Here is a 57,671-nt window from a genome sequence, read left to right on the forward strand (position 1 = left end):
CGGCACCGACCCGACCGGCCAGGACCCCTCGCACGACGACCCGACCGGCCAGTACGAGCCACGCGAGGACGACACCGAAGACGGATCGGGCCTGTTCGACAACCTCGACGACGCGCCCGACGTCGATCGCGACGCGATCAGCGACTGGTACAACGACCTGAGCTAGGCGTCGGCGTGGGACGGCTCGGTCGGGCGGTCCCTGTCGCGGGCCCGGCGGGCCAGCGGCAGCAGGAACCACAACGTCGCGAACAGGACCGCGGCGAACGCCGCGATCACGATGGCGGCCCAGTTGCCCACCACGGCGTCGGTGAGCAGCAGCACGGTGAACGTCATCGCGACCGCCAGGCACGCCATGCCCCAGATCGCGAGCCGGTTCGCCACCTCGATGATCATCGGCCGCTCGCCCTGGCGGAACAGCACCCGGTGCCACGCGGCCGGCGCGGTCAGCAGCGCCACCGACACGGTCGCGAACAGCACCGCGACCAGGTGGACCACGTGCTGGAACGTCGTCGCGCGCGCGTAGGGCTCGGTGAACGCGACGGCCAGGAGGAAGCCGAACAGGAACTGCACGCCCGCCTGGGCGACCCGCAGCTCCTGCAGCAACTCGTTGACGTTGCGGGTGAGTCGTTCGTTCTCGGACTCCTCGCCCTTGGCAAGGCGGTCCTCGGTCTCGGCGGCCATTCCCCAGGATTACCTCGGCAAGGCTTCCAGGAAACCCGTCATTTCGGACCCGGCCGGACCGGGCTCGCCCGCCCGGTCGAGGTACTCCATGCCGCCGAGTGGGCCGGTAAGTCGTCGGTTACCGCGAACTCGCTCTCAGCGCAGCCGGTCGCCCGGCACCGGGTAGATGTAGTCGTTGCCGCCGGAGTTGGCGTGCACCACGAGCGGGCGGTCCGACCCCTTGGCCGAGGTGACCGCCACGTAGACGATCACGCCGGGGAACGGGTCGCCGATGGCCTGGATCGAGTGCTCGCCCGGGTCGTAGGAGCGCGGGTGCCAGCCCCACGGCAGGAGGCTCGAGTAGGCCACGCACTCGTAGCGGACCGTGCCGAGCGGGAAGCGTTCCGCTTGTGCGGCAAGGGTTTCCCGGACGCGCAGGTCCAGCGGGCCGGTGGTGCTGAAGGCCATGATCGCGTAGCCCGTCGACTCGTGCGTGACGAAGCGCAGCTCGTGGTTGTCGTAGATGCCCTTGTGCTGGGCGGTCGAGTAGACGGCGTGCGACTTGTTCGCCTTGCCGTTCTTGAACATCCCCTTCATGATCGCGGCGAACCCGCTCGGCTCCTCCAGCCGGCCGGCGAGGGTGCGTGCGTCCATCCGTGTCTCCTGTTTCTGGCGGCCCTGAAAGGGCGTGTCGCGCCCGTCCGTGGCTTCGGCGCTCAGCGGTCGGCGGCGCGGAGCCGGCCGACCGGCGGTGGGTCGTCGCGGCGCAGCGCGGTGCGCGGGGCGGGGAGGTCGTACATCGCGTGGAGCCGGGTGCGGACCCGCTCGAGCGGGTAGCGGTCGCCGTACACGCTCGCCTTGAAGATCACGCCCTCCATGACCGAGCGGAACATGACCTCCTCCAGCGCCGGGTCCTCGGCGCCGCGGGCCTCGAACAGCCCGCGCAGGGTGTTCTCCAGGAGGGTGAGCTGGTCGTCCTTGGTCTGCTCCACCCGCGCGAACAGCGGGAGCGTGGACGGGTGGGTCATGAGGCTCAGCGCCAGCCGCTGCACGGGCAGCGTGCTCGCCGCGGCGCGGAGGATGCCGTCGATCATCGTGGCCAGCCGCTCGTCCGGGCTGCCGGTGACGTCGAGCAACGTCGTCAGGCCGTCGAGGTAGCGGCCGAGAAGCTCTTCGGCGAGGTGCCGCTTGCCGGGGAAGTAGTAGGTGATCAACCCGCGGGAGACCCCGGCGCGGGCGGTGATGTCGGAGACCGTGGCGTTGTGGAAGCCCTTCTTCGCGAAGACCTCGAGCGCCGCGGCGAGGATCCGCTCCCGCGACCGTTCGCGCAGCTGCTCGTTGGCCTGCGCCGACCGTGGCGACACGTGCCTTACCTCGTCACTTCTGTCTCCGACCCCCCGCCTCTCACCGCCCTGACGGCGGTTGACTGTATCTACGTCCAGTCAATCCCGAAAGACTTTCACGGATTGAAGGTGAGATTTGTTCGCGGATTCTGCATTAAGAGACGTGCGTCCCGTAACGTAGGGTTCGGGGGTGCCGAACGCAACGCCGGCCCGCGGCCGGCCGAGGATCGCCGAGCTCGACGAGCGGATCCTCGCCGCGACCCGGGCGCTGCTGGCCGAGCACGGGTACCTCGGGCTGAGCATGGAGGCGGTGGCGAAGCGGGCGGGCGTGGGCAAGCAGACGCTGTATCGCCGCTGGCCACGGCGCCCGCTGCTGGTCTACAAGGCGTGTTTCGGCGGTGCCGAGCAGACCAGCGCGGAGCTGCCCGACACCGGCACCCTGGCCGGCGACCTCGCGCGCGCGACGGCCTACCAGGACCAGGTGTTCAAGCTGCCCGGGACGGTCGAGCTGATCAGCGGCATGGTGGCGGACTGCCTGGTCGAGCCGGACCTGATGGCCGCCCTGCGCAGGAAGATGATGCGCCCGGACCTCGACGTGGCCGCGACGATCTTCGCCCGCGCGGTGAAGAGAGGCGAACTCCCCCCGACGACCGACATCCACGCGCTGGCCGAGATCATGGCCGGCGCGATGTTCGCCCACCACATCCTCTACGGCGACAACGACCCCGGCTTCCAGCAAACCCTGTCGACGACCCTGTCGAAACTCGCCGACTAGCTGGTTCACCCGGCACGGCCGGCCACACCGACCCGGCCGGTGCGCCTTTCCTCTTTCGCCGCGAGCCATCCCCGGCTCGCCCTGTCCACGCCCGATCGGTCGACTCGCCCCGACCACGGTGGACCAAGATCCAACCGCAGCGCGGCTAGGTCATTTCCGGACATCGCCTAGCTGGTCCGGTAGGTCTGGGGGCTCACGCCGTGCTCGCGTTTGAAGGCGGTGCTCAGGGCGAACGAGCTGCCGTAACCCACCTCCCGGGCGATCGCGCCGATGGTCCGGTCCGGGTGCTGGCGCAGCAGGTCGGCGGCGAGCGCGAGGCGCCAGCTCGTCAGGTAGGCCATCGGGGGCTCGCCGACGGTCGTGGTGAAGCGGCGGGCCAGGGCGGCCCGGGACACGCCGATGTTCGCGGCCAGCTTGGCCACCGTCCACGGCTCGTCGGGCTGGTGCTGGAGCAGGCGCAGCGCCTGGCCGACCACCGGGTCCTCGTGCGCGCGGTACCAGGCCGGCGCGGCGGTGCCGGGCCGGGCGAACCACGTGCGCAGCGCCGTGATCAGCAGCAGGTCCAGCAGCCGGTCGAGCACCGTCTCCTGGCCCGGGACGTCCCGCACGATCTCCGCGGCCAGCAGCGGCACGAGGGGACTGGACCAGTCCGCGCCGGGCAGCACGATCAGCGGCGGCAGCGCCGCGAGCAGCCGCCTGCTGACCTCGCCGGTCATTCCGTAGGTGCCGGTGAGCATGATCGTCGGGCCGTCGACGCCATGGCCCCACGTGCGGATGCCGAGGTCGGCGAGCTCGGTGAGGTGCCCGCCGTCGGGAGTGCGGCACTCCTGGCCGGGCAGGATCAGCGCCTGCGGCGGCGTCCCAGGATCGTCGGCGACGAGGTACGGGGTCGGGCCGCACGCGATGGCGAGGTCGCCCTCGGCGAGCCGGACCTGCGGGCCGCCGTCGGGCACGACCCAGGCGTCGCCGCGGACCACCGCCACCACGGTGAGCGGCGCGCGGTCCTCGATGCGCAGCGCCCACGGCGGGGTGAGCACCGAGCGGAGCAGGAACGCGCCGTGTGCGCGGGGGCCGTCCAGCAGGGCGGCGAGGGGATCCATGCCCGAAGTGTAGACGCTGACGCATGGGATCGAGCTTCCCAGCTATGGAGAGTCTCATCGAACCCGGCTTGACTCTGTGTCATGACGAACAACACGAACTTCCTGGTGGTGGGTGGCACGGGCAAGACGGGCCGGCGGGTCACCGACCGGCTGCGGGCGCGGAACCTGCCGGTGCGCGCGGTATCCCGCTCGACCGAGCCGCCCTTCGACTGGTCCGACGAGACGACCTGGGGACCGGTGCTCGACGGCGTCGACACCGCCTACCTGACCTTCTACCCCGACCTCGTGCTCCCCGGCGCGCCCGAGATCATCCGCGCGTTCACCACGCTGGCCGTGGCCAAGGGCGTGCGCCGGCTCGTGCTGCTGTCCGGCCGCGGCGAGGAGGAGGCCGAGACCTGCGAGCGGGTCGTGCAGGAGGCCGGCGCGGACTGGACGATCGTGCGCTGCTCCTGGTTCGCGCAGAACTTCAGCGAGCACTTCCTGCTCCCGCCGGTGCTGACCGGGGAGATCGCCCTGCCGGTGGGGTCGGTGGCAGAGCCCTTCGTCGACCTCGACGACGTGGCCGACGTCGTGGTCGAGACGCTCACCTCGCCAGGCCACGACGGCCGGGTCTACGAGCTGACCGGCCCGCGGCTGCTGACCTTCGCCGACGTGGCGGCCGAGATCAGCGAGGCGGCCGGGCGCGAGGTCGGCCACCGGTCGGTGACACCGGAGGAGTTCGTGGCCGCGGCCACCGCGCTCGGGGTGCCGGCCGAGGAGGCGACCATGCTTGTCGAGCTGTTCGACCGGGTGCTCGACGGTCGCAACGCGCACGTGAGCGACGACATCGAGAGGGTCCTCGGCCGCCCGGCCACGGACTTCGCGGACTACGCGAAGGCCGCGGCGGCGACCGGGGTGTGGACGCAGTGAGCACGAGAGCCGAGGAGAAGTCGATGACCACCCTTTCCACGACCGCGCTCGTCGCGGCGACCGTCGCCGCCGGGCTGAGCGCCGGCCTGTTCTACGCCTACGCGTGCTCGGTGCTGCCGGGCCTGGCCCGCGGCGACGACAAGACGTTCGTCGAGGCCATGCGCGGCATCAACATCGCGATCATCAACCCGTGGTTCATGCTGTCCTTCCTCGGCGCGCCGCTGCTGGCCGGCGTCGCCGTCCTCCTGAACCTGCACCCCGGCCCGGCGCTGTGGTGGACGGTCGCGGGTTTCGCCTTCCTGGTGGCGACGCTGGTGATCACCCGCGTGGTGCACATCCCGATGAACAACGCCCTGGACGCCGGCCGGGACGGCTACGCGCAGCTGCGCGAGCGGTTCGAGGCCCCGTGGGTGCGGTGGAACGTACTCCGCGCGCTGGTGACGATCGCCGGGTTCGGCTGCCTGGTCGGCGCGCTCGTCAGCAGCCGCTAGAGCGGTCTGATGCGCAGCAGGGCGCGACCGTCCACAGTGGCCATCGTGCTCACCGACAGCCGGTTGTTGATCACGCTCTCCGCGAAGGCACCCGGGTCGGCGTACATGTCGATGGTGACCGTGCCGCCGCCGGTGGTCGAGCCGTCGATGTGCACGCCCTTCGGGCCGATCGTCGGGATCGACAGTTGGGTCACCCCGGTCGCGGGGTCCAGGTTGATCCGCACCGGCGCCCGCACGTCCACCTCGCAGGTCCCGTCGAAGCAGGCCTGGAGGTTGGCGCCGTCGGCGGCCTTCGGGAACGTCGGCTCGGCGGGCGGCGGCTCGGTCGTCGTCGGCACGGCCGTGGTCGTCGACGGGGCCAGCGTCGAGCCGATCGGCTGGCCCGAGACCTGCTGCCCGCCGCACCCGGCGAGCGTCGCCACGCCGAGCACGATCATCACCACACGGCGCACGGACGCCCTCCTTCGGCAGGGGTGGAGCCGGCCACTGGCATCATGGTCGACACGCGGTGCCGGAGTCTGTTGGGGGTTGTCGGGTGGACGGGTTCGACATACCCGGCTACCGGCTGACGCAGAAGCTGTCCGAGACCCACATGAGCGTGGTCTTCATGGCCGAGGATCTCACCTTCGACAACCGGCCGGTCGCGATCAAGATCCTCAAGCCGCAGCTCGCGCACGACGCGGAGTACCAGGCCCGGTTCCGCCGCGAGCTCGCCGTCGCGGCCAGGCTCAACCACCCGAACATCGTCGGCGTCCACGCCCGCGGCTCGACCAACCAGCACCTGGTCATGCCGTTCATCGACGGCACCACGCTGGCCGCCGTCCTGGCCGAGCAGGTCCGGCTCGACCTGCCGCGCACGGTGCGCATCGTCCGGCAGGTCGCCGCGGCGCTGGACCACGCGCACGCACGCGGCTGGGTGCACCGCGACGTCAAGCCGGGCAACATCATGCTCCACGCCGGGTCCGACCACGCGTACCTGATCGACTTCGGCATCGCCGCCGAGCTGGACGTCGAGCGCCGCACCGAGGTCGGCCGCACGGTGGGCACCGACGGCTACCTCGCCCCCGAGCTCCGGTCGGACATCGCCGAGCCGCAGGACCGCGCCCCGATCACCCGGCAGGCCGACATCTACTCCCTCGGCGTCGTCGTCTACCGCTGCCTCACCGGCCGGCTGCCGCACGACGACCAGCCCACCGAGGCCGGCCGCTGGCTCGCCCGCCAGGGCACCCCGCCGCAGCCGGTCAGCGCGCAGCGCCCCGACCTGCCGGCCGAGGTCGACCAGGTCGTCAACCGCGCGCTCGCGACCGTGGCCAACCGCTACGCCACCTGCACCGAGCTCGCCGACGCCCTCGACGCGCTGCTGACCGGCCCCGGGCTCCCGGTGCACCAGGACGTCACGCTCCCCCCGATCGACCCCGCGCCCGAGCCGGACACCCGGCCGACGGCGCCGCACCGGCCGAGCTGGCTCGCCGCCAACCGCAACCCGCTGCTGGTCGGCCTGCTCGCGCTGGTGCTGATCGCCGCCGGCATCGTGGTCTGGCAGGCCGTGCGCGACGACCCGAGCGGCCCGGACCTCAGCCGCGTCCCGGCCGCGCTCATCGGCGGCTGCCGCGAGGCCGGCACGGACTCGGGCCTGCCGGGCGCGGCGTCGGTGCTGCTGTGCCGGGACGGCACCCAGGAGGTCCGGTTCAGCCTGTTCGCCGACCGGTCCGGGATGGACCTCGCCTACGCCGCCGCGCTGCAGGACGCCAACATCCCGCGCGGCAACGGCGACTGCACCCGGGCCACCGGCGCCGAGCACCGCTACCCCGGCGGCGGCACGCAGACCGGGCGGGTCGTCTGCTGGTCCTCCGGCGGCGCCACCACGATGGTGTGGACCGACGACCGGCGGCGCACCGTGGCCCTCGCGCAGGCCAGCGAGTCCGGCGACGTCGGCCTCGCCGCGTCGTGGGCGAAATGGGTGGGCATCCCGGCGTTCCCCACCGCCGACGAGCAGGCGCTCATCGACCTGGTCGAGAAGCCGCGCTGCCAGCGGGCCGAGGCCGGCACGCTCGACTCGTTCCGCAACCTCACCGCCGCCATCGAGTGCGACGCCAACAGCCGGCTGGCCACCACCGTCAGCTACTACCGCTTCGGCGACCGGGACGGCCTGCGCCGCACCTACGACGGCCACGTCAGCGCCAACAACCCGCCGTCGGGCGTGCTCTGCACGGACAACCCGCCGGGCTTCATCGGCAACCGCCACTACGACCTGCGCAGCGTCGACCTCGGCGAGATGCTCTGCTACCCCGGCGAGCGCGGCACGCCCACGCTGGAGTGGACGGTCGAGCCGCTGCGGGTGATGGCCCGGGTGACCGGCAGCGACCCGGCCGACGTCGCCGAGTGGTGGAGCCGCGGGCTCGGCGTCCCGGCCGGCCGGATCGTCCCGGCGGTCAACAAGCAGGCCGACCCCGCGTTCCCGGACAAGGCCGAGCGCGCGCTGCTGGCGCACATCCCGCTGGCGTCCCAGGTCAACTGCATGCGCCCGTCGGCCGACCAGGTCCGCGACCTCGCCGGGAAGACCGGGGTGACGGCCGTGACCTGCGGGCCGACCAACGGTGCGGGTGCCGTGTACTACGTCCAGTTCCCCGACCTCGCCTCGATGAACACCAGCTACGCCGACGCGCTCGGCACGAGCGGCCCGGACTGCACCACCGCACCGAAGAACTTCACCGGCGACGCGCCCTACGCGCGGGGCGCGGCGAGCGGCCGGCTCGGCTGCGCGACGGTGAACGGGCAACTGTTCCTCACGTGGACGTCGAACGCCCTGCACATCGGGACCTTCGCCTACCAGGGCTACGACACGGACTCGCTCGTCGAGTGGTGGCGCGCCGAGGCGGGCCCGGTCTAGTCCGCCTCCCCGGGATTAAACGTGTGCGTTGCGTCCCGGCGAATAGTGCGGGTATCGAGGTGGATGGTGGCTGGGTGCCGTCACGGTCCCCTGAGGTTCCGGTGGTCGGCGCAGGACGTCACACGAAGATCTACGAGACAGGCCTTAGAAGTCCAGGTCGCCGAGCAGCGCCAGGTCCAGCGGCAGCAGCGTGGCGGTCTGCAGCAGCTCGTGGATGAGGTTGTCCTTGAGCTTGTTGCCCACCGGCTCGCCGACCTCCTCCCTGGTCAGCCCGCGCACTCCCTGGGTGGACAAGCGCTTGCGCACCGCGTCGGCCACGTTGGACGCGCGGTGCCAGTGCCAGCCCTCCTGACCCGGCGTGGCGTTGAGGTCGTCGGCCACCTGCTGCCAGGCCACCGGCTGCGGGTGCGGCTCCTGGCGCAGGTAGCGCTGCGCGAGCGCGGTGAGCACGAGCCGCTCGACCTCGCTGAGCCGGTAGGCCGGCGGCGCGGAGGTCGCCTCGTCGGTCGTGGACAGCGGGATCGTCGTGCTGAGCCCGACCACGCGGACCTCGAGCAGGTGCTGGCGGTCGGCGGAGCCGTCGATGAACAGCGGGCTGTAGCCCTTGGCCAGCGGCATGTTCCGGCCGGGCAGCAGCAGGTCGGCGGAGTTCGGCAGCCGGATCGGGCGGCGGCCGTCGTTGTGCAGCCACCACTGCCGGCCCGCGCAGACGATCCGGCCGTGCTGGCGGCTGATCTGCCCGTCGTCGGACCCGACGCACACCTCGACCTCGTCCGCGTGCCGGCCGAACCGGACCTGCAGGCGCTCCAGCGGCGGCGCGGCGAACCCGCCGCGTGCGCCGTAGACGAAGATGCTGCCGGGCGGTCCCGACGGCGACTTGGCGGCCAGGCCACCGGTCAGCGCGGGCAGCTTGCGCGGCGGGAACTCGGTGACATCGATCCCCACGTCGGCCTACCTTTCCGAGTCATCCGGGGCTTGGTCGAGCTGGTCGAGCAGGCGCAGGTCCGGCGGCACCAGCGTGGTGGACAGGACCAGCTCGCGGACCAGGTTGTCGTTGAGCTTGTTGCCGACCGGCTCGCCGACCTCCTCCCTGGTCAGGCCGCGCACGCCCTCGCGCGAGAGGCGCTCGCGGACGTCCTTGAGCAGGTGCTCGACCTTGCGGTGGGTCCAGCCGGCGTCGGGCCGCAGCTCCATCAGCTGCTCGGCCACCTGCTGGCGGGTGAGCGGCTGCGGGTCGGACTCGTGCAGCAGGTACCGCTGCCCCAGCAGCACCAGCGCGAGCCGCTCGTCGGGCAGGAGGCGCCAGGTCTTCGGCGGGTCGGTGAGGGCGTCGTGCCTGGTCAGCGGGCGCTGGCCGTCCGAGCCGGCGACGAACAGCTCCAGCAGGTGCTCGCGGCCGCGGGTGCCGGGCACGAACAGCGGCGTGTAGCCCTCGGCGAGCGGCAGCGACTCCTCGGCGGCGAACAGCCACTGCGAGCCGGGCAGCCGGATCGGCAGCTTGCCGGTGTTGCTCACCCACCACTGGCCGTGCTGGTGGGTCAGCATGCCGTGCTGGCGGCTGACCCGGCGGTCGTCCTCGCCGATGCAGACGTGCACCTCGGGCTTGTTGCGGCCGAAGACCACCGTGCGGCCCTCGCTCGGGCCGACCGTGATGCCGCCGCCGATGGCCAGCGCGTAGATCGCGCCCGGCGCCGAGCGCGGTATCCCGAACGCGAGGCTGTCGTGCGTCCTCGGGAGGCGTCGGCCCTCCACCGCCAGCGTGTCCACATGTCCTCCTCGCCCGGGGCCTTCAGTATGCGGCCGGTTGCCCGGGACCCCTCCCGGATCTACCTGCTCCGCAGCTCGAAGGCCATGAGGGTGGCACCAACCTGCACCGTTCCCGGCGTGTGCGGGGGGCTCGCCAGCTCGTGGGCCTCGGCCATCAGGTCGCCCAAACGTTTGCGGACGTCGGCCCACTGCTCGGGGGTGAGCCACAGGTCGGCGTCGGTGACGACCGCCGCGGAGTCCGGCAGCCGGTCGGCGACCCGCAGCCGGAGGTTGGTGATCAGCGCCTCGAGGAGCAGCGGCGAGGAGTCCCGGCGGTCGGACAGCGGGCTGCCCTTCACCGTGCGGTAGAGCCGTTCCCGGCCGCCGCGCTTGGGCCGGACCTCGGTGAGCTGGACCAGGCCGGCCCGGTCGAGCGTGCGCAGGTGCTGGCTGGCGAGGCCGTGGGAGATGCCGAGCTCGGCCGCGAGGGCGGCGGCGGACAGCGGGCCGCTCCACATCATCGACAGCATCCGCAGCCGGGTGGGATGGCCGAGGGCGCGCAGGACGGGGTCTACTTCCATCGACCGAGTATCCCACCCCCTAGTGATTGCTAGGGTGTCGTCGTGGACTTTCGTCGGATGTGGCTCGCGGACGCGATCAGCCAGCTGGGGACCCGGATGACGTTCCTCGCCGCACCGCTGGTCGCCGTGCTGTCGCTGCACGCGTCGGCGTTCGAGGTGGCGCTGGTGCGCGCGTTCGAGTCGCTCGGGGCGCTGCTGTTCGGGCTGGTGGCGGGCGCGTGGATCGACCGGGTGCGGTGCCGGCCGGTGCTGCTGGTCACCGACCTCGGCCGGTTCCTGGTGCTGCTGTCGATCCCGGCGGCGGCGCTGGTCGGGGTGCTCTCGCTGGGGCACCTGTACGTGGTGATGTTCGTGGTCGGCTCGCTGTCGATCTGGTTCAACGTCGCGCACCAGTCCTACCTGCCGCGCCTGCTGCCGGCCGACCAGCTGGTGTCGGCGAACGCGAAGCTGTCGGCCAACACGTCGGTCGCCGCGCTCGCCGGCGCCAGCGTGGGCGGCTTCCTGGTCCAGCTGCTCACCGCGCCGCTGGTGTTCACCGTGGACGCGGTGAGTTTCCTGTGGTCCGCGGCGTGGATCCGGTCGGTCCGGCACCGCGAGGAGCGCCCGCCCCGGCGGCCGGACCGCCATCTCGGCCGGGAGATCGCCGCCGGCCTGCGGTTCGTGGTGCGGCAGCCGCTGCTGCGGGCGATCGCGGGCAACACGGCGACGTTCGTGCTGTGGCAGTCGGCGCACTCGGCGGTGACCGTGGTGTTCCTGGTGCGCGAGATCGGGTTGTCGGCCGGGGTGATCGGCCTGATCAGCACGGTCGGGCTGGTCGGCGCGCTGCTGTCCTCGGCGGTCACCGGCCGGCTGACCGCGCGGTTCGGCCAGGCCAGGGTGTTGGTGGCGGCGGGGGTCGCGCTGGGGCCGGGCTATGTGGTGTCCGTGTTCACGACGCCGGGCTGGGGGCTCGCCTGGTTCGTGGCGAGCTCCGCGGTCGCGAGCTTCGGCATCGTGCTGATGGGGGTCACGGAGATGACGTGCCGCCAGGTCGTCTGCCCGCCGGAGCTGCTGGGGCGGGTGAACGCGACGATGGAGTTCACGATGTGGGCGGTGATGCCGGCCGGGGCGGTCCTCGGCGGCGGGCTGGCGACGTGGCTCGGGCTGCGGCCGACGATCCTGGTCGCCGGCGTGGGGACGTGTTTCGCCGCGCTCTGGCTGGTGTTCTCGCCACTGCGCCGGATGCGTGACTTCCCGGCGGCCTAGAACTGTCGGACCCCTGTGCCATCGTCTTGGTCATGGCACCTGACCTGCGCCTCGAACCCTGGTCCGACGGCGACCTCGAGCTGGAGCTGCGCGGCAACACCGCGGAGATGAAGGTCTTCCTGGGCGGCGAGGAGCCCGCCGACGCCATCGTCGCGCGCCACAAGCGGTTCCTCGAGCTGCCGGTCACCGGGGCCGGCCAGATGTTCCGGATCGCGTTACCCGACGCTCCCGGGGTCGGCAGCGTCGGCTACTGGGAGCGCGAGTGGCAGGGCGAGCAGGTCTACGAGATGGGCTGGCACGTGCTGCCGGAGTACCAGGGCCGCGGCCTGGCCAGTGCCGCGGTCCGGCTCGCGGCCGCCCACGCCAGGACGCACGGGCGACACCGTCACGCCCACGCGTACCCGAAGGTGGTCAACGGCCCGTCCAACGGCGTGTGCCGCAAGGCCGGTTTCACCCTGCTCGGCGAGGCCGACTTCGAGTTCCCGAAGGGCACGCTCATCCGCTGCAACGACTGGCGCCGCGACCTGCGGGTCGCGGCCGGTATGGAGGTGACACAGGCCAGTGGCCACGAGGTATGACGTGCGGCCCGCGGTCGCCATCGCGGTCGCCATCAACGACGGCATGGCGCACGAAGTCTGTCGGTGCCGGTCGCTAGCTTTGGCCGCATGCAGACCGTGATGCTGCCGGGCGTCGATCTCGCCGGGCTCGAGGACGCCGCCGGGCCCACGTCCTACGCGAGGGGCGCCACCTACGCGCGGCAAAACGCCGTCATCACGATGCGGTGGGACGAGTCCGAGAGCGCGATACGCGGGCGCGTCCACGGCCGGCTGGGCGACTTCTACACGACCACCGCCTACCTCAGCTCCGGCAGCGGGCCGGCCATGGAGTTCGCGCACGGGGAGTGCAGTTGTCCGGTGGGACTGGACTGCAAGCACGTGGTGGCGCTGGTGCTGACCGCGGCGGGGCACGGCAGCGCGCGGGTCGCCTCGAGCCGACGCCCCCAGCCGGCGAACTGGGCGCAGTCACTCGACTCGTTGCTCGACACGTGGGCCGCCGATGAGCGTGGCCGGCGGGCGGCCACACCGCTGGCGGTCGAGCTGACGCTGCCCGCCGACGCACCGAGAGCCGGGCTCACCGCGACGCCGAAGGTGTTCGCCCGGCTGGTGCGCCGCGGCCGGAACGGCTGGGTGGCCGGCGCGTTGAGCTGGTCGAAGCTCGGCGAACTCCGCTACCAGGGCGAGTTCGTCGCCACGCAGGTGCGGCTGCTCCATGAGCTCTACGCCCTGTACCGGTCGGGCGGAAGGCACGTCGGGTACTACTCCGGCGACGAGCGGTACCTCGATCTGTCCAGTTTCGACAGTGCGCGGCTGTGGTCGATGCTGGACGAGGCCGACGAGATCGGTGTGCGGCTGGTGCACGGGCGCACGCGGCTGGGGGACGTGGACCGGTACGGCTCCGCTCGGCTGCTTCTGGACGCCACCCGCGACCGACCGGATGGGCCGCTGGCGATCAGTCCGGTGATCAGGGTGGACGGGGAGGCCGTGGATCCCGCACCGGTCACGTTCATCGGCTCGCCCGGCCACGGAGTGGTCTACGTCGACCGCGCGGAGATGCAGGCGTCCACCGATCACCGCGAGTGGCGCCTCCGGCTCGCCAGGCTCGACGAGACCGTGCCCCAGCGGTTGCAGCAGATGGCGCTGGACAACCGTCGGCTCGAGGTTCCCGCCGCCGAACAGCCCAGGTTCGGCACCGACTACTACCCGCGGCTGCGGCACCTGGCCACGATGATCTCCTCCGACGACTCGTTCACGCCGCCCACGATCTCCGACCCGTTGTTGCTGCTGCACGCGCGATACGGCGCCGGCCACCAGCTGGATCTGCGGTGGGAGTGGACCTACGAGGTAGGCGACGCGCGGCTTCGGGTCCCGCTGGACGGTCCCGTCGCCGGCTACCGCGACACCGCCGCCGAGCACGCCGTGCTCGTCGGCCTCGACGACGTCCCGCTGGAGCGGTTCGGGTTGCGCACCACCGGCGCGCGGCCGACCCTCGTCTCACCCACCGCGCTGCGGGGCATCGACACGATGCTGTTCACCACCGAGGTGATGCCGCTGCTCGGCCGGCCCGGGGTCGTCGTGGAGATCGACGGCGACACGGCCGACTACCGCGAGGTGAGCGACTCGCTGTCGATCGGCGTGTCCACCGATGACGTGCCGGGAGAGACCGACTGGTTCGATCTCGGTGTCACCATCACCGTCGAGGGGCGGGAAGTACCGTTCCTCGACGTGTTTCTCGCGCTCGCCAGGGAACAGTCACACCTGCTGCTGCCCGACGGCGCCTACTTCTCCCTGGAGAAGCCCGAACTGCAGGCACTGCGCCGGCTGATCGAGGAGGCGCGCGCGCTGCAGGAGTCGTCCGACGGCACGCTGAAGATCAGCCGGTATCAGGCCGCGTTGTGGGACGAGCTGACCCAGCTCGGCGTGGTCGACCGGCAGGCGGCCGCCTGGGAGCGGCAGGTGAACGGCCTGCTGTCGCTCGAGTCCGTTGATCGCAAAGACGTGCCGACCACGCTCACCGCGCACCTGCGTCCCTACCAGGTGGACGGGTTCGGCTGGCTTGCCTTCCTGTGGGAGTTCCAGCTCGGCGGCATCCTGGCCGACGACATGGGCCTCGGCAAGACGCTGCAGGCGCTGGCGCTGATCTGCCACGCCAAGCAGTCCGGAGCCACCAGTGCCCCGTTTCTGATCGTTGCCCCGACGAGCGTCGTGCCCAACTGGGCGGCCGAGTCCGCGCGGTTCGCCCCCGGGCTCAACGTAGTGTCCATATCGGACACACTGCGGCGGCGCGACCAGTCCCTCGCGGAGGCGGTTGCCGGCGCGGACGTGGTGGTCACCACCTACACACTGGTGCGGCTGGACATCGACGCCTACGCGGACATGTCGTGGGCCGGACTGATCATGGACGAGGCGCAGTACGCCAAGAACCACCAGTCGAAGGTCTACCAGTGCCTGCGCCGGCTGCCGGCACCGGTCAAGCTCGCCATCACCGGAACGCCGATGGAGAACAACCTGATGGAGCTGTGGTCGCTGCTGTCGATCACCGCGCCGGGCCTGTTCCCCAGCCCGACCCAGTTCCGCGACTACTACGCCCGCCCGATCGAGAAGCAGGGCGACGCCGACCTGCTCGCGCAGCTGCGGCGGCGGGTCAGGCCACTGGTCAAGCGGCGCACCAAGGAACAGGTCGCCGCGGATCTGCCCGCCAAGCGAGAGCAGGTCCTCGAGGTGGACCTGCATCCGCGACACCGCAAGCTCTACCAGACCGTGCTCCAACGCGAACGGCAGAAGGTCCTCGGCCTGATCGAGGACATGAACCGGAACCGGTTCACGATCCTGCGGTCGCTGACGCTGCTACGCCAGCTGAGCCTGCACGCCGGACTCGTCGACGACAAGCACCACAACCTTCCGTCCGCCAAGATCGACACGCTGGCCGAGCAGCTCCGGGAGGTGACCGGCAGCGGCCACCGCGCACTGGTGTTCAGCCAGTTCACCGGTTTCCTGGCCACCGTGCGGGCGCGGCTGGACGCCGACGGCATCGAGTACTGCTATCTCGACGGCAAGACCAGGAACCGGCAGGAGGTGTTGCGGCGCTTCAAGGACGGCACGGTGCCGGTGTTTCTGATCAGTCTCAAGGCGGGCGGGTTCGGGTTGAACCTCACCGAGGCGGACTACTGCTTCCTGCTCGACCCGTGGTGGAATCCCGCGACCGAGGCACAGGCCGTGGACCGGACCCACCGCATCGGGCAGACCCGCAACGTCATGGTGTACCGCCTGATCGCCAAGGACACCATCGAGGAGAAGGTGATGGCGTTGAAGGCCAGGAAGGCGGCGCTCGTCACCAGCGTCATGGACGACGGCAACGTGTTCGGCACCGGCCTGGACGTGGACGACATCCGCGGCCTGTTCAGCTGAGACCCACTCGGGCCCCCGGCTGGGCACGGGAGGCTTCACCAGCGACAATGGATGCCGTGCAGCCCGCGGTCGCCGTCAACGCCCTGCGGATCGGCCCGTACCAGGTCGACCCGCCGGTGGTGCTCGCCCCGATGGCGGGCATCACCAACGTGGCGTTCCGCCGGCTGTGCCGCGAGTACGGCGCCGGCCTGTACGTGTGCGAGATGATCACCGCCCGCGCGATCGTCGAGCGTGATCCCAAGACCCGCCACATGATGACCTTCGACGCCACCGAGTCGCCCCGGTCGATGCAGCTCTACGGCGTCGACCCGGCCACCATGCGGGAAGCCGTCAAGATCATCATCGGCGAGGGCCTGGCCGACCACGTCGACACGAACTGGGGCTGCCCGGTGGCGAAGGTGTGCCGCAAGGGCGGTGGCGCGGCGCTGCCGTACAAGCGGCGGCTGTTCGCCAACATCATCGCCGCGTGCGTCGAGGCCGCGGCGCCGCACGGCGTGCCGGTCACGGCCAAGTTCCGGGTGGGCATCGACGACGAGCACCACACGTACCTCGACGCCGGCCGCATCGCCGAGGCCGAGGGTGCCGCGGCGGTGGCGCTGCACGCGCGGACGGCCGCCCAGCGTTACTCGGGCCAGGCCGACTGGACGCACATCGCCCTGCTCAAGGAGGCGGTGACGTCGATCCCGGTCCTGGGCAACGGCGACATCTTCACCGCGGGCGACGCCCTGGCGATGATGACCAAGACGGGCTGCGACGGCGTCGTGGTCGGCCGCGGGTGTCTCGGCCGGCCCTGGCTGTTCGGCGAGCTGCAGGCGGCGTTCGCCGGCGAGCCGGTGCCGGCGGGTCCCAACCTCGGCGAGGTGGCGCGGGTGCTGCGGCGGCACGCCGAGTTGCTGGTGGAGCACGACGGTCCGGACAAGGGCCTGCGCGACCTGCGCAAGCACATGGCGTGGTACTTCCTGGGCTTCCCGGTGGGCGCGGACCTGCGCCGCAAGCTGGCGATGGTCACCACGATGTCCGAACTGGACTCGTTGCTGTCCCAGTTGAACCCCGAAGCCCCGTTCCCGGCGGCGGCCGAGGGGCCCCGTGGGCGTCAGGGTTCGCCGGGCAAGGTGACGCTGCCGTACGGGTGGCTCGACGATCCGGACGACCCGTCGGTGCCGCTGGGCGCGGACCTGATGCACTCCGGCGGCTGAGTCATTTGCGGCAGGTGGCGCCCCGCAGCGCGACGGGCGCGCTCTCGTAGACCCGGTCGATGTCGGTGGCCTGGATCATGAAGCAGTACTTGCGCCCGGGCTCGATGTCGATGGTCAGCGAGTTCTTGCGCTGGGCGAGGTAGTACTGCGGCGGTTTCCCGTCCGCCGCCACGACCACGGCGAAGTCGAGCTCGCGCGAGCTGCGCCACCTGAGCTCGACGTGGTCGGTCTTGTCCACGGGTTCGGCAAGCTCGATCCGCACGTCCCCGAGAGTCGCCCCGGTGTCCCCCGGCGCCCGCTCACTGGAGGCGAGCTCGTCCGGCGCACTGCCGAGGATCAAGAAGAGCACCAGAGCGACGACCCCGACAAGAACCCCCGCGGCGATGCCGGCCTGAACCCAACCCCACCGCCACCCCCGCCCGCCCGAGCCCCCGACCTCGTCGTGCCCGGGCAACCCGCCGTGTCCCCGAGGAAAGTCGTCCTCCTCGAAGACACGAGTCCGCGGCGCCTCGTCGGCGGCCGCCCAGTAACCGTCGCCGGCCCCACGCTCGCGCGTCGACGGCAGGTCGGCATCCGGTTCCCGCACCGGTGACTCAGCGGGCGAGTCCGGATAGGACGGTGGCAGGTGCGGCCACCGCGGCGCCTGCGGCGCGGACGCCTGCGGAGACATCGCCTGGGGAGGCGGTTGCGGCAGGTGGTGCTGCTGAACCACCTGCTGCGAAGGCGGCCAAGGTGGCGGCGGCATGGACGGGAACGGCACCGGCCGCGGCCGCACCCCTGCCGCGACCGGAGGCTGCGGCGGAGCAGCCGGGCCATGGGGCCCGGGAGTCATCTCCGGCGCCACCGATGGACGCGAGCCCAGCCCCGGCCCCGAAGCCGGGTAGGGCGGCGCGGCACTCGCTGCCGACTGGGGCGGAGCCGAACCGGGCATACCCGGCTGGGCCCGCAGGCCAGCCGCGGCCGATCGCGACGACGCCGATCCGGAACCGGCCGGCTGGGGCACCGCCGGCTCGGGCACGACCGGCTGAGGCACGACCGGCTGGGGCACGGTCGGCTGGGGCACAGCCGGCTGAGGCACGACCGGCTCGGGGACGACCGGCTGAGGCACAGCCGGCTGGGGCACAGCCGATTCGGGCGTTACTGGCTGGGGCGGCAGGGCGGCCACCGCCGGCTGAGGCAGCGGCGGCGCCGAAGACGGGGTGGAAGCCGGCGGAACGGGCGGTGTCGATTCGGGCGCAGCGGGCTGCGCCGAAGCCGACCGCAGCGGACCCGGACCGGCCGCAGCCGGCAGGCCACCCCGTGCCGATTGCGGCGGAGCCGGCTGGGGCGGAGCCAGCGGCGCCGGCTGGGCCGGAGCCGGCGGCGCCGACTGGGGCGGATCAAGTGCCGCCGACTGGCCCGGAGCAGACAGGACCGACTGAGGCGGAGCCGACTGGAGCGGAGCAGGCAGGGCCGACTGAGGCGGAGTAGGCGAAGCAGGCTGAGCCGACTGAGGCGGAGCCGACTGAGCCGCTGTAGGCGGAACAGGCAGGGCCAACCGAGGCTCGGCCAACTGGGGCTGCGCCGACTGGGGCTGCGCAGGCGGTGCAGTAGGCCGGACCGCAGTAGGCCGGACCGCAGTGGGCCGGGCTGGCTGGGGCGGCGGGGCCGGAGGTAGGTGGGGTGGGGCTGGTCGCGCGGCGGGTGGTGCTGGGCGGGGTGCGGCGCCGACCATCTGAGGTGGCGTGGTCGGGACCAGCTGGGGTTGCGAGGTCGGCGCTGGGTGGGGTTGCGAGGTCGGCACCGCGTGGGGCGTGGAGGTCGGCGCTGGGTGCGGTGGCGTGGTCGGCGCTGGGTGGGGCCGTGTCGGGACCGGGTGTTGTGCGGCGGTGTGGGGTATCTGGGCGAAGTCGTCGAACTCGTCGTGGGGTGGGGGTGGCGGGGCGTGAGGTGCCGGCGGCAGGGCGGGGACCATCGCCGGGGAGGCGAAGTCGTCGAAGTCTTCTTCGGGGTGGGGGGGTGGGGTGGGCAGCAAGGCCGTCAGGTGGGCGACCACCTGCGCCGCGTCCGGGGGGCGGTGGGCCGGGTCGGTCGCGAGCAGGCGCGCCACCAGCGTCGTCAGGGCCACCGGGATGTCCTTGGCGTTGATGGCCGGCACGGGCTCGCCCAGGATGCGCAGTACGCGTTCGCCCGGTTGTTCGCCCAGGCGGCCGGGGTGCGGGGTGCGGCCCGCGAGCGCGTAGTGCAGCAGGGCGCCCAGGCCGTACAGGTCCGTGCTCTCGTTCAGCACCCCCGTGCGCAGCGTCTCCGGCGGCAGGAACTCGATCGCGTGCAGCGGGTCCCTCGCCAGGGCCTGGCGCAGCGTGATGCCGAAGTCGGCGACCGCGGGGGTGCCCGAGGCCCGGAACAACACGTTGTGCGGCGACATGCCGCCGTGAACGATCCCGGACTCGTGCGCCGCGGCCAGCGCGGTCGCGATCGCCCGGCCCAGGGTGACCGCTTCCGCGGCCGGCAGGGGGCCGTGCCGGTCCACCACCGACGCCAGGGACCGCGCGCACAGCTCCATCCGCAGCGCGGGCTCTCCACCGGACAGCTCATCAACCGCGTCCACCGGCAGGATCGAGCCGATCCGGCGCAGGCCGGACAACACCGCCTGCTCCTTGGTGAACGCCGCCATCGTCCGCTTGTCGAACCGCTTCGGGAACACCTTGTACGCCACCGGCGCGCCATCGCGGTGTCCGGAGTAGACAGTCGCGACCGGACCGTCACCGACCCGGCTCAGCTCCGTGACCGACACGGCCATCAGCGGACCCGGTCCAGGTAGGCGCAGCTGTTCAGCAGCAGCTCACGCACATCACCGAGGAGCCCGTCCAGCAGGTCCACAACGGACACCGGCGCGCCGAGCCCCGCCGCGACCTTCTCCCGCACCTCGCACGTGTGCCACAGGCTCGGCGCGAGGTGTCCCCATTGCCACAACTCGTATGCCATCGCGTCCAGCTCGGCCACCGGCGGCAGGCCCGGGAAGCCCACCCGGTACCGGTCGGGCTCGGACGGCGAGTTCCCCAAACCGACCAGCAACGGCCGCAGCCGGTAGGACTCCGCGAACCGGCGCGGCTCGTCCGCCACCACGAGCGCGCCCAGCGCCACCAGCCGGTCGACCGCCGCGGGCCCACCCGGCAACGAGCTGTCGGCGGCCAGCGCGAGCACATCGGACACCGCCCACGCCCGCCGGCCGTTCTCCGCGGTGCCGTGCGCCAGGACCCAGACGCCGAACTCGTCCGCGCTCAGCAGCCGGTGCTCGAGGCCGACCCGCACGACATGCTGCCCGTGGGCCGGGCGCTCTCCCATGTAGTGGCCGACCGGGAAGACCGTCATCGCACGCCCTCGATCCGCACGTCGAGGCACGCCACCCGCGCCACCAGCAGCTGGTGCAGCGACCCGAGCGCCCCCGCGAGCACCCGCGCCGGGTCCGTCACGTCCGCGTCGTCCGCCCCGGCCCGCGTGGCCACCTCGGCCGACTCGCGGCACGCCAGCCACAGGTCCGGCGACAGGTGCGCCCACTGCCACAGGTCGAACAGCGCGCCGGTCATCATCACCAGCGGCTGGTACAGCAGCCCCACCGAGAACAGCCACGGCTCCTCGGCCGTGTTGCCGAGCCCCAGCGCGAGCGGCAGCAACCGGTGCGCGGCCGCGAACCGCTGCGCGGAGTCCGGCGTGACCTCCGCCAGCAGCCCGCGATCGCGCAGCGCGGCGACCGCGTCCGGCGAGGACAAGGGCGAGGACAGGTCCGCCGGCGTGCACGAGACGGTGTCCCCGGAGGGAATGCCGTGCGCCAGCGACCAGACCTGGAACTCCTCTGTGGACAGTTCGACGATCTCCGCGCCGAGCCGGACCTGCCGCACCGCGGCAGCGCCGTCGCCCGGGTGGAAGGCACCCAGGTCGTGGCCGACCGGCAGGACGATCGCCGCCACGAGCTCCACCTCCGTGTCCGCTAGCTGCCGACCCCGTTCCCCGGTCGGGTCTGTCCAGTCATCGTAAGTGCGCCCACCGGAACCGGTGGACCCGTCGGCATGTTGCTGCCGCCGGTCGCGGAAACGGAGCTGACATGAACACCACTGGCCTGGTCCGGGTGACGGTGGCCGCGCCGGCCCGGCGGATCGACCTGGCCCTCCCGGAACGCTCCCCGCTCGCCGAGCTCCTCCCCGCCCTGCTCGGGCACGCAGGCGAGGATCTCGCGGACGCGGGCGCCACCGCGGGCGGCTGGGTGCTGCGCCGCGCGGACGGCACCGTGCTCGAGCCGGCCCGCACGCTCGCCGCGCACCGGGTGCGTGACGGCGAGGTCCTGCACCTGACCCAGGCGCACACGGACTGGCCGGAGCTCGAGTACGACGACCTCGTCGACGCGATCGCCACCGGCTCGTCCCGGCTCGGCACCACCTGGGGCCCGCGGCACACCAGGGCCACGGGCCTCGCGCTGGCCGCACTCGCGACCGTGCTGTGCCTGGTCGCGGTGCTGCGGGCCGGGCCGCCGTGGTCCGGGCCCGGCGGGTGGGCGCTCGGCGCGGCCGCGTTGCTGCTGTCCGCCGGCGTGCTGCTGGCGAGGACCGGCGGCGACGCGGGTGCGGGCGCGGTCACCGCGCTGACCGCGCTGCCGTTCGCGTTCGCCGGCGGCGGGCTGGTGCTGGCCGGCGACCGCGGGTTCGCCGACCTGGGCGCGCCGCACCTGCTCGCCGCGTGTGCCGCGCTGCTGCTCGCGTCGATGGTGGGGCTGTTCGGTGTGGTGGACAGGGCCGCGTTGTTCGTCGGCGGCGGGACGGTGGGCGTGCTCGGCGTGGTCGGCGGCTGGCTCGCCACCTGGGACTCGCTGGAGGGCTACGAGGCCGCCGCGCTCGTCGCCGGTCTCGGGCTCGCGTTCTCGCCGATGCTCGCGCCGCTGTCGCTGCGGCTGTCCCGGGTGCCGATGCCGGTGCTGCCCCGCGGCGCCGCCGACCTGCTGCGTGACGACCCGCAACCGCCGCGCCGGCTCGTCTACGCGGCCGTGCTGCGGGCGGACAGCCTGCTGTCGGGCATGGTCGGCGGCCTCGCGATCGTCGCGAGCCTGTGCCAGTGGCTGCTGATCCGCAGCGACAGCACCGCCGGGACGATCCTCGTCTGCCTGCTCACCGCCGGGTTCCTGCTGCGTGCCCGGCTGTACCCGATCGTCCGGCAGCGGCTGCTGGTGCTCGGCGCGGGCGTGGCCGGCGCGGTGTGCCTGGTGGTGGACCCGCTGATGGCCGACCGCACCGAGCTGCTCGCGATGACCGGGCCGGTGCTGCTGCTCACGGGCGCGGTGGTGGCGATGCTCGGGTTGCTGCACAGCACCCGCAAGCCCAGCCCGTACCTCGGCCGGTACGCGGAGATCCTGGAGGTGCTCGTGATGCTGGCGATCCTGCCGGTGCTGTGCTCGGTGCTCGGGCTGTACGGCTACGTGCGCGGGCTGGGGGGCTGACATGGCGTCCAAGCGCGACCAGCTCCACGCCTACCAGTTCCTGGTGCAGCGCACGGTTTCCGCGCTGGTGACCAGGGAGACCGACCCCGAGCAGCCGCCGTTCCGCCGGCCGGGCAACGCCGCGTTCGGCGGGCTGGCGCTGGCCGTGATCGCGCTGGCGGCGGTCGGCGTCTACGGCATCCTCGTGCCGGGCGGCAACGACTCCTGGCGCGACGGCAAGTCCGTGGTGGTCGAGAAGGAGACCGGCACCCGCTACGTCTACCTCGACGAGCGGCTGCACCCGGTCGCGAACTACACCTCGGCGCTGCTCGCGATCGACAGCAGCGCGAAGACCGTGACCGTGTCGCGCAACTCGCTGATGGGCGTACCGCGCGGGCCGCGGATCGGCATCCCCGACGCGCCCGACGCGTTGCCCGGCAAGGGCCAGCTGATGAGCGGCGGCTGGACGATGTGCTCGCAGCCGCTGGCCGACCCGACCGGCACGATGGTGCCGCGGTCGGTGCTGATGGTGGCCCAGCAGCCGGCGACCGGGGAGCGGCTCGGTGCGAACGCCGTGCTGCTGACCGCCGGCGAGGAGACCTTCCTGGTGCACAACGGATACCGGCACCGGATCGCGCCCGGTGACCTGACGACGGTGTCGGTGGCGCTGCGGCCGACGCCCGCGCTGCGGGTGAGCCCCGCGGTGGTCGAGGCGCTGCCCGTCGGCCTGCCGCTGCGGCCGATCCCGGTGCCCGGGGCGGGAAAGCCGTCCTCCGCGATCGCCGGGCGGCCGGATCTGCGCGCCGGGCAGCTGTTCGTCACGACGACCTCCCGCGGGGTGCAGCACTACCTCGTCGAGCCGGCGCGGCTGCGCCCGATCACCGAGCTGCAGTACGACATCCAGCGCGCCTTCGCGCCGACGGCGGCCGCGTACCCGGGGTCCAAGCCGGTGGGCCTGCCGCTGGACCTGCTCGACGCGGGCAGCGCGCGCATGGCCACGGTCGCGGCGCCGCGCGCGGCCGACCCGCCGAGCGAGCGGCCGGAGTTCACCTACGGGGCCGACGACGCGACCGTGTGCCTGACGTTCTCCCGACACCGCTTCGTGCCGACGGTGACGATGGAGCCGGCGATGCCCGAGATCGACCCGATGACCGCGACCCCGCGCCGGACCACCGGCGGCACGGCCCTCGCGGACCGGGTCAGCGTGCCGGCGGGACACGCGGTGGTGGTGGAGTCGATGCCGAGCGAGGACGCGCCCCGGGGCACGCTGATGGTGGTGACCGACATGGGGATGAGCTACCCGCTCGCGGACCAGAAGGTGCTCGAGGTGCTGGGGTACGCGGGGATCGAGCCGGTGCGGATGCCGGCGGGCCTGGTGGCCCGCATCCCGATGGGCAGTGGCCTCAGCCACGAGGCCGCGATGCGCCGGTAAGCCTGTCGGTCCAGCAGTCGCTTGCAGACCGGCCAGCCGTCGCGGGCGAGTTGCCTCGTCAGGTCGGCCGCCGGTCAGGGTTTCTCGGTCACCGCGGATCTCCCGCCGGGCGTCTTCGCCGGGCGGCGTGCCGGTTGGGAGCGGCCGGTGGTGGACGACCGCACGTCGACCACCGCACGTCGAGCACCGCCCGGAGCGCTGTCCGTGCCGTCATGACGCCAGACACCCGACGGCCCCGGGAAGGCTCTCCCCGGGGCCGTCGCGCGTTTCTCGTCAGCGGGCCCGGTGGCCCGTCGGGAACGCCTCGGCCGCCACGACCGGGGCGGGGGCCGGCTCCGCTACCTGCCACAGGTCCTCGTCGATGAGTTGGACCGTCGTGGGCACGTCGGACTCCGGTGCGGTGGCGCGGGTGCGGGCCGTGAACGCGTGAAGGTCCGCCTTCCCCGCCTTGCCGCTGAGCACCGCGGGCAGGCCGGGGGTCGGCTCGTCGCGGCGGCGGTTGCGGCCTGGGCGCTGGGCCGCGCCGGAGCCCGGGCCGCCACCGCGGCCACCGCCGGCCGCGGCGCCACCCATCGGCGGCATCATCGGCGGTATGCCGCCACCGGCACCCGTCGTGGACTGGGCGGCGGTCGGACCGCCCTGGGCCGCCGGGGCCGTGCCGGCGGTCGGCACGGGCGGCGTGGAGACGGTCGGCCCCGCGGCCGGGATCGAGCCCGACGCGGCCGAGCCACCGATGCTGACGCCCGGGATCCGGCCGCCACCACCGAAACCGCCACCTCCGCCACCACCACCGCCGCGGATGCCGGCCCCGGGAAAGGCCGGCGGGATCATCGGCATCATCGGCCCGCCACCACCGGGCACGACCGGCGGGCCGAGGGGGGTCGCCGGCGGCAGGGTGGGCGGCGGGATGGTCGGCGCGGCACCGAGCCCACCGGCCAGCGACGGGTCCGGAGCGCTACCGCCACCACCTGCCGGCCCGGCGGGCGACGCGCCCCCCTGCGACGGGCCGGCCCCGGCCTGAGCCGGATTCGCCGCCTGGCCGGGCGCCGCCTGGTTCGCCTGGGTCGCGGTCGACGGGTCGGCGCCGGCAGGACTCTGCGCACCCGGCGCACCCGACGGCGACTGGCCGGGCGACGTGCCGGGCGCACTCCCCGGCGCCGGCGCCTGCTGCTGCCAGTCGCTGCCGCTGCCGGCGCCGCGGACGGCGTTCGCCGCGGCGTCCCAGGTTCCGTCCAGCGCGGTCATCGCCTGGCCGTTGGCCTCCTGGTAGGGCTTCTCGATCGCCCGCTGGATACCGGCGAAGTCCTGGCCGGGGGTGGGTGGCGTGTTGGCGAGGGCCTCCTGCGCCTTCCGGAAGTTCTCCTCGACGATCCGCAGCGTATCCACGATCCCCTTGGCGACGTCCCCCAGCGCCTTGTCGGGCTTGTTCGTCTCGATGTTGCGCGCCCACGTGTCGACCACCTGCTTGGCGTTGCGGGTGTTGCGCACGAACAGGTCCCCGGCCCGGTCCGTCCACTTGGGCTCGACCGCGTCCGTGGCCTTGCCCATCGAGATGCCCGCCTCGTTGATCTCCGTGAACGCCGTGCGCCACATCTGCGCCTTGGCGTTCAGCGCGTCGGTGAGCGTGGCCTCCTTGCGCATGAGGTCGACCTGCGCCTGCAGGGGCATGCTCGCGTAGTCAGCCATTGGTCGCCTCCGGTGCCAGGCAGAGAACGGGCGCGACGATGTTCTGCACCTTGGTCGCGCTCTCCACGTCGGCGGTCATGTAGGTGTTCTTGGAGAAGTCGGCCTTGTTGGCGAACGCCTCGATGCCCTGGTTCGTGTCGCCGCAGAACTTCAGCAGGTGCTCGGTGATGGGCTTGTCCACCGCGTTGAAGTTCTGGCCCCCCTTCATCCCGGACTGGATCTCGTCGGCAGAGGTCGGCATGGCCGGTCCCTGCGCCGGGTAGGTCATCGCACTGGGATCACCTATGAGCGCATTGCTGTTTTCGAGCATCTCTCCTCCTGATCGACTTCACCGACAGTCATTCCGCGGGCGGCAGCCAGGCGAGCTGGACCAACCTCGCCTCACCCCTGCGGCTGATCAACCTGCCGCGCCCGGGCGGCAGCTGCTCCGGCTTGAGACCACCGAGCAGCGGGCCCTCGTCCTTGTGGCCGGACATCATCAGCCCCGTCGCCCCGACGTCCCGGAGCCTGCCGAGGAACGGCTCGTACATCGCCCGGCCGGCACCGCCGATGCGCCGGGTCACCACCACGTGCAGCCCGATGTCGCGGCCCTGCGCCAGCAGCTCCATCAGCGGCATCAGCGGGTTGCTCAGCTGCGTGGTGACGAGGTCGTAGTCGTCGACGAGGACGAACAGCTCCGGCCCCTGCCACCAGCTCCGCCGGCGCAGCTGGTCGGGGGTGACGTCCGGCCCCGGCAGCCGGGCCCGCAGGCCGTTGACCGCGTCCTCGATCAGCTCGGTGGACGTCGCCAGGTCGCTGCCGTAGCCGAGCAGGTGCTCGGTCGTCACCTCGCCGAGCAGCCCGCGCCGGTGGTCGATGACGATCATCCGCGCCTGGTCGAGCGCGTAGGTCGTGGTGATCCGCCGGGCGATCGTGCGCAGGAACGTCGTCTTGCCGCAGTCCCCGTCGCCGAACAGCAGCAGGTGCGGGTCGGTCCCGAAGTCCAGCCGCACCGGGGCGAGGTCCTGCTCGGCGATGCCGACCGCGAGGCGCAGCTGCCGCGGGTCGTCGGTGGGCGCCAGCACCTGGTAGGGCACCCGGGCGGGCAGCATCCGCACCGCGGGCGCCGGCTCCCCGGTCCACGCCCGGCCCACCGCGTCGACCAGGCCGGCCACCCCCGCGGTCAGGTCGCCAGCGGTGCGCTTCCCGTCGACGCGTGGCAGCGCGGTCAGCACCTGGTGCTTGGACCCGGCGAGGCCGCGGCCCGGCGCGTTGTCCGGCACCCGCAGCGCGCCGACCCGGTCGATCGCCGTGTCGATCGGGTCGCCGAGGCGCAGCTCGACCTTGCTGCCGAACAGGTCGCGGATCTGGGAGCGCAGGTCGAACCAGCGCGCGGAGGTGACCACCAGGTGCACGCCGTAGTTGAGCCCGCGGGCCGCGATGCCGACGATCACCTCCTCGAGGTCGTCGAACTCCTTGCGCAGCGTCAGCCAGCCGTCGACGACGAGGAACACGTCGCCGTGCGGGTCGTCGGTGACCGTGCCGTTCGCGCGCAGCTCCCGGTAGGTCGGCATCCCGTCGATGTCCTGCTCGGCGAAGCGCCGCTCGCGCTCGGCCAGCACCGTCGCCACCTCGGCCACCGTCCGCCGCACCGCGCCGACGTTCTGCCGGCCGGCCACGCCGCCGACGTGCGGCAGCCCGCGGACCGAGCCGAGCGCGCCGCCGCCGAAGTCCAGGCAGTAGAACTGCACCTCGCGCGGGGTGTGGGTGAGCGCGAGGCTCGCGATGACGGCACGGATGGCCGTGGTCTTGCCCGACTGCGGACCGCCGACGACGACCGCGTGCCCGGCCGCGGCGGACAGGTCCAGCACCAGCGGGTCGCGCCGCTGGTCCAGCGGCCGGTCCACCACGCCGACCACCGCGCGCAGCGCCCCGTTCAGCGCCTGGTGCGACGCGCGCAGCCCGCGTGCCGGATCGGCCTCGACCCCGCCGAGCAGCTCGTCCAGCGTCGGCGACTCGGCCAGCGGCGGCAGCCACACCTGGTGCGCGGGTGTGCCGCGGCCGGCGAACCGGTCCACGAGGATGTCCAGCAGGCTCTCGCCGATCGCGTCGTCGTCGACCACGTCGGGCTTCTCGTCGGGGTCCGCCTCCAGCCGCGGCGCCACGTAGCTCGTCGAGTACTCGGTCAGCCCCACCGGGTCGGGCCCGCCGTGCGCGGGCGCGCCACCCACCGGCAGCGGGCTGTGCACCCCGGACACGTAGGCGGAGCGGAACCGGGCCATCGGCTCGTCGCCGTAGCGCAGGAAGCCGTGGCCGGGGGCGCGCGGCAGCGAGAACGCGTCGGCCACGCCCAGCACCGTGCGGCTGTCCATGTCGGAGAAGGTGCGCAGGCCGATCCGGTAGGACAGGTGGGCGTCCAGGCCGCGCAGCCGGCCCTCCTCCAGCCGCTGGCTCGCCAGCAGCAGGTGCACGCCGAGCGAGCGGCCCACCCGGCCGATCTGGACGAAGATGTCGATGAAGTCGGGCCGGGCCGACAGCAGCTCGCTGAACTCGTCGATCACCACGAACAGCGACGGGACCTCGGCGAGCGGCGCGCCGGCCGCGCGGGCCTTCTCGTAGTCGCGCAGCGAGGAGAAGTTGCCGGCCGCGCGCAGCAGCTCCTGGCGGCGGACCAGCTCGCCGTTGATCGCGTCGGCCATGCGGTCGACCAGCGGCAGCTCGTCGGCCAGGTTGGTGATCACCGCGCTGGTGTGCGGCAGCCGGTCCAGCCGGGTGAACGTGGCGCCGCCCTTGAAGTCGATGAGCGCGAAGTTCAGCGAGTTCGGCGGGTGGGTGATCGCGAGCGCGAGGACCAGCGTGCGCAGCAGCTCGCTCTTGCCCGAGCCGGTCGCGCCGATCAGCAGGCCGTGCGGGCCCATGCCGTCGAGCGCGGACTCCTTGAGGTCCAGCTCGATCGGGGTGCCGTCGGGGCGGATGCCGAACCGCACCCGCAGCCGGTCCCGGTTGGGCCGTGGCACCCAGGTGTCGGTCGGGTCGAACGCGTACGGGTCGCCGAGGTCGAGCAGCTCCTCGAGACCGAGCTCGCTCGACAGCGGCTGCTCGCCGCGGGCGCCGTCGGTGAGCCGCAGCGGCGCGAGCTGGCGGGCCAGGGCCTCGGCGCTGACCACGGGCAGCGCGTCGGCCGTGCCGAGCTCGATCTCGCCGTCGGCGGTGTTGCTGGTGAGCGTGCCGTCCGGGGCGACGTCGAGCACGACGGCCGACCGGTCCGGGGCCCGCGGCGGCACGGTGGTCAGGTCGATCACCGTGGCGCCCTCGACCCCCGCGCCGGCCATCAGGTGGTCCGAGCCCGCGACCGAGCCGCCGTCGAGCACGACGACGAGGTGCGGCCCGGCGACCCGGGTGGCGCCGTCCTCGGGGTCGAACCGCGGCCGGTTGGCGAGCAGGTCCTCGAGCATCGCCTCGAGCATCGTGATCGTCGGGGCGACGAGCCGGATCGGGCCGAGCGCGTCGGCGCGCTCCGGGTGCAGCGCATGCGGCAGCCACTTGAGCCACTCCCACTCCGCGCGCCGCTGCGGCCCGGCGCAGACGGCGATGCGCAGGTCGTCGGGTGAGTGCAGGGTCGCGAGCTGGGCGATCATCGCGCGGACGAGCGCCGCGGCCGGCTCACCACCGGCCTTGGCGGAGCGGACGTGGATGCGGCTGAACCCGTTGACCGCCATGGCGAGCGGCAGGTCCGGGACGGCCGAGTAGGTGGTGATGAACCGGCGCAGCGCCAGCGCCGAGAGCGGCTCGAGCTGCTCCATCGGCTTGGTGTCCGGCGCGATCAGCGTGGTGGCGAGGCTCTGCCGGCCCAGGCCGATGCGGGCGACCCCGAAGTCGGCGTCGGCGCGGCGGCGTTCCCACAGCCGGTAGCTCGTGGCGACCGACCACAGCGTGCCCGGGTCGGGGTGGAGGTACCAGAGCGCGGTCCGCTGCCGGCGCGCGGTGCGGCCAACCCGGACCCGGTGCTGGGCCAGGCCGCGCAGGTAGAGCCGGCGGGCGTTGCCCATCTCGCGCTTGCTCGGGCCGCCGCCGTTGAGGAACGCGACGCCGACCATCCCGAGCATGGCGACGCCGAACAGGCCGAGGACGACGTAGCGCAGCGCGCCGACCCCGCTCTGGTTGAAGCTGCCGCTGAACATCAGCACCATCGCGGCCATCATCAGGACCATCGGCAGCACCATCAGCGCCTGCGTCCACTGCCGGCCGGGTGGTGCCGGGATCTCCGGCGGCGCCTCGAGCACCAGCTCGCCGGAGGGCATCTCCGGCGCGGACCGGCGCAACGGCCTGCGCACCACTACGGTCGCCACGACTTCCTCCCGCCTCCCGGTTCACTACGGCGATCGTCGCCGCTGGTTGGGGCGTGTGGCCGGTGGTGGCAGGAAGGTGCCGAGGCACCCGCTCGCGCCGTGCCGCGCGGTTAGCGTCGATTTCGTCCAGCTGACCGACGAAGGAGCAGGCAAATGGCCGGAAGCGCGCTGTGGGCCACACCAGAACAGTTGTATGTCGCGTCGAACGCCGCGAAGACGATCGCCGGTGACATCCAGGGCTACGTCGCCCGGGTCAACGGCCAGGTGGCGACGTTGATGGGGTCCTGGAGGGGCACGGCGCCGCCGGCTTTCCAGGCCCAGCACCAGAGTTGGAACGACACGATGACCAAGCTGATCCACGAGCTGGAGCGGGTCAGCGACGCGACCAGGAGGTCCGCCGACGCCCAGCGGACGGCCGACGAGGACTCGACGGCCGCGGTCGGCCGGGTGGGCCCGGGCCCCGTCAGCACGGCACTCGCCGGCTGAGCGCAGGACAGACAACGGAAAGGAGACGACCGTGGGTGAGATCAGGTACGAGTTCGCCGCTCTCGGCGACGGCAACACCGCGTTGAACACGTCGGCGAACGCGATCGCCGACGCGAAGGACACCTGGCGCCAGATGGTCGGCAAGACCCTGGAGAGCTGGCTCGACCAGGCCGGTGGCATCTTCAACGAGCTCGGCGTCGTCTGGGACAGCGCGGCGGCCAAGAACGTCGAGCACCAGGCGGCGCTCGCCCAGGCCGTCGCGCAGTCCCAGACCAACGGGGAGAACGCGCTGGCGCAATGCGTGGCGGCACTCGGCAACTGAGCACCTCCGCAACACGCGGCGGCCCCGGGATCTCCTCCCGGGGCCGCCTTCTCGTGCCCGACCCTCAGTGCCCGACCTCAGTGCCTGACCTGCTCCACGGGGGGCGGCGGGAACAGGAAGATCTCGTCCGGCGGCTCCTCCCGGGGCGTTCCCACCGGCAGCGGGCCGGTCCGGCCGGCGAGCCAGCGCCGGCGCCGGCCGCGCGGCAGGGTCACGGCGAGGATGCCGGCGACCGCGATCGCGAGCACCACCAGGCCCGCGCCGACCTTCGCGCCCGTGCTCGTCCGGTCCCACCACGCGAGCTCGCGCGCGGCGGCCTCGTCCACGGGCGGGTCGGTCACCGCGGGGACGGCCAGCGGTCCCGCGGCGGAGAGCTTCTCGGTCACCGCGCGGTACGGGTCGACCACGCCGGCGCCGTACTCCTGGCTGCCGTGCCCGCCCGGCGCCGGGTCCGCGGTCGCCAGGATCCGCGCGGCGACCTGCGGTGCGGTGAGCTTGGGCCAGGCCGCCCGCACCAGGGCCGCCGTGCCGGCGACGAACGGGGCGGCGAAGCTCGTGCCGGTCCAGTAGGCGTGCCCGGCGACCCGCGCGGCCGCGAGCACGCCCTCGCCCGGCGCGACCAGGTCGACGTAAGGCCCGACCTGGGACCTGTCCGAGCGCACGCCGGCGATGTCGACCGAGCCGACGCCGAGCACCCCGTCGTAGGCCGCGGGGAACGACGTCCCCGGCCCCTGGCCCTGCCGGTTGCCGACCGCGGCGACCAGCAGCGCGTCCTTGGCCCGCGCGTAGGCCACCGCGTCCCGGATGGCCCTGAAGTCGCCGTAGCCCGACAGCGACAGGTTGATCACCCTGGCGCCCTGGTCCGCGGCGTAGCGGATGCCCCGGGCCACCGCGTCCGCGCTGATCGGCGTCGGGTCGCCCTGGTCGTTGAGCTCCTGGTCGGTGATCCGCACGGGCAGGATCCGCGCGCCCGGCGCGACCCCGCGGAAGCCCACTCCGCGCGCGGGCGACGCGGCGATGATCGAGGCGGCCGCGGTGCCGTGCGACTCGCAGGCGAAGTTGCCGGGCAGCTCGCCGACGAGGTAGAAGTCCCGGCCGGGCAACACCTTTCCGCGCAGCTGCGGGTGGTCGGCGTCCACCCCGGAGTCGACCACGGCGACCGTGACGCCGGCCCCGGTGCTGTGCGGCCACGTGCGGTCGAGGTCCAGCAGCCGCTGCGCCCACGGCAGCTCGGGGACCTCGGCCCGGGCGGGCTCGGGGTCGTGGCAGGCGCCCTGCGGCGGGGCGGCCCAGGCGGGCGCGGGCATGCTCACCGCGAGCGCCGCCAGGACGACCGCGACGGCGGTGCTGGTTCGGCTCATGATGTCGAATGATGTGCGGTCCTCCCGCCGTGCGGCCCGGGGTGGCCGGAACCGGTCAGGGCCGCCCGCGCCCGCCGCGCGCCGGACATGCTGAGTGTCCGGAAGCGACGGTGGGAGGCGCGATGGACCTGCTCGCCGGCGGCCTGTCGGGTCGCCTCGCCGAGTACGAGCGGCTGGCCGAGCAGGTCGCCGCCATGCGCGCGGGGATCCAGGACGTCCGGGCCACGGAGTTCTCCGCCGACGGGCTGGTCACCGCGGTCGTCGGGGGTCGCGGGGAGCTGCTCGAGCTGGAGCTGGACCCGCGAATCTACCGCGACCAGAACGCGGCCGCGCTGGCCGAGTCCATTGTGGACACCGTGCACGCGGCGGCCGCGACGGCGGAGCGCGAGGCGGTGCGGCTGGCCAAGAAGCTGCTGGCGGGCTCGGCCGGTTCGGACCGCGACGTCGACCCGATGTTCGACCCGGCGTCGCACCTACTGCGGCGAAGGGGGTAGCGGCCATGGACGGGATCAGCCGCGACGGCGCCGGCATCGACATGTTTCCCGAGGAGACCGAAGCGGTGATGTCGCAGCTCGGTACCGCGGGGGCCGCCCTGCACACGGCGTGGCAGGGGAAGCTGGGCGAGATCGCCGCGCTGGACAGCCAGCTCGGGCGGGGCCCGCTGGGCGAGGCGGCGGAGCGGGACTACACGCCTGTCGTGGACAACGTCGTCGGGAACATGAACGACCTGAAGTCGCGGGTGGAGAACAAGGTCGACATCGGGCACCGGGCCGTGCGGCTCTACGTGGAGCAGGACCGGGCCAGCAAGCAGAACTTCGACAAGACGTAGCCCCTCGCCATGGGGATGCAGAAGCCCAGCAACGAGCTGGTCGCCGAGCTGGACAGGATTCTCCTGTGGTCGTGGTGGCCGCCCGACGACGAGGACGTCGCCTACCAGCTCGGTGACCGCTGGCGCGAGGCCGCGGAGCTGGTCGAGCAGGGCGCGGCGAAGCTCGACACGTGGGTCGCGCGGGTGACCGACGTCTGGGGCGACGTCGCCGGCGTGCAGTTCCGGGACGACGCCAAGGCCTACGGCGAGGACTACCGCACGTTCGCCAAGCAGATGCGGATGCTGTCGGAGTTCGCAAAGGCCTACGGCGACCAGGTCAAGAAGGCCAAGGACGACATCAAGGTCGAGATCGGCGTGAACCTCGCCCTGTTCGTGGCTTTCTCCATGATTCCCGGCGGTTTCCTCGCGGGCCGGCTCGCCCACGGTGTCGCGTCGGAGATCACCGCGCTGCTCGTCGGCCGCGCCGCCGCGGGGATCGGCAGCAAGCTCGCCGGTGGTCTGGTGAAGCTGGGCGTCGAGACGGCGAAGGAGATGTTCGACGAGGCCACGGTCAACGCGCTCCAGCAGGGCGTCGCGAACGTCCGCGGCACCCGCAAAGGCTTCGACCTGGCGGAGCTACGCGACGCGACGATCACCGGCGGGGTGGGCGGGGTACTCGGTGAGGGCCTCTCGGGCGCCACCAAGCTCGGCGCGAAGGCCCTGAACAAGGCGGGCGTGCCGACCCCGTCCCTGCCGAACAACCACCCGGGGATAGCCGTGCAGGCCTTCGGGAACAACGCGGTGACGTCGCCGACCGCCGGCTACCTCGTGGAGAACCACGACAACAAAGAGGCCCTCACGAACGTGGGCGGCTACGTCAACGCCATCAAGGAAAACGGTGTCGGCGCCGGCGTCCTGGGGGCCGCCCGAGCGAACTCCGTGCATGCGGCGGAGCAGGTGAACCCACTGCGCACCACCCCGTCGAGTGACGGCGGTGGGGGTGGCAGCGGTGGCGGACCGGCCTCACCCGGGGCCGACCCGCCGACGCCGCGTGGTCAGCCGCCGTCCGCCGCCGGTGGGGCCGGTGGGGCCGCCGCGGGGCCGGGGCCTGGCGATCCTGTCGCCGCCGGCACGGGCACACAGAGCACCGGCGCAGGCGCCGGGGCGGCAGCGGGCGCCGCGAGTGGCGCGAGCGCCGCCGCTGGAGGGCCCGGCGCACCCGCGGCCGCCGACCCCGGGGTGGCCGCTGACCCCGGGACAGCCGCGGCGAGTGGCGGCGGCGCAGCGAGCGGAGGGGGTGGGGCCGGCAGCGGCGGCACGGCAAGCGGCGCGGCAAACGGCGGCCCAGGCGCAGCCGCGGCGGGTGGCGGCGGCGCGGCAAGCGGAGGCCCCGGCGCGGCCGGTGGCGGCGCGGCAGGTGCGGCAGGTGGCGGCGGCTCGTCCGGAGGCGGCGGAGGCCCGACCGCAAGCGCAGCGAGCGGAGGCCCTGGGGCAGCCGCGGCCGGAGGCGGTGCGGCAAGCAGCGGCCCGGGTGCGGCCGCGGCCGGTGGCGGTGCGGCAAGCGGAAGCGACTTGGGCGCGGGCGCGGCGAGCGGTGGCACCGGAGCGGCCAGCGCCGCTGGCCCAGGGTCAGGCGGTGGCCCAGGCGGTGGCCCAGGCGGTGGCCCAACCGCGACCGCCGGCGGTCACCCATCGACCGGTGGCGGTCCGGGAGGGGGCGGACCAAGCGCAACCCCCAACGGTCATGGACCGACCGGCGGCGGCCCCAGTGGAGGCGGACCGGGGGCCACCACGGGTAGCAGCCCAGGAACAACCAGTGGTGGCCCAGGCAGCGGCGGACCTGGCGCGACCGGCAGCGGACCGGGCACCGCCAGCTCCGGCGGCCCGAGTGCACAGAGCCCTGCAGGCGGCGGTCCCGGTGGGGGCGGGCCGGGGGGAGGCCCGAGTGGCGGCGGGCCGGGCGGAGGTGCCACCCACACCGGACCAGCCGACGGAAGCGGACCACCCGCCGGCCCGGACGGAAACGGCGGTGGCCCCGACGGAAACGGCGGTGGCCCGGGACCAACCCACACCGCACCGAACGGCTCGGGCCCCGACGGCTCCACAACCACGCCCGGCACCTCGACGCTGCCCGGCACCTCGACACTGTCCGGCCAGGAAGCCGCGAGCCCCAACGGAACCATGAGCACCGCCGCGCCGGTGATCACCACGGGATCGACGGGCCCGATCCAGCACACCAGCACCCCGGCGCCACTGCGGGCAGCCACGGCCACCCAGCCATCCACCACCCGATCCGACCCCAGCCGCTCCCAAGAGTCCACACCGGACGCCACCAGCGACACGGCCGACGAGGACAGCGGCCACCCACCCACCGCCGACGGCAGTGCCACCGTGAACGGCAGCGCCCCCGGCAACACCAAGCCGGCCACCGGAGAAGCACCCGGTGGCAACACAACCACCAACCCGAACGCCACCCCCACCGAAGCCGGCCAACGCGACGACGGCCCCCGAACCACCACGCCAACGATGCCCGGCGCCGGAGCGGCCCTCGCCGCCGCGGCGAGCACAACGTCCCCCACACCAAGGCCGACGACGCCGACGAAGCCGCCCACCCACACCAAGCTGACCGGCCCAGCGAAGCCAGGCCCCACCAGCCGGTCCGGCACCGGCGCGAACAACTCCCCGTCGGGAGACCCGAACGCCGCCAGCAACAACCCAGCGCACACCGGACCGAACTCGGGCAACCACTCGCCGAACCCGGCCGGGGGCGACAACTCGCCGTCCGCCGATCCCAACGCCGCCAACAACCCACCAGGCAACAGCGCGACCCCCACGAACCCGAGCCCCGCGGCCGCGAACCCGAACGGCGGCAACAACCCAGCCGGGCCGGCCACCAACCCAGGGCAAGGCCGCATCGCCGCCGTGCTCAGTGGCGTAGCGGGGGCCGTGCCCAGGTCCGGCTTCTTCGCTCGGGTCGGGGACAACCGGCTCATGCGCAACGTCGTCCAGGCGCTCGCTCGGGCGGCCATGACGCGGACCGCCGGCGGCGAGAACGGGGTTGCCCGCGACGCCGGGGTCGACAGCGTCCGGGACATGGGTGGCGGGCGGTTCGAGGTGACCCGGCTCGATGGGTCCACGTTCACCGTCGTCGTGGATGCGGGGGCCACGCACGACGGGAGTCCCGCCTCCGTCCGGGTCTCCAACGGGGTCGGCGAGATCTCCGTGTCGCCCAACGCAGACGCCAACATCGTCGAACGGGCGCTCGCCAACGCCGTCGCCCAGGCGGATCAGCTGCTCTCCGGCAACACCGCCACCGAGTCGGTGCTCACCGCGGATCGGCATCCCGAGGGGCGGACCGAGCTGACGCCGAACGATCACGGGCGGCAGGCGGAGCTGCGCAACCTCGACCGGACACTGCGCCAGACCTCGCGGCTGCGGCTGCTGCGCCGCCTCCACACTGCCAACGAGATGCGGGCTCTCGTCGAGCACCTGGGGGTCCACAGCGACCAGGGCGGCGCACCGCAGCGCCGGGCCGTCGCCTCGGCCGACATCGACGCGCTCCTGCAGCGGCACGACGGCACCACCCTCAAGCGCCGCCCGAGCTGGGCCACCGATCCCGACGGGCTGCCCCGGTGGCACGCGTTCCCCCTGGTCTTCGCCACGCAGGCCATGCCAGGGGCGGCCGCGAGCACGGCGGCCATCGCCATCGCGGGCATCGATCCGGGTGCCAGCCCCGTGGCGGGCATCGCGATCGGGGTGGCGGCGCTCGCGCAGGCGACCGCGGGCACGCTGGTCCGGCGGTGGTACGGCGCGCGTGAGAAGTCCACAGTGGACGCCAACCACGCGTGGGCGGGCAAGGTCCGCGAGCACGAGGTGGCGTTGCGGCGCAAGCGGCTGTTCGACCCGCTGCTCGCGCGCGTCCGGGCGGCCGGGGTCGATCTCGGCGGCGGCCCCGTCGAGCCGGCGCCCGGCGAGCGGCCCCCGCAGGTGCAGCCGTACTGGGCCCGGTTCGTCAACCGCGCCGTGCCACCGCTGACCGCCGCCGCGGCGGCCAGCCCGTTGCTCGCGCTCGGGCTGCCCGCGTGGACGCTCGCCGCCTACGCCGGCGTGGCCACGTGGCACGTCGCGTTCGGGCCGCTGGTCGAGCGGCTGCTGCGGGTCAGGGAAGTCACCGGCGAGATGCACCTCATCGACGGCGTCGGCCGGGAGCTCGACCCCGCCACGGCCGCGTTCGACGAGACGCTCGCCGAGACCCTGCACGGGCTGATGGACCGGATCGACCGCATCGCGGGCACCGTGGCCGCGCCGCACGGTCCGGCCGGGCTACCGGTGCCGACCACGGGCATCGACGACGCCACGATTCGCGAGTACCTCCAGAACGCGGCCCCCGGCGAGGCCGGCAACCTGGCGCGGGCGGCCATGGACGCGGCCACCAAGATCGGCCAGCAGGCGGTGGAGGCGCTGCTCGCCGGCGGGCTGCGGACGCTGGTGGGCACGATCGCGATGGCGGTGCTGGACAAGAGCTACCACCTCAGCGAGTTCGCCGCGATCGGCGAGCAGGTGCGGTTCGACTTCGGCACCAAGCAGGCAGAGCAGCTGGCACTGGGCCGGCAGACCCTGCTCGACATGGTCGCCGCCGCGGACCGGCAGATCACCGCCGCCGAGCAGCTTCTCGCGGCCCACCAGCGGGTGACGACCTCCCTGCCGAGCCGGGCCGCCGACCTCCAGCACCCCACGCCACCGAGCGGTGACCGGCCGGCCGGGATGCCCGGCAAGGGCGTGTTCGCCAAGTACGGCCTCGCGCAGCTGGTGGCGTCGGCCGGCGCGCTCGTCACCGCCACCGTCGCGTTCGACCAGGCGTGGGCCGGGGTCGTCGTGGCCGGCAGTGCCGCGGTGCTGGCGGCGGGCACGATGGCCGGCCGGTACCTGTTCCGGCGTGCCGAGCAGCACGCGGTGGACGCCCAGATCGCCGCCGACCGACTCAGGGAGCGCACCGCCGAGAGCGCCTACGCGGCACGGCTCACCGAGTTCGCCGGCGAGTTCCTGACCAGAGAAGTCGCGGCGGCCCAGGGGAACAACACCGGCCCGGCCACGGGAAACCCGAAGATCCCGGTCAACCTCGGCGAGTCCGACCCGCGGTACCCCGACTACGTCCAGGGCCTGGCGGCCGCCGAGCGCGAGCGGCTGTTCACCGAGCCGCGGCCGTGGTCGCTGCTGGCCCCCCGGCTGGACGGGCTCCACCGGGTCGACCGGCTGGCGGAGCGGGTGCGCGCGCTCGCCGCGGAGGTCGGCACCGACCCCCGGCCGCTGCGGCGGGCCCGCGCCGACCTCACCAAGGCCTGGTCGGACTACCGGCGGCTGGTCAGCGACGGGACCCCGCTGCCGACCGACCACGAGCAGCACAGGGGCCGGCCGACCGCGCGCACCACGCCGGGCCAGTACCCGGGCGCCAGGCCGCAGCTCAGCGAGAAGCTCACCGAGATCCTCGCCGACAGCGAGGTCACCCCCGGCGGCCGGGCGTACTACGAGCGCGGCGACGAGGACATGTGGCAGGCCGCGCAGGAGGTCCCGCCGCTCGCCGGCTACTACACCGTCGACATGCACGGCGACCCCTACGCCGCCGAGGTCGGCGACGTGGAGATCAACGCCGAGGAGCTCGCCCGGCTGCTGGCGAACGACCCGGCCTGGACCGGCCAGCCGATCCGGCTGTTCGTGTGCGAGAGCGGCAAGGCCGACGACGGCCTGGCCCAGCAGCTCGCCGACCGCCTCGGGGTCGAGGTCCTCGCGCCGACCGAGCTGGCGTGGTCCGAGCCGGACGGGACGACCTACTCCGCCTCCGAGAACGGCGTCGACGAGGACGGGAACCCGATCCCGACCGTGCCGCACGACGGCGAGTGGCGCACGTTCCGCCCCCGCACCCCGGCCGACCCGCACCTGTCCGTCCAGCACCCGCGCGCCGACCCGCACCTGTCCGTCGAGCACCCGCCGGTCCCGCGGCGCCGGCCGCACCCCGAGCTGACGCCGCGGGAGCGGGCGGCGCTCGAGCAGCACCTGGACGAGCTGGCGCGGGACAACCCGGAGAAGTTCGCCGAGACCGCGAAGGACCCGGACCACAACAACAAGGTCACCAAGGGCTCGCGGGACGAGGCGCGCATCGCGCTCGACCTGCACGACCGCGGCCAGGGCCCGCTCGCGGGCGACTACCGGCGGCCCGACGGCCCCGGCCAGGGCGACTTCATCGGCGGCAACGGACGGCCGCAGGACCTGAAGGGCGTGCACTCGGACTGGCCGCCCGAGGTACCCGAGCACGTGCGGCAGCGCCCGTTCCCGAATGCCTACACTGAGGCCGACTTCCGGGACACCGTCGAGGGTCAGTTCGCGCGGGGCCGCGATGTCGTGATCGACACCCGCAACGCCAACCAGGCCGCTATCGACGACATGCGGCGCATCGTCGAGGAGGAGGGCTGGGGTGACCGCATCACCTGGTACCCGTGACGTCTTCTACGGCATCGACACGGACCTGTCCGATGTGGACCTGTCCGGCCGGGACCTCACCGAGGGCTGGCTCAGCAGATCCCGGCTGCTCGGCGCCACCCTGCGGAACTGCTCGCTCGTGCGGGCGCACGTGGAGGAGGCCGACTTCTCCGAAGCCGACCTCAGCGGCGCCGACCTCACCAAGGCATCCGGACGCGGCTCCGTGTTCCGCGACGCCCGGCTGCACGGCACGGACCTCAAAGCCGCCGAACTCAACCGCGCCGACTTCACCGGCGCCGACCTCACCAGCGCCAACCTCGGCGACGCACTGCTCACCCGATCCACCCTCGCCCGCGCCAACCTCACCAACGCGACCGCCGACAAAGCCGTACTACGCAACACCATCCTCGATGAGGCGCAGGTACGCGGACTCACCGGCACCGTCATCGGCCCCATCTCGGTGATCTTCCGCGGCCAGCGCACACTGCTCGACGGACCCGACCTCGAGCAATGGTTCAACACCCGAGGCGCCCGGATCACCCGGTTCCACGCGAGGGAGGCATCGTGAGGTTCGCCAGGCTCTTCGACGGCAGGGACGAGGCCGACAACCCGGTCTTCGCACCGGACCGGCCCCGCATCGGCGACCCGGCCGAGCGCGACCGCGTCGCCGCGTTCCTCCGCGCCGGCAAGGTGATCCGGCGAACCACCGGCCGCACCACGGACCGGCTCGACCCGGCGCGGGGCAAGCAGGTCCCGATGTCCACGCACACGGACGGCACGTGGATCTGGAACGCGGGCCTGCGCTACTACCTGGAGACCTACGGCATCGCACCGGAACCGGAGTTCCTCGCACACATCGCCGCCTCGGGGTACGAGGCCGTGACCCCGGAGGAACCGGCCTGGCGCGAGGCGCTCGAGGCACTACGCGCCCGCGGCTGACTCAGTCGCGCGGCCCGAACAGGCTCGGCACGTGCAGGGCCGCGCGCAACCGCGCCGGTACCGGCCGGCTCGCCAGTCCTCGACGGACGGCCCGAACCGCCGCCCACGCCTCGGCCGCGGTCCCGGCGCCCGGCCCGCCGGCCGACCACAGCGCCTGATCCACACTCACCGCCAGCGCGTGCAGCCCGGTGACGACCGGCGGGCCGCCAACCGGTGCGGCCGCCGAAGCGAGGTCCCGGACGGTCATCCCAGCGGTGAACGGCACCCCGTGCGCTCGCAGCCGGTCCCGGGCCTCGGCCCACGCGCCGACCACCGCACGGGCCCCGGGTCGGCGACGCCGGCGCCAGGCGCGCACCGCCGCCGCGAGGGGGACACCCAGCAGCCACGCCACCACCAGCGCGGCCACGCCGAGCGCGATCCCGGTCAGCGGCAGCGAGAAGTCCGCCCCGGACGAGGTCGCGACCGTGTCGCCGGAGTCGGCGGGCACGTCCGGGTCCACCAGCTCCTCCGGCGGGGGCAGCTTCGCCCGCGCCTTGGCGGTGACCTCGGCCAGCCCGCTGGCCTTGCCGGAGCTCTCGGCGGTGCCACTCGGGTCCAGCGGCACCCAGCCGACGCCGGCGACCGCGACCTCGGGCCAGGCCAGCACGTCCTCGTTGCGCACCTCGACCCGGCCGGAGCCGGCCGGCGCCCGGTAGCCGACCGCGATCCGGGCCGGCACGCCGAGGATCCGGGCCAGCACCACGTAGGCGGCGGCGAACTGCACGCTCGTGCCGCGCTTGGCGTCCAGCAGGAACCGCTCGATCTGCGGCCAGCCGCTGCCCGTCGGCAGGTCCTCGGTGGCCACCCGGTAGTTCTTGCTCAGGAAGTCCTCGATCAGCAGCGCCGTGCGGAACGACGCGCGCAGGCCGTGCGAGGCCTTCTTCGCCAGCTCCGCGACGGCGGCCGGGACCACGCCGAGGTCGCCGAAGCCGGACCGGGCGGTCGGGTCGATGCCGGCGTTGTAGAGCGAGTCCCCGTCGACGCGCGGCTCCCACCAGGACAGGTCGTAGTCCACGGGCCCGCGCCGGCCGGTGACCATCAGCGTCCCGGCGGTCTCGTCGATCAGCGGCGCCACCCCGGTGACCTCGGCCGGCAGCGCCTGGCTCGGGACCCACGGCTCGTCGGTGGCCTCGACGTGGATCCGCGCGCTCTGCCGGCTGATGTCCGTGGTCACCGCGGGCGCGGGCGACAGCGCGGCACCCATGCGCCGGTAGTCCTCGCCGGGCAGCCAGCTGACGCCGTTGAAGTCGGCCAGCACCACCAGCCGCCAGCGGTCCACCGGGTCGTCGGTGGTGTAGCTGAAGACCTGCTGGCCGGGGTGCAGCAGCCGCTCGGCGACCTCGTCGAGCGGGTTGCCGAGCCGCCGCGGGGGCACCGGCGCCGGGCGGTTCTCGCGCAGCGAGTACGCGGGCCGCTCGACCGGGTCGAGCGCGGTGACGAGCGCGGCGCCGGCCACCGCGAGCACCAGCGTCGGCACGACGGTCAGCGCGGTCAGCACGGCCCGGCGGCTGGTGGGCTCGTCCCCGGACCGGGACCGGGTGGTCACCAGCAACGCGCCCACGACGAGCGCGAACCCGAGGCCGACGGCGGTCGCGGTGAGGCCGGTGAGCGACACGTACGCCTGGCTGAGCACGAGCACGGCGACGCCGGGCAGGACCGCGACGAGCGGGCGGCGCAGCCGGGTGAGCAGCTCGGCCGCGAGCACCGCGGCGACCAGCACTGCGAGCGGCACGAACAGCAGCAGCTCGGCGTCGGGCCGGGCCGGCCAGGTGGACTGGAGGGTGAGCTGCCACGAGTCGGTGACCCCTGCGGCGAGCGCGCGGACGGTGGCGGCGGTGGGCAGCCCTGCCGCGGTCGTCGGCCACAGCAGCGCCTCGGCCAGCCCCAGCAGCCCGAGCACGAGCGCGAGCAGCGGCCGCCACGGCACGAGCCCCGGCCACCGCCGGGCAAGCTCCGCCGCGGCGAACGTCGTCGCCGCGACCACCGCGATCGGCGGCACGAGGGCGGAGAGCCCGAACACCGGCGCGAAGGCCAGCCCGGGTCCCGCGGCGGCGAGCAACACCCAGGCGAGCGCGGCCCGTGACGTCATCCGGCCACCACCACGTTCCACCGGCGGGCCGCGTCCTTCGCGTCGGTCGCGTGCAGGACCCGCACCCCCGGCACCTTCACCTCGACACCGGTCCGGCCGCCGCCGAGCACCACGACGACGGTGGTCGTGTAGTGCTGGCGGAGCGCCGCGAGCGCGGCCAGGTCCGCGTGGTGCGCGCCCGCCATGACGACGACGAGACAGCCGCCGTGGTCACCGGTGCGGGCCAGCTCCGCCGGCACCAGCGGCACGGTGCCGGCGACCGGCTCCAGCTGGCACAGCTCGTCCAGCAGGCGACGCACCGACGACGCTCCGCCGCGCTCGCTGACGTCCAGCCCGCCGGGGGTGAGCAGCCGGCAGCGGTGCCCGGCCGTGGCCGACGCGGTGGCCAGCGAGCCGGCCAGGTCCACGGCGTCCTCGAAGACCGCGGCGGTGGTCAGCTCGGCGCGGGTGTCCAGCAGCGCGGTGAACCGCGGCTGGTTCGGGTCGACGTAGTCGCGCACCATCAGCTGCCCGGTCCGCGCGGTCGCCTTCCAGTGCAGGTGCCGCACCTCGTCGCCGACCACGTACTCGCGCACGTCCCGCAGGTCCAGCGAGCCGTGCAGCGGGTCGTCGGTGGTCCGGCCCTCGTGGTGGTGCCGGGGGTGCCCGCCGACCAGCGCGCGCACGGGGTAGAGGTGCGGGTGCACCCACAGTGTGGTGGTGTCGCCGGTGGTCAGCCGGCTGCGGCCGAGCCCGAGCGGGTCGACGCGCTGCAGGGTCAGCGGCCCCACCTGGAAGCGGCCGCGGCGCAGCGTCGGGAGCTCGTAGTGGTAGACGGCCTGCGCACCCGGTGGCAGCGCACGCACGGTCACCGCGTGGAAGCCGGAGCCGACCAGGTCGCCCGCGGTGAACTCGCCCTGCCGCCGCGAGCCGGCGTTCTCCACCCGCAGCCGGGCGAACGCCGGGCGGCCGCGCCGCACGCGGTCGGGGTAGATCTCCCGGGTGACGGCGACCCGCGGGCGGCGGGCGGTGATCACGAGGGCGGCCACCACGGCGCCGAGCGCGGCCCCGGCGAGGCCGCGCAGCATCGGGTAGCCCGCCCACTCGGCCAGCCCGAAGCAGACCACGGCGGCGGCGAGAACGGCCACGCCGCGAGGGGTGAGCCGGGGCATTAGGGACTCGTGGCGCTGACCGAGGGTGCAGGGATGGCCGCGAGCACCTCGTCGACGACGTCGCTCGTGCTCCGCTGGTTCAGCTCGGCCTCGGCGGTGAGGATCAGCCGGTGCTCCAGGACGGGCTTGGCGACCTCCTTGATGTCGTCCGGGGTGACGAACGGGCGGCCGTGCGTGGCGGCGATCGCCTGGGCGGCGCGGACGAGCGCGATGCTGCCGCGCGGGCTTGCCCCGTAGCGCAGCGCCACGTGCTCACGGGTGGCGGCGGCGAGCCGGGCGGCGTACTCGCAGATGGCCCGGTCGATGTGCGCGGCCCGGACCTCGGCGGCCGCGCGCCGCAGCGTCGGGATGTCCACGACCGGGTTGAGCTCGTCCGGCCCGATCCCGGCGCAGTCGCTCATGATCACCAGGACCTCGGACTCGAGGTTGGGGTAGCCGACCGACAGCCGCATGAGGAACCGGTCGAGCTGGGCCTCGGGCAGCCGGTAGGTGCCCTCCATCTCGATCGGGTTCTGCGTGGCGACGACGAGGAACGGCCGGGGCACCTCGTGGCGCACCGAGTCGACGGTGACCGTGCGCTCGGCCATGACCTCCAGCAGCGCCGACTGGGTCTTCGGGGTGCCGCGGTTGACCTCGTCGGCCACGACCACGTTGGCGAACACGCCGCCCTGGCGGAACTCGAACCGCTCGGCGCCCTGGTGGTAGATCTGCACGCCGGTGATGTCGCCGGGCAGCAGGTCCGGGGTGAACTGGATGCGGTTCCACGAGCCGCCGATGCTGCGCGCGAGGCAGCGGGCCAGGGTCGTCTTGCCCAGGCCCGGCACGTCCTCGATCAGCAGATGCCCCTCGGCCAGCAGGGCCGCGACGGCGAGCCGCACCAGCTGCGGCTTCCCCCGGATGACCCCCTGCACGTTGGCCGCGATCAGCTCGTAGACCTGACCGGCGGTCGGTTGGCTCACCGCGGCTCCCAGTAGAAGTGGTTGGACTCGACGGGGCCGTCCGGGGTGTCCACCACGACCCACACGGTCTGGCCGGGACCGTCGAACCGGATGTCCTCGAACGTCACGGCCCCGTTCGCGTCGGTGCGCATGACCGAGGGCTCGCTGAAGTCGCCCCAGTCGCTGCCGTACCCGGTGATCGTGTACTGGGTGTTGGGCGCGAAACCGTTCATCACCACGTGCAGCCAGGCACAGTCCGGCGCGGCGCACGCGGCGCTGCTCGAGTCGGCTCCCCTGGACACCGTCACCACCGGTTTCGTTCCCTCCCACACCAGGTTGTTCGACCGCACCAGCCCGTTGGGCGTCTGCACCCCCACCCACACGGTGTGACCGACCCCCGCGTAGGCGAACCGGTCCGCCGCCAGCCGGCCGTTCCCGTCCGTGGTCAGCGTGGCGCCGCCGTTGGAGTATCCCGGATCGGACGAGTGCGGCACGAGCAGGTAGCTCGTGTTCGGTGCGAAGCCGGTCAGCACGACGTGCATCCAGGCGCAGTTGGGCGGGGAGCAGTACTGCGAGGTCGCCGGACCGCGGGAGAGCGCGAGCCGGGCCGGGGGCCTGGGTGCGGCCGGGGTCACCGGGCCGGTCGACGCGCCGGGGCCGGTGCCCTTCGCGTTGGTGGCGGACACGGTGAACGCGTACGCGGTCCCGTTGGCGAGGCCGGTGATCGTGGCGCTGCGCGCGCCGCCGGGGAACGACCGCGCGCCACCGGCCCAGCTCACGGTGTAGCCGGTGATCGGCGCGCGGTTGTCGGCCGCGGCTCCCCAGCGCACGACCGCGGCGGCGTTGCCGGGCGACGCGCTGACCCCGGGCGGCGCGCCCGGCGGGGTCGCCGGCACCGGCGGCGGGGGCTGCGGCGGCTGGGACTGGTCCGGCTGGCGTTGCTCGCCGGCCGGGTCCTGGACCGGGGTGTCGCGAACCTGCGGGCCCTGCTCGGGCGGGCGCTGGTCCTTCTGCTTCTCCACCGGCGGGTCGGCCTTGTGCTCGGGCTCGCGGGCCGGGGCGTCGGGGCTGTTGTGGGCCGGGTTGTCGCCCGCGCGCCCGGTGTCGCCGACCGGGACCCCGGTGACCGAGCCGTCGTGGTCGACGACGAGGACGTGCTCGCCCTCGGCGCCGTCGACGTAGATCCGGTGGTCCTCGCCGCGGGTGAGCCGCGGGTCGCCGGCCTCCTTGGGCAGCGTCTCCGACGAGCGCCGCTCGCCGCGGCTGTCGTAGGTGGTGACCGTGTCGGTGGCGCGGTCCATCACGGCGACGACCGAGCCGGTGGACACGGGCCCGTCGTAGTCGCCGTCCTGGAGCGCGACCTTGACCGGTGACCTCGGGCTCTCGCCCGCCGGGTCGACGAGGTGCATCTGGTTGCTGTCCGGGTCGAGGATGGCGACCCGGCCGGCGACGTCGGAGGAGGCGACCCGCGCGGAGTCCGGCACGTCCACCCCGAGTGCCCTGCCCTGGCCGAGCCCGTCGGCCTCGATGGGATGCAGCTGGTCGCTGGTGGTGTCCACGAACATGGCCCGGTCGTCGACCACGGTGAGCGCGCCCTTGTGGCCCTTGCCGACGAGCACCGGGCAGGAGACGCGGTCCGCGCCGCTGGGCAGCTGGCAGATCAGCCCGGCCTGCGGCCGCGTCAGCCACACGGTGCCGTCGCTGGTGGCGACCGGGATGCCGAGGCCCTTGCCCGCGGGGATCGTCTTCGGGTGCTCGCCGAGCCGGACCACGACGCCGGCCTCGCGGTAGACGAGGTAGGGCCCGCCGGCGACCTCCAGCGACACCGGCACCTCGGCGACCGGCGGCGTGGTGGAGTCGACCACCTCGAGGCTGGACTTGCCGAACACGGTGATCCGGTCGCTGCCGACGACGTAGCCGCTGGTGTCGCCCTGCACGACCTGGCTGCTGCCCTGGTCGTCGTTGAGCAGGACGCTGGCGTCGATGTCGGAGGTGGCGCCGTCGACGTGGAAGGCCGTGCTGAGCGCGACGTTGAAGACCCAGTGCCCCGGGGGCAGGAACTGCACGGGGTTGATCGGGCTCGCGGCCCCGGTGACCGCCGCCGTCACGCCCGCCACGCAGGCGGCCACGACGAGCAGGACCGGCACCCTGGTCCGCCAGCCCTTCGTCTCACGTGCGGCGTTCACGGTCATGGTCACACCGTAAGTTAACGGGTACGGACGGTTGACGATGCGGGGTACCGGGCAAATGGCAGCTTCCGGTCAGGGGGCTACCGGCAGGATCAGCTCGAAGATAGCGCCGGCGTCCTCGGCGTTGTAGACGGCGAGCGTCCCGCCGTGCGCCTGGGCAACCCAGCGCACGATCGACAGGCCCAGCCCCGCGGCGCCGTTCCCGCCGCTCGAGCCGGTGCGGAACCGGTCGAACACCTCCTCGGCGACGGCCTCGTCGACGCCGGGGCCGTGGTCGGCCACCGTCACCCGGCCGCCCGCCACCGAGATGTGCACGACGGCCTGCTGGTCGGGCTGGCGGCCGTAGCGCAGCGCGTTGTCCAGCAGGTTGCCGATGGCCCGCTGCACCAGGGTGGGGTCGACCAGCACCTTGGTGGGCGCCGCCGTGAGCGTCACGCTGGCGCCGCCGGTCGGGGTCTCGTCGACCACGCCGGCCACCAGCTGGTCGAGCCACACCGGCTGCAGCGCGAGCCGGTCGACGCCGGCCGCGAGCCGGGCGCGGACCAGCAGGCCGTCGATGATGCCGCCCATCCGCGCGGCCAGCCGGACCGTGCGCGGCAGCAGCTCGGCGCGCTCGCCGGGGTTGCGCAGTGCCGTCTCGGCCAGCGCGCGCAGCGCCGCGACCGGGGTCCGCAGGTCGTGCGCGGTCTCGGCGAGCAGCACCTCCTGCTGCTCGAGCGCGGCGACCGCGGGGCGGATCGCCCGGCCGGACAGCCAGTGCCCGCCGAGACCCAGGGCGACGACGGCCAGCGCGCAGCCGCCGACCACGAGCAGCACCATCCGGTTGTGCCGGGACTGCTCGGGCTCGGCGTCGCTGACCGACACGACCGCGCCGACGTACTTGCCGGTCTCGAACCGGAAGGGCTCGGCGGCGATCCGCACCAGCCGCCCGTCGGTGGCGTACTTGTAGCCGGCGAGGATCTTGCCGCTGTCCACCGCGTCCTTGGCCAGCCCGCCGAGGATCCTCGGGTCCATCGGCACGCACGCGCGCTCGGAGTAGTACGGGGGGAACGAGTCGTCGGGGCCGGCGAGCACCGCGAACTGCGGGCACTTGGCGGCGAGCTCGTCGTTCGGCACGTAGGCGGTGATCAGCGTGTCGCCCTCGGCACGCACCAGCCGCAGCACCGTGGAGGTCACCCGGCGCAGCTCGCCGTCCATGCGCAGCTGGCCCCGCTCGGTGTCCGCGGTGATCGACAGCCAGGCGAAGATGATCAGGCCGGTGGCGTTGGCCGCGGTGAACACGAGCGTGAGCACCAGCCGCAGCCGGCGCAGCCGGTCGGCGGAGGATCGGGTCATCCGGCCGGTTCCGCCAGCCGGTATCCGCGGCCGCGGACGGTGTGGATCAGCTCCGGCTCGCGGAGCTTGCGCCGCAGCCGCTTGACCACCACGTCGACCACGTTGGACATCGGGTCGGCGGAGGCGTCCCAGCAGTGGTCGATCAGCTCGGTGCGGGTGACCGCCTGCCCGGGCCGGATCGCGAGGTACTCGAGGACCGCGAACTCCTTGTCCGACACGGTGAGCAGCACCCCGGCGCGGCGCACGGTCCGGCGCGCGCAGTCGACCTCGAGGTCGGCCATCCGCAGCACCGACGGCCGGCCCGCCGCGCGCCGGCACAGGATGCGCACCCGGGCGGCCATCTCGGCCACGGAGAACGGCTTGACCAGGTAGTCGTCGCCGCCGTGGGCGAAGCCGGCGATCCGGTCGGCCACGCTGTCCCGCGCGGTCAGGAACAGCACCGGCACGCTCCAGCCCTCGCCGCGGCGCCGGTGCACGTAGTCGATCGCGTCGCCGTCGGGGAGCATCCGGTCGAAGACGACGCAGTCGAAGAGATGGGCACGCAGGGCGGCGTCCGCGCCGGCGAGGTGCGCCGCGGCGAGCACGTCCAGCCCGGCGGCGGACAGCTCGGCGGACACGGCGATACGCAGGTCCTCGTCGTCCTCGACCACCAGCACGCGCACGGTGCGCCCCATGTCATCGAAACCTCATGTGTCCGGCCCGATCGTGTCCCTCGACAGCACTACGACGGGAGGCCGGGCTTGATCGAGGACCGTAACGCCTCCCCGCGGGCCACACAGCCGATGGTCACGAAATGGCCGGAACAGGCCGCTGGTCCCGCGGGCTCACGGTCCGTGCGGGACCGGTCCCGCACGGTCGCTCCTAGCGTCGGCGCATCGGAGGTGAACCGTGGACGTTCCTGACCGCTCTCCCGGCGGCGCCCTGCCCGCCGCGCTGAGCGCACCCGCCGGCCGGCCGGCCCACCCGGCGATGCCGCCGCAGCCGGTGCGGGCCGCCGCGCCCGCGGCACCGCTCGTGCTCGGCGCGGCCGCCGCCCAGGCGCGGGCCCAGACCCTGGCCCGCCCGGCGCCGATGCCCATGCCGATGCCGGCACCCGAAGCGCTCACCCGGCCCCTCGGCGCGCCCCGCACCCCGCCGGCCCGCCCGCCGCGGCCCACGCTGCTCGCGACCACGGCACCCCGGCCCGCGCCGCCACGCACCAGCTGGGTCAAGGACTTCGCCCAGCACCTCAACGTCATCCAGGTCATCTGCTGGCAGGTCGCCGCGCTCGCGGTGGTCCTCACGGTCAACCAGCCCTGGCCGGTGCTCGCCGGCGCCTCGACCGGCGCGGCCCTGCTGATCGCGCTCACGACCGTGCGGATCGGCGGCCGCTGGCTCTACCAGCTCGCCGTGCTCGCCTGCGGCTACCTCACCCGCGGCCGGCGCCGCGACCTGCCGGAGACGAGCGGCAAGACCCCGGCCCTGCTCGGCCTTCTGGTGCCCGGCACGACCGTGCTGGCCACCGAGACGAGCCAGGGCCCGGCCATGACGGTCAGCCACCACGGCGGGCTCGCCGCACTGCTGCGCCCCACCGGCGTGCCGGGCGACCTGATCGGGCTGCTGCCGCTGCCGGCCGCGCTCCTCCCGGTCGGCGGCGACGGCACGGCCGGGCAGCCGCACCTGTTCGGCGTGCAGACCGTCTTCCACACCGGCGTCCGCCGCGACGGCCCGCCGAAGGTCTGGCTCGGCGTGCACGCCGTGCGGACCGTGGACTCCCCGCGCGACGACGAGCTGGCGCTGGCCCTGCGCAACGCGATGCGCCGGGTCCGCCGCGCCGCCGCCCGCGCGGGGGTGCCCGCCGAGCCGCTGGCCGAGGAGGCCGGGTTCGCCGCCGTCGCCGGGCTCGCACACGTCACCGGCGGGCGCACCGAGGTCCGCGAGGACTGGCGGTTCTGGCGCACCGGCCCGGTCTGCCAGGCGGTCTTCGCCGTCGACGGCTTCGACACGCTCGCCGACTCCCAGGCCAGGCGCCTGGTCGGCAACCTCTTCGGCGTCACCGGCGGGGTCGCGGTGACCGTCACCCTCGGCGCCCGGACCGGCCGGACCGGCACCCGGGTCGCCGCGGTGCTGCGCCTGGCCGCCACCACCGAGGCCGCGGTCGAGGCCGCCCTCGCCGCCGTGACCGCCCGGGCCGTCCCGCCCGGCGTCCGGCTCGCCCGACTCGACGGCACGCATTCCTCCGGCGTCGCCGCCTCGCTTCCGATCGGAGTGTTCCTATGACCGCACCAGCCACCGCCCGCCGGGTCAGCGTCCTGCCGGTCCGGCACGCCGCGCCCGGCGCGTCCTGCGCCGGGGTCGAGGCACTGCTCGCCGCCGCCACCCGCGAGGTGCTGGTGATGAGCCGCCAGGTGAGCGTCGGGCGCGACCCGATCGGCGGCGTCCGCCGCATCGACCACGAGAACGTACGCCGCGGCGTGCGCTACCGGGTCCTCGTCCCGGACTCGGCACGCACCGAGCCGGTGCTCGCGACCCGGCTCGGCACCCTGTCGCTGGCCGGCGCGGACACCCGCACGGTGGCCGAGGTGCCGACCGACGCGCTGGTGATCGACGGCTCGGTCGTGGTGCTGCCGGTGGACCGCAACGCGAGCGGCCCCACCACGGGCACCGCGGTGTTCCGGCTGCCCAGCGTGGTGACCACGACGACCGAGCTCTTCGAGCGGGTGTGGCTCTCCGCGGTGCCGCTCACCGCGTCCGACCTGCCGGACAGCGCCGACCTCGGCGCCCGGGAGCGGGAGCTGCTGTCGCTGCTGTCGGCCGGCAGCACGGACGAGTCCGCGGCCGCGCGCCTGGGCGTCTCGGTGCGGACGGTGCGCCGGATGGTGGCCGACATCATGAACCGGCTCGGCGCCCGCAGCCGGTTCCAGGCCGGCGTGAAGGCCGCCGACCGCGGCTGGCTGATGGAGCGAGCGGGATGACCATGACCACTCCGCGCGTAGGGCGCACGCTCATGGTGGCGCCCGGCCAGCACGGCGCCTACGAGACGATCGGCGAGGCACTGCGCAACGCGCCGGACGGCGGCGTCATCACGATCGCCGAGGGCACCTACGCGGAGACCTTCGAGCTGGCCGACCGCAAGCTGACCGTCCGCGCGGTGGACGGCGCGGCGGTCGTGCTGGACGGCACCGGCGGCGACTGGCCGGTGCTCGTCGTCCGTGGCGGATCGCTGACCCTGCAAGGCATCGAGGTCCGCGCGACCGCGGCCGCCATGCAGGCCGCCAACGTGGACCTCACCGTCGAGCGCTGCACGTTCGGCGCCACGCTCGGCCCGGCCGTCGGGGTGCGCGACTGCCCCCGGTTCACCATCGCCCGGTGCACGGTCACCGGCGCCGCGCAGGGCATCGTCGTGGAGAGCTCGTCCGGCCGGGTCGACGACACCACGGTCACCGACATCGCCGGCGACGGCGTCGTGGTCGGCCTCGGCGCGGACCCGGAGCTGCGCAACCTCACGATCGCCGGCTGCGGGCTGCGGGGCGTGTACGTCTACCAGTACGCCCGCCCGGTCATCGAGGGCTGCGACATCTCCCGCACGTCCGGCGCGGGCGTCGAGGTCGCGCAGCAGAGCCGGCCCGCGGTGCGGCGCACCCGGGTGCACGACACGCAGGGCGTCGGCATCGCGTTCGGCCCGGGCTGCGCCGGCGAGGTCGAGGAGTGCCACCTGGACAACACCGCCGCGCCGGCCGTCTCGCTCGCCCCGGGCGCCACGCCGACCGTCGTCGAGCCGACCCGGCGGGCCGCCACCACCGGGGAGGCGGGCCTGGACGACCTGCTCGCCGACCTCGACGCGATGGTCGGGCTGCCCGGGGTGAAGGCCGAGGTGCACGCGCTGGTCGACGAGATCCAGGTCAACGAGTGGCGGCGCAGGGCCGGGCTCTCGATCGGCTCGGTCAGCCACCACCTGATCTTCGCGGGCGCCCCCGGCACCGGGAAGACGACCGTGGCCCGCACCTACGGCAAGATCCTCAAGGCCCTCGGCGTGCTCCCCCGCGGCCAGTTCCGCGAGGTGGCCCGGCGCGACCTGGTCGGCCAGTACATCGGCCACACCGCGGAGAAGACCTCGCTCGTGTTCGAGGAGGCCAAGGGCGGCGTGCTGTTCATCGACGAGGCCTACACACTGTCCCGCCAGGCCGGCTCCAGCGGTGACTTCGGCCAGGAGGCGATCGACACCCTGGTGAAGCTGATGGAGGACCACCGGGACGAGGTCGCGGTGATCGTCGCCGGCTACACCTCGGAGATGACCGACTTCCTCGCGGCCAACCCCGGCCTCGCCTCCCGGTTCTCCAAAACCATCGAGTTCGAGAACTACACACCCGCCGACCTGCTCGCGATCATCGGCCGCATGGTGACCGACGGCGACTACCTCGTGGCCGACGAGGCGGCCCCGGTGCTGCTCGAGCACTTCGGCCGCATCATCGCCGACCCGAACTTCGGCAACGCCCGCGACGCCCGGCGACTCTTCGAGGGCGCCCGCAAGGCGCAGTCCCAGCGGCTGCGCACGCTCGGCCGGATGCCCGACGTCACCGAGCTGCGGACGCTGACCGCCGAGGACGTCCGCGGCGCAAGCCTGTAACCCGTGAGCGAGAGCGGCAGAGCGCGAGCGAACCATCAATGCTGCCACGGGAGTGGTCCCGACGGTGAGCACTACTGTCGGATTCGTGCGGGTACTGGTGATCGAGGACGACGACAACCTCCGCGTGGCGGTCACCACCTCGCTGCGGTCGGCCGGGTTCGCCGTGGACGCGGTGGCCGACCTGCCACCCGCGGACGAGGCGCTCGCGGTCAACGCCTACGACTGCGCGGTGTTCGACCGGATGCTGCCCAGCGGCGACTCCCTTTATTACGTGCGGCACCGCCGGGCGGCGGGCCTGCCGGTGCCGGTCCTCTTCCTCACCGCGCGCGACGCCGTGACCGACCGGCTCGCGGGCCTGGAGTACGGCGACGACTACCTCGTCAAGCCGTTCGCCGTGGACGAGCTCGTGGCGCGGGTGCGGAGCCTGTGCCGCCGGGTGATCGCCGGCCGGCCGCCGGTGCTGCGTTGTGGCGACCTGGAGATCGACAGCGGCCGGCACCAGGTGCGCCGGGCCGGGGTGCTGATCACGTTGACCGCCAAGGAGTTCACCGTCCTCTCCGAGCTCGTCGCGCGGCAGGGCGCGGCCGCCCCCCGCACCGAGCTGATCGAGGAGGCGTGGGACCGGATGGCCGACCCGGCCTCGAACGTCCTCGATGTCCTGATCGCCCAGCTGCGCCGGAAACTGCGCCAGCCGCCGATGATCCACACCGTGCGCGGGGTCGGTTACCGGATCCTGCCGGCCTGACCGCGGCCGCGGCGCCCGGGACTAACCTGCATGCACACGAAGGGATCCCGGGGGGATGATGCGACGCTTCGCATGGCTGCTCGTCACCGCGCTGGCCCTCATCCTGGCCGGCTGCAGCTCGCAGGTCCCCGGGCGGGCCGTGCCCGCGCGGGCCGGGTCCGCCGGCGGGGACCGCGGTCTGGTCGAGGCGTACTTCACCGACCTGAACGCGTCCGCCGACGAGGGTGTCGCGAGCCAGCGGGAGTTCCTGCGCCGCACCCAGCACCCGGACTTCGCCGACCGGCTGTGCGACCTCGGCAACCTCACGCTGCACGTGGAGCCGGCCATGTCGACGTTCCGCGCGGACCCGAAGTGGGTGCCGCCGGAGTCGCCCGCGAGCCGGCACCCGCGCGGGACCGTCTACGTCCTCGGCGTGTCGGTCAGCGTCCGGCAGCAGGGCGCCCTGCTCGGTGAGCAGATCGGGTCACAGCGCGTGGTCGTGCTCGACGGAAAGGCCTACGGATTCTCGCCGTGTCCCACGGGGTGACGCCGCTGGAGATCATCCGTGCGCTCCGCTAAGTCACGGCGTGCGGCCGTCACTGGGTTGGAGCAGTGCGAGTTCCACCAGTAGGGGGAAATCGAAATCCGGGCGTCCCAACGCCTCAAGACCGCTCCCCCCTGGGACGAAGAGTCCTAGGTAGGGAGGTGAGCGCGGTGGCCGTACTGGACCAGGGAGTGGCCCAGCCAGGACCTGCCCGGCGAGACCCGGCCCGGCACGACGGGGTCCGGAATGACGCCGCCTGGCGGGACCGGCGGATCAACGAGCCCACGGTACCGATGCAGCACCCGGGTCGGCATCTCGAAGCCACGTCGGTCAACGGCCTGGTCAGCGACCGGGTGTCGCCCGAGGCGGCCGAGGACGCCACGAGCCTCGTCGAGCTGCACGAGACCATCGCCTCCCTGCTGGCTTCCCGCGGCGAGTGGCGCCAGGCCTACGAGCACCTGCGCCACGCGTTCGACATCGCCACCGCGGACAAGACCATGCCGCCGCAGGTACCCCAGCAGTTCCGCCTGGAGGTCGCCCGGCTGCGCCGCGAGCACGCCGAGGCCCGCGAGCAGAGCATCCGCGACGCGCTCACCGCCAGCTACAACCGCCGCTACCTCGACCAGCGCCTGGTGGAGGTCCTCGCCGAGCAGCGCGGCGGCGGGTCCGACGGCATCGCCGTGGCCCTCGTCGACCTCGACTGGTTCAAGAGCGTCAACGACACCTTCGGCCACCTCGTGGGCGACCGGGTGCTCCAGCAGGTCGTCGAGCTGCTGCAGATCGGGCTGCCGGAGGGCGGGTTCTGCGCCCGCTACGGCGGCGAGGAGTTCGTGCTCCTGCTCCCCGGTGTCGACGGCGGCACCGCCACCACGGTGGCCGAGGCAGCCCGGGCACGCATCGAGGCATACCCGTGGTCCCAGCTCGTGCTGGGTCTGCGCATCACGGTGAGCATCGGCGTGGCACACCAGCCCGTCACCGGTGGGCGCGCGCTCACCAACCCTGAGCAGCAGCTCCGCAGTGCGGACGGACTGCTCTACACGGCCAAGCAATCGGGCCGCAACGCCGTCGCCTACCGTGTGGGCGGAGAGGTCCGGTTGTCCGGAGCCCCGGTCCGACGGCCACGCTGACGAAACCACTCGGCGGCAGTTCGATAACGTTTGGATCGTGGGTCCGATAGCCCAATCGGGCTAGTGGCGTGGCCCCAACTGCGCACGGAAAGTGGCCAAAAACGGATCGGCAGTCGTCACGGGTGCCATCCATCCGTACTATCTGGGCGCGGAACGACACTGTGAGTCGGCAATCAAGCGCTGACTACAACGTCTTGGTTAAGAAAGCGGCACGACCCGTGCCGTAGCGCGAGTTGGCGCGAGTTGGAAGGAGACCGGGTGCCCGACGATGAACGGCCAGGCGGCACCCACTCCTCCGCCGATGATTCGAACAGCTATGGCCGGCGACACCGCCGGGCCGAGGAGCCGTCCGAGCAGCCGCGCCGGCGTCGCCGGTCGATGGAGGACGCGCCGGGTGGGCTGAGCGTCGCCGACCTCGTCCAGCGCCACACCGGCTCCCGGCCGGACCTCACCCCCGTGTCGCCGCCGCCCCCCGCCGAGCCGCGCGGGCGCCGCACCACCCCGCCCGCCGCGCAGCCGCGGCGTCGCCCCGCCGAGGGCCAGCCGAACGGCCGCCCGAACGGCCACCGCCCCGGCGAGCCCGCCACCCCGCAGTGGCCCGACCAGCCGCGCGGCCGCCGCGCCGACGCGCCCGGTCACCGCGCCGCCGCGGACCCGCACACCAGCCACGCCTTCCCCGAAGACCGCGCCGGCCACACCGCGACACCGGGCCACGGCGGGTTCCCCGAGGACCCGGGCGCGCACGCCTCCGGCCGCCGCGCCCTCCCGGACGATCGCCCCTCGGGCCGGCGCGCCCTGCCGGACGACCCCGCGGTCAGCGGCCGGCGGGCCCTGCCCGACACCCCCGCACCCGGCCGCCGCGCGCTGCCCGACGAGCCCGGCCGCGCCACCAGCCACCGCGCGTTCCCCGACGACCCGGCCGCCGGCCGGCGCGCCCTGCCGGACACACCCGGCCAGGCCAGCGCCCACCGGGCCTACCCCGACGCACCCGGCCAGACCAGCGGCCGCCAGGCCTACCCGGACGACGCACCCGGCCAGATCTCGGGCCGCCGGGCTGTCCCGGAGGCACCCGGCCAGGGCAGCGGCCGACGGGCCTTTCCCGAGGAGTCCGGCCGTCGCGCGCTCCCGGAGGCACCCGGCCAGACCAGCGCCCACCGCGCCTTCCCCGACGACCCGGGTCACGCTCCCGGCCACGCCTCGGGTCGCCGCGCCCTCCAGGACGGTCCGCCCGCGCAGGCCAACGGCCGCCGCGCGGTCCCCGACGCACCCGGTCAGGCCAGCGTCCGGCGCGCCTTCCCCGAGGACCCCGCGGGCCGCCCGCCCGCCCCGGGTCCCGCCGGGTTCCCCGAGGACCCGGCCGCTCCGGGCCAGGCCAGCGGGCGCCGGCCGGTCCCGCAGCCCAACGGCAGACAGGCCCCGCCGAGCCGGCAACCGTCCGGTCCGCTGCCCGCGGGCCGGGAGTCGGCCCCCGGCGCCCGCCCGGGTAACGGTCATCCGGTCGGACCCCCGGCCGCCCCCCTGCCCGGCGACCCCGCCGGCCTGCCGAACGGCCGCCACCCCTCGGGGCCGCTGCCGCGCAACGGCCGGCCCGAGCCGGGCCAGGCCAGTCGGCATCCCTCGGTCCCGATCCCCGACGACCGGCCGTCGAACCCGGGCCGCCCCGGCGCGGTCCCCATCGCCGACGACGCGGCCATCCCGCCCGGACAGCGCAACCCCGGCTCGAAGCCGGCGATGAACCCGGCCGTCCCGCTGCCCCCGCCGCGCCGTCCCGAAGAGGACGCCATCTCGATGACCACCGAGATGGAGGCCATCGGCGAGGACGTGCAGAAGCGCCGCACCATCGACCACACGCTCGCCCGCTTCTCCGCGGTGCACGACGAGCTGCAGGCCGAGGAACGCGAGCGCAAGTCCAAGCGCCGCAAGCTCATGCCGTGGCAGCAGACCGACGACGAGCTGGACCGGCTCGACGAGATGGTCGGCATGCAGACCATCGCCGTGCCGCAGGCCGCGCCGGGCCCCGAGCCGGAGCTCGCGGAAATCATGGCCCCTGCCGGCGCCACCCGGCTGCAGGAGAAGAAGTCGCGCCGGCGCACCCGGTCCACGCTCGCCGTACGGGTGCTCGCCGCGGTCGCCGCCATCCTCGTGTTCGTCGCCACCGGCATCGCCTGGGGCTTCAAGAGCTGGGTCGACGCCAGCTCGCAGCAGGTCGACGCGCTCGACCCCAACTCCGCGGCCATCCAGGACGCCGCCAAGCAGCGGGGGGACGAGAACTTCCTGCTCGTCGGGTCCGACACCCGCGCGGGTGCGGCCGCCGAGGAGGGTGTGGGCAACGCGAACGAGATCGTCGGCGCCCGCTCGGACACCGTGATGATCGCGCACATCCCGGCCAACCGGCAGCGGGTCGTCGTCGTGTCCTTTCCGCGCGACCTCGAGGTCACCCGGCCGGCGTGCGAGGGCTGGGACCCCAAGACCGGCGACTACACCGGGCACCAGAAACCGGCCGCGGAGCAGGTGAAGCTCAACACCGCCTACCAGGTCGGCGGCCCGAAGTGCGTCACCAAGCTCGTGCAGGAGCTGTCCGGGCTCGCGATCAACCACTTCGTCGGCATCGACTTCCACGGCTTCAAGGACATGGTCGACGCGGTGCGCGGCGTGCAGGTGTGCGTCGAGCGGCCGCTGAAGGACGACGTCCTCGGCACGGTCGTGCCGCAGGCGGGCAAGAACGTCACGCTCACCGGCAACCAGG

45 protein-coding genes and 1 pseudogene (1 of these 46 running past the window's edge) are annotated in these 57,671 nt (G+C 73.8%); 24 read left to right on the forward strand and 22 right to left on the reverse strand.

Annotation, left to right across the window (positions count from 1 at the left end):
- Nucleotides 1-162: 162 nt before the first annotated feature.
- The 3 genes from VGD70_RS07385 to VGD70_RS07395 form a co-directional block, all read right to left on the reverse strand.
- Nucleotides 163-681 carry a DUF6328 family protein gene (locus VGD70_RS07385; RefSeq protein ID WP_331079438.1) on the reverse strand — a complete coding sequence of 173 codons (519 nt, stop codon included), beginning with the start codon at nucleotides 679-681 and terminating at the stop codon, nucleotides 163-165.
- Nucleotides 682-816: 135 nt separating this feature from the next.
- Nucleotides 817-1,314 carry a hypothetical protein gene (locus VGD70_RS07390; RefSeq protein WP_331079440.1) on the reverse strand — a complete coding sequence of 166 codons (498 nt, stop codon included), beginning with the start codon at nucleotides 1,312-1,314 and terminating at the stop codon, nucleotides 817-819.
- 62 nt (nucleotides 1,315-1,376) lie between these two features.
- A complete protein-coding gene (locus tag VGD70_RS07395) occupies nucleotides 1,377-2,024 on the reverse strand; it encodes a TetR/AcrR family transcriptional regulator (RefSeq protein WP_331079442.1) in 648 nt (215 codons plus the stop codon).
- 169 nt (nucleotides 2,025-2,193) lie between these two features.
- Here VGD70_RS07395 and VGD70_RS07400 point away from each other — a divergent pair, with 169 nt between their 5' ends.
- A complete protein-coding gene (locus tag VGD70_RS07400; protein WP_331079444.1) occupies nucleotides 2,194-2,778 on the forward strand; it encodes a TetR/AcrR family transcriptional regulator in 585 nt (194 codons plus the stop codon).
- A gap of 167 nt (nucleotides 2,779-2,945) precedes the next feature.
- Here VGD70_RS07400 and VGD70_RS07405 read toward each other — a convergent pair whose 3' ends face one another.
- Nucleotides 2,946-3,878, reverse strand: a complete 933-nt coding sequence (locus VGD70_RS07405) for an AraC family transcriptional regulator (RefSeq protein ID WP_331079446.1) — start codon at nucleotides 3,876-3,878, stop codon at nucleotides 2,946-2,948.
- An 81-nt stretch (nucleotides 3,879-3,959) separates the two neighbouring features.
- Between VGD70_RS07405 and VGD70_RS07410 the strand changes: the two genes are divergently transcribed.
- A complete protein-coding gene (locus tag VGD70_RS07410) occupies nucleotides 3,960-4,787 on the forward strand; it encodes an NAD(P)H-binding protein (protein ID WP_331079448.1) in 828 nt (275 codons plus the stop codon).
- A 23-nt stretch (nucleotides 4,788-4,810) separates the two neighbouring features.
- Nucleotides 4,811-5,278: a DUF1772 domain-containing protein gene (locus VGD70_RS07415; RefSeq protein ID WP_331079450.1), complete on the forward strand. Its 468-nt coding sequence runs from the start codon at nucleotides 4,811-4,813 to the stop codon at nucleotides 5,276-5,278.
- On the opposite strand, the gene VGD70_RS07420 is transcribed toward VGD70_RS07415, so the two are convergent.
- On the reverse strand, nucleotides 5,275-5,730 hold the full coding sequence (locus VGD70_RS07420; protein ID WP_331079452.1) for a hypothetical protein: 456 nt from the start codon (nucleotides 5,728-5,730) through the stop codon (nucleotides 5,275-5,277). The two genes, VGD70_RS07415 and VGD70_RS07420, sit on opposite strands and share 4 nt — an antisense overlap.
- Nucleotides 5,731-5,813: 83 nt before the next feature.
- On the opposite strand from VGD70_RS07420, the gene VGD70_RS07425 reads away from it, so the two are divergent.
- A complete protein-coding gene (locus tag VGD70_RS07425; protein WP_331079454.1) occupies nucleotides 5,814-8,168 on the forward strand; it encodes a serine/threonine-protein kinase in 2,355 nt (784 codons plus the stop codon).
- A gap of 144 nt (nucleotides 8,169-8,312) precedes the next feature.
- Here the strand turns inward: VGD70_RS07425 and VGD70_RS07430 are convergent, their stop codons facing one another.
- From VGD70_RS07430 to VGD70_RS07440, 3 genes are read right to left on the reverse strand one after another with little or no spacing between them, the layout of a single operon-like run.
- The gene (locus VGD70_RS07430) at nucleotides 8,313-9,113 is read right to left on the reverse strand and encodes an FHA domain-containing protein (protein ID WP_331079455.1); all 801 of its coding nucleotides are present in this window, start codon (nucleotides 9,111-9,113) and stop codon (nucleotides 8,313-8,315) included.
- A gap of 6 nt (nucleotides 9,114-9,119) precedes the next feature.
- Nucleotides 9,120-9,935: an FHA domain-containing protein gene (locus VGD70_RS07435; RefSeq protein ID WP_331079456.1), complete on the reverse strand. Its 816-nt coding sequence runs from the start codon at nucleotides 9,933-9,935 to the stop codon at nucleotides 9,120-9,122.
- 59 nt (nucleotides 9,936-9,994) lie between these two features.
- On the reverse strand, nucleotides 9,995-10,495 hold the full coding sequence (locus tag VGD70_RS07440) for an ArsR family transcriptional regulator (RefSeq protein ID WP_331079458.1): 501 nt from the start codon (nucleotides 10,493-10,495) through the stop codon (nucleotides 9,995-9,997).
- A gap of 42 nt (nucleotides 10,496-10,537) precedes the next feature.
- Between VGD70_RS07440 and VGD70_RS07445 the strand changes: the two genes are divergently transcribed.
- The 4 genes from VGD70_RS07445 (at nucleotide 10,538) to dusB (ending at nucleotide 16,901) form a co-directional block, all read left to right on the forward strand.
- Entirely contained in the window at nucleotides 10,538-11,740 is a 1,203-nt protein-coding gene (locus VGD70_RS07445) for an MFS transporter (RefSeq protein WP_331079460.1), read from the forward strand.
- A gap of 32 nt (nucleotides 11,741-11,772) precedes the next feature.
- Complete coding sequence (locus VGD70_RS07450; RefSeq protein ID WP_331079462.1) at nucleotides 11,773-12,318, forward strand: GNAT family N-acetyltransferase; 546 nt, start codon at nucleotides 11,773-11,775, stop codon at nucleotides 12,316-12,318.
- 87 nt (nucleotides 12,319-12,405) lie between these two features.
- Entirely contained in the window at nucleotides 12,406-15,705 is a 3,300-nt protein-coding gene (locus VGD70_RS07455) for an SNF2-related protein (RefSeq protein ID WP_331079464.1), read from the forward strand.
- Between the two features lie 47 nt (nucleotides 15,706-15,752).
- Nucleotides 15,753-16,901 carry a tRNA dihydrouridine synthase DusB gene (gene dusB, locus VGD70_RS07460; protein ID WP_414637908.1) on the forward strand — a complete coding sequence of 383 codons (1,149 nt, stop codon included), beginning with the start codon at nucleotides 15,753-15,755 and terminating at the stop codon, nucleotides 16,899-16,901.
- Between the two features lies 1 nt (nucleotide 16,902).
- Here the strand turns inward: dusB and VGD70_RS07465 are convergent, their stop codons facing one another.
- The 4 genes and pseudogenes from VGD70_RS07465 to VGD70_RS07480 all read right to left on the reverse strand — a co-directional run bounded on the left by VGD70_RS07465 (nucleotide 16,903) and on the right by VGD70_RS07480 (nucleotide 20,851).
- Nucleotides 16,903-17,487, reverse strand: a complete 585-nt coding sequence (locus VGD70_RS07465; protein ID WP_331079468.1) for a hypothetical protein — start codon at nucleotides 17,485-17,487, stop codon at nucleotides 16,903-16,905.
- A gap of 1,497 nt (nucleotides 17,488-18,984) precedes the next feature.
- A pseudogene (locus VGD70_RS36910) lies at nucleotides 18,985-19,683 on the reverse strand (serine/threonine protein kinase); the annotation flags it as partial.
- On the reverse strand, nucleotides 19,683-20,255 hold the full coding sequence (locus VGD70_RS07475; RefSeq protein WP_331079472.1) for a hypothetical protein: 573 nt from the start codon (nucleotides 20,253-20,255) through the stop codon (nucleotides 19,683-19,685). The gene VGD70_RS07475 and the pseudogene VGD70_RS36910, both read right to left, overlap by 1 nt.
- Nucleotides 20,252-20,851, reverse strand: coding sequence for a hypothetical protein (locus VGD70_RS07480; protein WP_331079474.1), 600 nt, complete (start codon nucleotides 20,849-20,851; stop codon nucleotides 20,252-20,254). The genes VGD70_RS07475 and VGD70_RS07480 overlap by 4 nt, the downstream gene beginning before the upstream one ends.
- 134 nt (nucleotides 20,852-20,985) lie before the next feature.
- Here VGD70_RS07480 and eccD point away from each other — a divergent pair, with 134 nt between their 5' ends.
- Both eccD and eccB read left to right on the forward strand, forming a co-directional pair.
- Nucleotides 20,986-22,368: a type VII secretion integral membrane protein EccD gene (gene eccD, locus VGD70_RS07485; RefSeq protein ID WP_331079476.1), complete on the forward strand. Its 1,383-nt coding sequence runs from the start codon at nucleotides 20,986-20,988 to the stop codon at nucleotides 22,366-22,368.
- 1 nt (nucleotide 22,369) lies between these two features.
- Nucleotides 22,370-23,779 carry a type VII secretion protein EccB gene (gene eccB / locus VGD70_RS07490; RefSeq protein ID WP_331079478.1) on the forward strand — a complete coding sequence of 470 codons (1,410 nt, stop codon included), beginning with the start codon at nucleotides 22,370-22,372 and terminating at the stop codon, nucleotides 23,777-23,779.
- Between the two features lie 273 nt (nucleotides 23,780-24,052).
- On the opposite strand, the gene VGD70_RS07495 is transcribed toward eccB, so the two are convergent.
- From VGD70_RS07495 to eccCa, 3 genes are read right to left on the reverse strand one after another with little or no spacing between them, the layout of a single operon-like run.
- Nucleotides 24,053-25,465, reverse strand: coding sequence for a hypothetical protein (locus tag VGD70_RS07495; protein WP_331079480.1), 1,413 nt, complete (start codon nucleotides 25,463-25,465; stop codon nucleotides 24,053-24,055).
- Nucleotides 25,458-25,775 carry a hypothetical protein gene (locus VGD70_RS07500; protein WP_331079482.1) on the reverse strand — a complete coding sequence of 106 codons (318 nt, stop codon included), beginning with the start codon at nucleotides 25,773-25,775 and terminating at the stop codon, nucleotides 25,458-25,460. Before VGD70_RS07500 ends, VGD70_RS07495 begins: the two co-directional genes overlap by 8 nt.
- 28 nt (nucleotides 25,776-25,803) lie before the next feature.
- Entirely contained in the window at nucleotides 25,804-29,793 is a 3,990-nt protein-coding gene (eccCa, locus tag VGD70_RS07505) for a type VII secretion protein EccCa (protein ID WP_331079484.1), read from the reverse strand.
- A 153-nt stretch (nucleotides 29,794-29,946) separates the two neighbouring features.
- On the opposite strand from eccCa, the gene VGD70_RS07510 reads away from it, so the two are divergent.
- Together VGD70_RS07510 and VGD70_RS07515 are read left to right on the forward strand one after the other, a co-directional pair.
- A complete protein-coding gene (locus VGD70_RS07510; RefSeq protein ID WP_331079486.1) occupies nucleotides 29,947-30,279 on the forward strand; it encodes a WXG100 family type VII secretion target in 333 nt (110 codons plus the stop codon).
- A 31-nt stretch (nucleotides 30,280-30,310) separates the two neighbouring features.
- Entirely contained in the window at nucleotides 30,311-30,601 is a 291-nt protein-coding gene (locus VGD70_RS07515) for a hypothetical protein (protein ID WP_331079488.1), read from the forward strand.
- A 77-nt stretch (nucleotides 30,602-30,678) separates the two neighbouring features.
- On the opposite strand, the gene mycP is transcribed toward VGD70_RS07515, so the two are convergent.
- The gene (gene mycP / locus VGD70_RS07520) at nucleotides 30,679-31,962 is read right to left on the reverse strand and encodes a type VII secretion-associated serine protease mycosin (RefSeq protein WP_331079490.1); all 1,284 of its coding nucleotides are present in this window, start codon (nucleotides 31,960-31,962) and stop codon (nucleotides 30,679-30,681) included.
- A 122-nt stretch (nucleotides 31,963-32,084) separates the two neighbouring features.
- On the opposite strand from mycP, the gene VGD70_RS07525 reads away from it, so the two are divergent.
- Genes VGD70_RS07525 through VGD70_RS07545 form a run of 5 tightly spaced genes read left to right on the forward strand, consistent with a single transcriptional unit; the run spans nucleotide 32,085 to nucleotide 40,183 of the window.
- Nucleotides 32,085-32,456, forward strand: a complete 372-nt coding sequence (locus VGD70_RS07525) for a YbaB/EbfC family nucleoid-associated protein (protein ID WP_331079492.1) — start codon at nucleotides 32,085-32,087, stop codon at nucleotides 32,454-32,456.
- A gap of 5 nt (nucleotides 32,457-32,461) precedes the next feature.
- Nucleotides 32,462-32,791 carry a hypothetical protein gene (locus VGD70_RS07530; RefSeq protein WP_331079494.1) on the forward strand — a complete coding sequence of 110 codons (330 nt, stop codon included), beginning with the start codon at nucleotides 32,462-32,464 and terminating at the stop codon, nucleotides 32,789-32,791.
- A 9-nt stretch (nucleotides 32,792-32,800) separates the two neighbouring features.
- Nucleotides 32,801-39,265 (forward strand): hypothetical protein, encoded by a 6,465-nt coding sequence (locus VGD70_RS07535; RefSeq protein WP_331079495.1) that lies wholly within the window; start codon nucleotides 32,801-32,803, stop codon nucleotides 39,263-39,265.
- Nucleotides 39,240-39,812, forward strand: a complete 573-nt coding sequence (locus VGD70_RS07540) for a pentapeptide repeat-containing protein (protein WP_331079497.1) — start codon at nucleotides 39,240-39,242, stop codon at nucleotides 39,810-39,812. Before VGD70_RS07535 ends, VGD70_RS07540 begins: the two co-directional genes overlap by 26 nt.
- Nucleotides 39,809-40,183, forward strand: coding sequence for a hypothetical protein (locus tag VGD70_RS07545; protein WP_331079499.1), 375 nt, complete (start codon nucleotides 39,809-39,811; stop codon nucleotides 40,181-40,183). The genes VGD70_RS07540 and VGD70_RS07545 overlap by 4 nt, the downstream gene beginning before the upstream one ends.
- Nucleotide 40,184: 1 nt before the next feature.
- Here VGD70_RS07545 and VGD70_RS07550 read toward each other — a convergent pair whose 3' ends face one another.
- The 6 genes from VGD70_RS07550 to VGD70_RS07575 all read right to left on the reverse strand — a co-directional run bounded on the left by VGD70_RS07550 (nucleotide 40,185) and on the right by VGD70_RS07575 (nucleotide 48,598).
- On the reverse strand, nucleotides 40,185-42,311 hold the full coding sequence (locus VGD70_RS07550; RefSeq protein WP_331079501.1) for a DUF3488 and transglutaminase-like domain-containing protein: 2,127 nt from the start codon (nucleotides 42,309-42,311) through the stop codon (nucleotides 40,185-40,187).
- Entirely contained in the window at nucleotides 42,308-43,438 is a 1,131-nt protein-coding gene (locus VGD70_RS07555; RefSeq protein WP_331079503.1) for a DUF58 domain-containing protein, read from the reverse strand. Before VGD70_RS07555 ends, VGD70_RS07550 begins: the two co-directional genes overlap by 4 nt.
- 23 nt (nucleotides 43,439-43,461) lie before the next feature.
- Complete coding sequence (locus VGD70_RS07560; protein WP_331079505.1) at nucleotides 43,462-44,421, reverse strand: MoxR family ATPase; 960 nt, start codon at nucleotides 44,419-44,421, stop codon at nucleotides 43,462-43,464.
- Nucleotides 44,418-46,592 carry a fibronectin type III domain-containing protein gene (locus tag VGD70_RS07565; RefSeq protein ID WP_331079507.1) on the reverse strand — a complete coding sequence of 725 codons (2,175 nt, stop codon included), beginning with the start codon at nucleotides 46,590-46,592 and terminating at the stop codon, nucleotides 44,418-44,420. The genes VGD70_RS07560 and VGD70_RS07565 overlap by 4 nt, the downstream gene beginning before the upstream one ends.
- A 69-nt stretch (nucleotides 46,593-46,661) precedes the next feature.
- Complete coding sequence (locus VGD70_RS07570) at nucleotides 46,662-47,924, reverse strand: HAMP domain-containing sensor histidine kinase (protein WP_331079509.1); 1,263 nt, start codon at nucleotides 47,922-47,924, stop codon at nucleotides 46,662-46,664.
- On the reverse strand, nucleotides 47,921-48,598 hold the full coding sequence (locus VGD70_RS07575) for a response regulator transcription factor (protein WP_331079511.1): 678 nt from the start codon (nucleotides 48,596-48,598) through the stop codon (nucleotides 47,921-47,923). The genes VGD70_RS07570 and VGD70_RS07575 overlap by 4 nt, the downstream gene beginning before the upstream one ends.
- 214 nt (nucleotides 48,599-48,812) lie before the next feature.
- On the opposite strand from VGD70_RS07575, the gene VGD70_RS07580 reads away from it, so the two are divergent.
- The 7 genes from VGD70_RS07580 to VGD70_RS07610 form a co-directional block, all read left to right on the forward strand.
- Nucleotides 48,813-50,183: a hypothetical protein gene (locus tag VGD70_RS07580; protein WP_331079513.1), complete on the forward strand. Its 1,371-nt coding sequence runs from the start codon at nucleotides 48,813-48,815 to the stop codon at nucleotides 50,181-50,183.
- Entirely contained in the window at nucleotides 50,180-50,878 is a 699-nt protein-coding gene (locus VGD70_RS07585; protein ID WP_331079515.1) for a helix-turn-helix transcriptional regulator, read from the forward strand. The genes VGD70_RS07580 and VGD70_RS07585 overlap by 4 nt, the downstream gene beginning before the upstream one ends.
- Before the next feature lie 2 nt (nucleotides 50,879-50,880).
- Nucleotides 50,881-52,530 (forward strand): right-handed parallel beta-helix repeat-containing protein, encoded by a 1,650-nt coding sequence (locus tag VGD70_RS07590; protein WP_331079613.1) that lies wholly within the window; start codon nucleotides 50,881-50,883, stop codon nucleotides 52,528-52,530.
- 85 nt (nucleotides 52,531-52,615) lie between these two features.
- Complete coding sequence (locus VGD70_RS07595) at nucleotides 52,616-53,275, forward strand: response regulator transcription factor (protein ID WP_331079517.1); 660 nt, start codon at nucleotides 52,616-52,618, stop codon at nucleotides 53,273-53,275.
- Nucleotides 53,276-53,330: 55 nt separating this feature from the next.
- Nucleotides 53,331-53,801 (forward strand): hypothetical protein, encoded by a 471-nt coding sequence (locus VGD70_RS07600; RefSeq protein WP_331079519.1) that lies wholly within the window; start codon nucleotides 53,331-53,333, stop codon nucleotides 53,799-53,801.
- A 158-nt stretch (nucleotides 53,802-53,959) separates the two neighbouring features.
- Complete coding sequence (locus tag VGD70_RS07605; RefSeq protein ID WP_331079521.1) at nucleotides 53,960-54,925, forward strand: GGDEF domain-containing protein; 966 nt, start codon at nucleotides 53,960-53,962, stop codon at nucleotides 54,923-54,925.
- A gap of 258 nt (nucleotides 54,926-55,183) precedes the next feature.
- A protein-coding gene (locus VGD70_RS07610; protein WP_331079523.1) for an LCP family protein crosses the window boundary here: on the forward strand, nucleotides 55,184-57,671 show its 5' portion. 779 nt of this gene lie beyond the right edge of the window; 2,488 of the gene's 3,267 nt are visible here — the first part of the coding sequence; its start codon is at nucleotides 55,184-55,186; the stop codon falls past the right edge of the window.

Origin of the sequence: Actinophytocola sp. (assembly GCF_036402745.1) — a bacterium.
Classification (GTDB): domain Bacteria; phylum Actinomycetota; class Actinomycetes; order Mycobacteriales; family Pseudonocardiaceae; genus Actinophytocola.

Excerpts from the sequence above, each read along its gene's own strand:
- VGD70_RS07390 (WP_331079440.1), bottom strand. The coding sequence starts at position 1,314 with ATGGACGCACGCACCCTCGCCGGCCGGCTGGAGGAGCCGAGCGGGTTC.
- VGD70_RS07455 (WP_331079464.1), top strand. The coding sequence starts at position 12,406 with ATGCAGACCGTGATGCTGCCGGGCGTCGATCTCGCCGGGCTCGAGGAC.
- VGD70_RS07385 (WP_331079438.1), bottom strand. The coding sequence starts at position 681 with ATGGCCGCCGAGACCGAGGACCGCCTTGCCAAGGGCGAGGAGTCCGAG.
- VGD70_RS07500 (WP_331079482.1), bottom strand. The coding sequence starts at position 25,775 with ATGCTCGAAAACAGCAATGCGCTCATAGGTGATCCCAGTGCGATGACC.
- eccB (WP_331079478.1), top strand. The coding sequence starts at position 22,370 with ATGGCGTCCAAGCGCGACCAGCTCCACGCCTACCAGTTCCTGGTGCAG.
- VGD70_RS07525 (WP_331079492.1), top strand. The coding sequence starts at position 32,085 with ATGGACCTGCTCGCCGGCGGCCTGTCGGGTCGCCTCGCCGAGTACGAG.
- VGD70_RS07565 (WP_331079507.1), bottom strand. The coding sequence starts at position 46,592 with ATGACCGTGAACGCCGCACGTGAGACGAAGGGCTGGCGGACCAGGGTG.
- VGD70_RS07450 (WP_331079462.1), top strand. The coding sequence starts at position 11,773 with ATGGCACCTGACCTGCGCCTCGAACCCTGGTCCGACGGCGACCTCGAG.
- VGD70_RS07495 (WP_331079480.1), bottom strand. The coding sequence starts at position 25,465 with ATGGCTGACTACGCGAGCATGCCCCTGCAGGCGCAGGTCGACCTCATG.
- VGD70_RS07405 (WP_331079446.1), bottom strand. The coding sequence starts at position 3,878 with ATGGATCCCCTCGCCGCCCTGCTGGACGGCCCCCGCGCACACGGCGCG.
- VGD70_RS07510 (WP_331079486.1), top strand. The coding sequence starts at position 29,947 with ATGGCCGGAAGCGCGCTGTGGGCCACACCAGAACAGTTGTATGTCGCG.
- dusB (WP_414637908.1), top strand. The coding sequence starts at position 15,753 with ATGGATGCCGTGCAGCCCGCGGTCGCCGTCAACGCCCTGCGGATCGGC.
- eccD (WP_331079476.1), top strand. The coding sequence starts at position 20,986 with ATGAACACCACTGGCCTGGTCCGGGTGACGGTGGCCGCGCCGGCCCGG.
- VGD70_RS07410 (WP_331079448.1), top strand. The coding sequence starts at position 3,960 with ATGACGAACAACACGAACTTCCTGGTGGTGGGTGGCACGGGCAAGACG.
- VGD70_RS07550 (WP_331079501.1), bottom strand. The coding sequence starts at position 42,311 with ATGACGTCACGGGCCGCGCTCGCCTGGGTGTTGCTCGCCGCCGCGGGA.
- VGD70_RS07570 (WP_331079509.1), bottom strand. The coding sequence starts at position 47,924 with ATGACCCGATCCTCCGCCGACCGGCTGCGCCGGCTGCGGCTGGTGCTC.
- mycP (WP_331079490.1), bottom strand. The coding sequence starts at position 31,962 with ATGAGCCGAACCAGCACCGCCGTCGCGGTCGTCCTGGCGGCGCTCGCG.
- VGD70_RS07475 (WP_331079472.1), bottom strand. The coding sequence starts at position 20,255 with ATGACGGTCTTCCCGGTCGGCCACTACATGGGAGAGCGCCCGGCCCAC.
- VGD70_RS07530 (WP_331079494.1), top strand. The coding sequence starts at position 32,462 with ATGGACGGGATCAGCCGCGACGGCGCCGGCATCGACATGTTTCCCGAG.
- VGD70_RS07415 (WP_331079450.1), top strand. The coding sequence starts at position 4,811 with ATGACCACCCTTTCCACGACCGCGCTCGTCGCGGCGACCGTCGCCGCC.
- VGD70_RS07600 (WP_331079519.1), top strand. The coding sequence starts at position 53,331 with ATGATGCGACGCTTCGCATGGCTGCTCGTCACCGCGCTGGCCCTCATC.
- VGD70_RS07590 (WP_331079613.1), top strand. The coding sequence starts at position 50,881 with ATGACCACTCCGCGCGTAGGGCGCACGCTCATGGTGGCGCCCGGCCAG.
- VGD70_RS07440 (WP_331079458.1), bottom strand. The coding sequence starts at position 10,495 with ATGGAAGTAGACCCCGTCCTGCGCGCCCTCGGCCATCCCACCCGGCTG.
- VGD70_RS07575 (WP_331079511.1), bottom strand. The coding sequence starts at position 48,598 with ATGGGGCGCACCGTGCGCGTGCTGGTGGTCGAGGACGACGAGGACCTG.
- VGD70_RS07585 (WP_331079515.1), top strand. The coding sequence starts at position 50,180 with ATGACCGCACCAGCCACCGCCCGCCGGGTCAGCGTCCTGCCGGTCCGG.
- VGD70_RS07535 (WP_331079495.1), top strand. The coding sequence starts at position 32,801 with ATGGGGATGCAGAAGCCCAGCAACGAGCTGGTCGCCGAGCTGGACAGG.